At 47.7% G+C, this 57671-nt stretch carries 51 protein-coding genes and 1 tRNA gene (2 of these 52 cut by a window edge); 22 read left to right on the top strand and 30 right to left on the bottom strand.

All coding sequences use genetic code 11. The features are described from left to right. A protein-coding gene (gene groL / locus NG795_RS12305) for a chaperonin GroEL (protein ID WP_367288956.1) crosses the window boundary here: on the bottom strand, window positions 1–111 show its 5' portion. The gene continues 1524 nt to the left of window position 1, outside the view; only the first 111 of its 1635 coding nucleotides appear in the window; its start codon is at window positions 109–111; its stop codon lies beyond the left edge, outside the window. Window positions 112–202: 91 nt separating this feature from the next. After that, the gene (gene groES, locus NG795_RS12300) at window positions 203–514 is read right to left on the bottom strand and encodes a co-chaperone GroES (protein WP_015147152.1); all 312 of its coding nucleotides are present in this window, start codon (window positions 512–514) and stop codon (window positions 203–205) included. A 275-nt stretch (window positions 515–789) separates the two neighbouring features. Between groES and NG795_RS12295 the strand changes: the two genes are divergently transcribed. The 4 genes from NG795_RS12295 to NG795_RS12280 all read left to right on the top strand — a co-directional run bounded on the left by NG795_RS12295 (window position 790) and on the right by NG795_RS12280 (window position 5674). Beyond that, window positions 790–1242, top strand: a complete 453-nt coding sequence (locus tag NG795_RS12295; RefSeq protein WP_367288955.1) for a (2Fe-2S) ferredoxin domain-containing protein — start codon at window positions 790–792, stop codon at window positions 1240–1242. 574 nt (window positions 1243–1816) lie between these two features. Then, on the top strand, window positions 1817–2464 hold the full coding sequence (locus NG795_RS12290) for a response regulator transcription factor (protein ID WP_367288954.1): 648 nt from the start codon (window positions 1817–1819) through the stop codon (window positions 2462–2464). Between the two features lie 955 nt (window positions 2465–3419). Beyond that, complete coding sequence (labA, locus tag NG795_RS12285; protein ID WP_015147155.1) at window positions 3420–3941, top strand: low amplitude/bright protein LabA; 522 nt, start codon at window positions 3420–3422, stop codon at window positions 3939–3941. Between the two features lie 125 nt (window positions 3942–4066). Continuing rightward, on the top strand, window positions 4067–5674 hold the full coding sequence (locus NG795_RS12280; protein ID WP_367288953.1) for a 2-isopropylmalate synthase: 1608 nt from the start codon (window positions 4067–4069) through the stop codon (window positions 5672–5674). A gap of 201 nt (window positions 5675–5875) precedes the next feature. On the opposite strand, the gene NG795_RS12275 is transcribed toward NG795_RS12280, so the two are convergent. The 3 genes from NG795_RS12275 to NG795_RS12265 all read right to left on the bottom strand — a co-directional run bounded on the left by NG795_RS12275 (window position 5876) and on the right by NG795_RS12265 (window position 8336). Beyond that, window positions 5876–6412 carry a Uma2 family endonuclease gene (locus NG795_RS12275; protein WP_367288952.1) on the bottom strand — a complete coding sequence of 179 codons (537 nt, stop codon included), beginning with the start codon at window positions 6410–6412 and terminating at the stop codon, window positions 5876–5878. A 190-nt stretch (window positions 6413–6602) separates the two neighbouring features. After that, the gene (locus tag NG795_RS12270) at window positions 6603–7481 is read right to left on the bottom strand and encodes a M28 family peptidase (protein WP_367288951.1); all 879 of its coding nucleotides are present in this window, start codon (window positions 7479–7481) and stop codon (window positions 6603–6605) included. A 201-nt stretch (window positions 7482–7682) separates the two neighbouring features. Next, a complete protein-coding gene (locus tag NG795_RS12265; RefSeq protein ID WP_367288950.1) occupies window positions 7683–8336 on the bottom strand; it encodes a response regulator in 654 nt (217 codons plus the stop codon). A 16-nt stretch (window positions 8337–8352) separates the two neighbouring features. Between NG795_RS12265 and NG795_RS12260 the strand changes: the two genes are divergently transcribed. Both NG795_RS12260 and NG795_RS12255 read left to right on the top strand, forming a co-directional pair. Further along, the gene (locus NG795_RS12260) at window positions 8353–8583 is read left to right on the top strand and encodes a hypothetical protein (protein ID WP_367288949.1); all 231 of its coding nucleotides are present in this window, start codon (window positions 8353–8355) and stop codon (window positions 8581–8583) included. Window positions 8584–9114: 531 nt separating this feature from the next. Continuing rightward, window positions 9115–9486 (top strand): response regulator transcription factor, encoded by a 372-nt coding sequence (locus tag NG795_RS12255; protein WP_367288948.1) that lies wholly within the window; start codon window positions 9115–9117, stop codon window positions 9484–9486. Between the two features lie 365 nt (window positions 9487–9851). Here NG795_RS12255 and NG795_RS12250 read toward each other — a convergent pair whose 3' ends face one another. From NG795_RS12250 to NG795_RS12230, 5 genes are all read right to left on the bottom strand, one after another. Continuing rightward, window positions 9852–10337 (bottom strand): DUF2721 domain-containing protein, encoded by a 486-nt coding sequence (locus NG795_RS12250; RefSeq protein WP_367288947.1) that lies wholly within the window; start codon window positions 10335–10337, stop codon window positions 9852–9854. 46 nt (window positions 10338–10383) lie between these two features. Continuing rightward, complete coding sequence (locus tag NG795_RS12245) at window positions 10384–11133, bottom strand: sirohydrochlorin chelatase (protein WP_367288946.1); 750 nt, start codon at window positions 11131–11133, stop codon at window positions 10384–10386. 212 nt (window positions 11134–11345) lie between these two features. Beyond that, a complete protein-coding gene (locus NG795_RS12240; RefSeq protein WP_367288945.1) occupies window positions 11346–11705 on the bottom strand; it encodes a rhodanese-like domain-containing protein in 360 nt (119 codons plus the stop codon). 149 nt (window positions 11706–11854) lie between these two features. Next, window positions 11855–13441, bottom strand: a complete 1587-nt coding sequence (locus NG795_RS12235) for a GUN4 domain-containing protein (protein ID WP_367288944.1) — start codon at window positions 13439–13441, stop codon at window positions 11855–11857. Between the two features lie 93 nt (window positions 13442–13534). Next, complete coding sequence (locus tag NG795_RS12230; RefSeq protein WP_367288943.1) at window positions 13535–13903, bottom strand: DUF4359 domain-containing protein; 369 nt, start codon at window positions 13901–13903, stop codon at window positions 13535–13537. Window positions 13904–14054: 151 nt separating this feature from the next. Here NG795_RS12230 and NG795_RS12225 point away from each other — a divergent pair. Next, window positions 14055–14127 (top strand) — tRNA-His (locus tag NG795_RS12225). Window positions 14128–14252: 125 nt separating this feature from the next. Next, entirely contained in the window at window positions 14253–15185 is a 933-nt protein-coding gene (locus tag NG795_RS12220) for an RluA family pseudouridine synthase (protein ID WP_436836053.1), read from the top strand. A 790-nt stretch (window positions 15186–15975) separates the two neighbouring features. Here NG795_RS12220 and NG795_RS12215 read toward each other — a convergent pair. Beyond that, on the bottom strand, window positions 15976–16251 hold the full coding sequence (locus tag NG795_RS12215) for a hypothetical protein (RefSeq protein ID WP_367288941.1): 276 nt from the start codon (window positions 16249–16251) through the stop codon (window positions 15976–15978). 680 nt (window positions 16252–16931) lie between these two features. On the opposite strand from NG795_RS12215, the gene NG795_RS12210 reads away from it, so the two are divergent. Continuing rightward, the gene (locus tag NG795_RS12210; RefSeq protein ID WP_367288940.1) at window positions 16932–17567 is read left to right on the top strand and encodes a hypothetical protein; all 636 of its coding nucleotides are present in this window, start codon (window positions 16932–16934) and stop codon (window positions 17565–17567) included. Between the two features lie 254 nt (window positions 17568–17821). Further along, a complete protein-coding gene (locus NG795_RS12205; RefSeq protein ID WP_367288939.1) occupies window positions 17822–19639 on the top strand; it encodes a peptidoglycan D,D-transpeptidase FtsI family protein in 1818 nt (605 codons plus the stop codon). A gap of 301 nt (window positions 19640–19940) precedes the next feature. On the opposite strand, the gene NG795_RS12200 is transcribed toward NG795_RS12205, so the two are convergent. Continuing rightward, window positions 19941–22016, bottom strand: coding sequence for a thioredoxin domain-containing protein (locus NG795_RS12200; RefSeq protein ID WP_367288938.1), 2076 nt, complete (start codon window positions 22014–22016; stop codon window positions 19941–19943). Window positions 22017–22246: 230 nt separating this feature from the next. On the opposite strand from NG795_RS12200, the gene NG795_RS12195 reads away from it, so the two are divergent. Both NG795_RS12195 and NG795_RS12190 read left to right on the top strand, forming a co-directional pair. After that, window positions 22247–22468: a helix-turn-helix domain-containing protein gene (locus tag NG795_RS12195; RefSeq protein ID WP_367288937.1), complete on the top strand. Its 222-nt coding sequence runs from the start codon at window positions 22247–22249 to the stop codon at window positions 22466–22468. After that, entirely contained in the window at window positions 22465–23076 is a 612-nt protein-coding gene (locus tag NG795_RS12190; protein ID WP_367288936.1) for a ScaI family restriction endonuclease, read from the top strand. Before NG795_RS12195 ends, NG795_RS12190 begins: the two co-directional genes overlap by 4 nt. A gap of 17 nt (window positions 23077–23093) precedes the next feature. Here NG795_RS12190 and NG795_RS12185 read toward each other — a convergent pair whose 3' ends face one another. Continuing rightward, a complete protein-coding gene (locus NG795_RS12185; RefSeq protein WP_367288935.1) occupies window positions 23094–23945 on the bottom strand; it encodes a DNA-methyltransferase in 852 nt (283 codons plus the stop codon). Between the two features lie 629 nt (window positions 23946–24574). Here NG795_RS12185 and rnc point away from each other — a divergent pair. The 4 genes from rnc to glgB all read left to right on the top strand — a co-directional run bounded on the left by rnc (window position 24575) and on the right by glgB (window position 30477). Then, entirely contained in the window at window positions 24575–25735 is a 1161-nt protein-coding gene (gene rnc / locus NG795_RS12180; RefSeq protein ID WP_367288934.1) for a ribonuclease III, read from the top strand. A 217-nt stretch (window positions 25736–25952) separates the two neighbouring features. Further along, a complete protein-coding gene (locus tag NG795_RS12175; protein WP_367288933.1) occupies window positions 25953–26315 on the top strand; it encodes a hypothetical protein in 363 nt (120 codons plus the stop codon). Window positions 26316–26436: 121 nt separating this feature from the next. After that, entirely contained in the window at window positions 26437–27609 is a 1173-nt protein-coding gene (locus NG795_RS12170; RefSeq protein WP_367288932.1) for an RNA-guided endonuclease InsQ/TnpB family protein, read from the top strand. A 558-nt stretch (window positions 27610–28167) separates the two neighbouring features. Beyond that, window positions 28168–30477, top strand: a complete 2310-nt coding sequence (gene glgB / locus NG795_RS12165) for a 1,4-alpha-glucan branching enzyme (RefSeq protein ID WP_367288931.1) — start codon at window positions 28168–28170, stop codon at window positions 30475–30477. Window positions 30478–30716: 239 nt separating this feature from the next. Here glgB and NG795_RS12160 read toward each other — a convergent pair whose 3' ends face one another. From NG795_RS12160 to gloA, 13 genes are all read right to left on the bottom strand, one after another. Then, complete coding sequence (locus NG795_RS12160; RefSeq protein ID WP_367288930.1) at window positions 30717–31250, bottom strand: GspH/FimT family pseudopilin; 534 nt, start codon at window positions 31248–31250, stop codon at window positions 30717–30719. A 106-nt stretch (window positions 31251–31356) separates the two neighbouring features. Next, window positions 31357–31857: a prepilin-type N-terminal cleavage/methylation domain-containing protein gene (locus NG795_RS12155; RefSeq protein WP_367288929.1), complete on the bottom strand. Its 501-nt coding sequence runs from the start codon at window positions 31855–31857 to the stop codon at window positions 31357–31359. Between the two features lie 63 nt (window positions 31858–31920). Then, window positions 31921–32901 carry a prepilin-type N-terminal cleavage/methylation domain-containing protein gene (locus NG795_RS12150; protein ID WP_367288928.1) on the bottom strand — a complete coding sequence of 327 codons (981 nt, stop codon included), beginning with the start codon at window positions 32899–32901 and terminating at the stop codon, window positions 31921–31923. A 58-nt stretch (window positions 32902–32959) separates the two neighbouring features. Next, window positions 32960–33631 carry a hypothetical protein gene (locus tag NG795_RS12145; protein ID WP_367288927.1) on the bottom strand — a complete coding sequence of 224 codons (672 nt, stop codon included), beginning with the start codon at window positions 33629–33631 and terminating at the stop codon, window positions 32960–32962. A 23-nt stretch (window positions 33632–33654) separates the two neighbouring features. Continuing rightward, the gene (gene hpsA, locus NG795_RS12140; RefSeq protein ID WP_367288926.1) at window positions 33655–37911 is read right to left on the bottom strand and encodes a hormogonium polysaccharide biosynthesis protein HpsA; all 4257 of its coding nucleotides are present in this window, start codon (window positions 37909–37911) and stop codon (window positions 33655–33657) included. A gap of 284 nt (window positions 37912–38195) precedes the next feature. After that, window positions 38196–38432, bottom strand: coding sequence for a 50S ribosomal protein L28 (gene rpmB, locus NG795_RS12135; RefSeq protein WP_261198468.1), 237 nt, complete (start codon window positions 38430–38432; stop codon window positions 38196–38198). Between the two features lie 407 nt (window positions 38433–38839). Beyond that, complete coding sequence (gene htpG, locus NG795_RS12130) at window positions 38840–40816, bottom strand: molecular chaperone HtpG (RefSeq protein ID WP_367288925.1); 1977 nt, start codon at window positions 40814–40816, stop codon at window positions 38840–38842. 275 nt (window positions 40817–41091) lie between these two features. Continuing rightward, window positions 41092–41952, bottom strand: a complete 861-nt coding sequence (locus tag NG795_RS12125) for a sulfotransferase family protein (protein WP_367288924.1) — start codon at window positions 41950–41952, stop codon at window positions 41092–41094. Between the two features lie 6 nt (window positions 41953–41958). Then, window positions 41959–42924 (bottom strand): glycosyltransferase family 2 protein, encoded by a 966-nt coding sequence (locus tag NG795_RS12120; RefSeq protein WP_367288923.1) that lies wholly within the window; start codon window positions 42922–42924, stop codon window positions 41959–41961. Window positions 42925–42934: 10 nt separating this feature from the next. Further along, window positions 42935–43918, bottom strand: a complete 984-nt coding sequence (hpsE, locus tag NG795_RS12115) for a hormogonium polysaccharide biosynthesis glycosyltransferase HpsE (protein ID WP_367288922.1) — start codon at window positions 43916–43918, stop codon at window positions 42935–42937. A 44-nt stretch (window positions 43919–43962) separates the two neighbouring features. Then, window positions 43963–44979, bottom strand: a complete 1017-nt coding sequence (gene hpsE / locus NG795_RS12110) for a hormogonium polysaccharide biosynthesis glycosyltransferase HpsE (protein WP_367288921.1) — start codon at window positions 44977–44979, stop codon at window positions 43963–43965. A gap of 390 nt (window positions 44980–45369) precedes the next feature. Next, complete coding sequence (gene clpB, locus NG795_RS12105) at window positions 45370–48159, bottom strand: ATP-dependent chaperone ClpB (RefSeq protein WP_367288920.1); 2790 nt, start codon at window positions 48157–48159, stop codon at window positions 45370–45372. A gap of 548 nt (window positions 48160–48707) precedes the next feature. After that, entirely contained in the window at window positions 48708–49097 is a 390-nt protein-coding gene (gene gloA / locus NG795_RS12100; protein ID WP_367288919.1) for a lactoylglutathione lyase, read from the bottom strand. A gap of 289 nt (window positions 49098–49386) precedes the next feature. Here gloA and eno point away from each other — a divergent pair, with 289 nt between their 5' ends. Further along, on the top strand, window positions 49387–50685 hold the full coding sequence (gene eno / locus NG795_RS12095; RefSeq protein WP_367288918.1) for a phosphopyruvate hydratase: 1299 nt from the start codon (window positions 49387–49389) through the stop codon (window positions 50683–50685). 130 nt (window positions 50686–50815) lie between these two features. Here eno and NG795_RS12090 read toward each other — a convergent pair whose 3' ends face one another. The 3 genes from NG795_RS12090 to NG795_RS12080 form a co-directional block, all read right to left on the bottom strand. Then, window positions 50816–51046 carry a hypothetical protein gene (locus NG795_RS12090; RefSeq protein ID WP_367288917.1) on the bottom strand — a complete coding sequence of 77 codons (231 nt, stop codon included), beginning with the start codon at window positions 51044–51046 and terminating at the stop codon, window positions 50816–50818. Window positions 51047–51257: 211 nt separating this feature from the next. Next, window positions 51258–52316, bottom strand: a complete 1059-nt coding sequence (argC, locus tag NG795_RS12085; RefSeq protein WP_367289041.1) for an N-acetyl-gamma-glutamyl-phosphate reductase — start codon at window positions 52314–52316, stop codon at window positions 51258–51260. 259 nt (window positions 52317–52575) lie between these two features. Beyond that, window positions 52576–53106: a GNAT family N-acetyltransferase gene (locus tag NG795_RS12080; protein ID WP_367288916.1), complete on the bottom strand. Its 531-nt coding sequence runs from the start codon at window positions 53104–53106 to the stop codon at window positions 52576–52578. 63 nt (window positions 53107–53169) lie between these two features. On the opposite strand from NG795_RS12080, the gene NG795_RS12075 reads away from it, so the two are divergent. From NG795_RS12075 to NG795_RS12065, 3 genes are all read left to right on the top strand, one after another. Then, the gene (locus NG795_RS12075; RefSeq protein WP_367288915.1) at window positions 53170–53307 is read left to right on the top strand and encodes a hypothetical protein; all 138 of its coding nucleotides are present in this window, start codon (window positions 53170–53172) and stop codon (window positions 53305–53307) included. 525 nt (window positions 53308–53832) lie between these two features. Next, window positions 53833–54558 (top strand): ACT domain-containing protein, encoded by a 726-nt coding sequence (locus NG795_RS12070; protein ID WP_261198450.1) that lies wholly within the window; start codon window positions 53833–53835, stop codon window positions 54556–54558. A 209-nt stretch (window positions 54559–54767) separates the two neighbouring features. Continuing rightward, a complete protein-coding gene (locus tag NG795_RS12065; RefSeq protein ID WP_367288914.1) occupies window positions 54768–55625 on the top strand; it encodes an alpha/beta fold hydrolase in 858 nt (285 codons plus the stop codon). A gap of 82 nt (window positions 55626–55707) precedes the next feature. On the opposite strand, the gene tsaD is transcribed toward NG795_RS12065, so the two are convergent. Then, the gene (gene tsaD, locus NG795_RS12060; protein WP_367288913.1) at window positions 55708–56763 is read right to left on the bottom strand and encodes a tRNA (adenosine(37)-N6)-threonylcarbamoyltransferase complex transferase subunit TsaD; all 1056 of its coding nucleotides are present in this window, start codon (window positions 56761–56763) and stop codon (window positions 55708–55710) included. A 286-nt stretch (window positions 56764–57049) separates the two neighbouring features. Here tsaD and NG795_RS12055 point away from each other — a divergent pair, with 286 nt between their 5' ends. Both NG795_RS12055 and NG795_RS12050 read left to right on the top strand, forming a co-directional pair. Further along, a complete protein-coding gene (locus tag NG795_RS12055) occupies window positions 57050–57538 on the top strand; it encodes a Photosystem I reaction center subunit III (protein ID WP_367288912.1) in 489 nt (162 codons plus the stop codon). Window positions 57539–57628: 90 nt separating this feature from the next. Next, window positions 57629–57671 carry the start of a Photosystem I reaction center subunit IX gene (locus NG795_RS12050; protein ID WP_367288911.1) on the top strand. The gene runs 83 nt beyond the window's last position, so only the first 43 of its 126 coding nucleotides appear in the window; the start codon lies at window positions 57629–57631; the stop codon falls past the right edge of the window.

The raw sequence follows: 57671 nt of genomic DNA, 5'->3' as shown, positions 1-57671 counted from the left end.
CACGTTACGGCCTTTGGGTCCTAGGGTGACGGCAACTGCTTCTGCCAGGATGTCCATGCCTCGTTCCAGAGCGCGACGAGCGTTTTCGTTGTAGATAATACGTTTAGCCATAGGTGTCCTTTGCAGTTTGTATGAGGTGTACTATTTCAGATGAAATTGAAATCAGAGGGAAGGGTAAAACTTGTTGAGGGGGTTACCCGGTTTAGCCAACGATCGCCAGGATGTCTTTTTCGGCTAACAACACAAACTCATCGGTGCCGAGTTTGATGTCGGTGCCTGCATATTTGGAGTAGAGCACTTTGTCGCCGACTTTGACTTCTAATTCTTGGCGAGAGCCATCGTCGTTGCGCTTGCCAGGACCAATTGCTGCAATTTCACCAACCTGGGGCTTTTCTTTGGCGGTGTCGGGGAGCAGAATGCCACCGGCAGTTTTTTCTTCAGAAGCACTGACCTTGACAAACACGCGATCGCCCAAGGGTTTAACGGTAGAAACACTTAAAGAAACAGCAGCCATGTAAAATCCTCCTTATCCATATCTATAGTCGATTCGGGTGAAAGCGCTGGCACTTTACTCTCGAAAGTCTTGACTGGCTTGAGTTTTATCTCTTTTCAGTCTTTCTTTGAGGAGTAGGTTTAGCACTCTCGACCTATGAGTGCTAATTTAGCGGAATGTTTGTACTGAACGCAACTATTCTTTCTGTACGGGTTCCCGAACTTTTTGGAGGGGACCTTTGGGTAGGGGTGGGGATGGGAACCACAGATTGCACAGATTTTCACGGAGAGCAGAGGATGATAGAACAATCAATTCCGGAGCAAGTTACTTGTCAACCTGGGGATGAGAGTCTTTTGGAGTCTTGTGTTGAGGCTTTGGGATTAAAGCAGATTCAACGGCACGTTTTTATCTGCGCGGATCAGACTCTGGCGAAGTGTTGCTCGAAAGAGGAGGGTCTGGTGGCTTGGAATTATTTGAAACAACGGTTGAAAGCGTTAAAGCTCGATCGCGTCACGCCAACTCGCCCCGATTGTGTGTTTCGCACGAAAGCCAACTGTCTGCGCGTCTGCTGTGATGGGCCGATTTTGGTGGTGTATCCCGATGGGGTCTGGTATCGTTCTGCCACTCCCGAGGTGATTGAACGGATTATCCAAGAGCATTTAATTGGCAACCAGGTGGTGCAGGAGTATGCATTTCTGACTCATCCATTACCCACTCCCGATGCTGAAGGGACGGCGCTGGCAGACTGAATGAGTTCATGCATGGTGCTTTGCCTTAAGAGTAAGTCCACTTCCGGTCCCCTCCCCTGTGTCTGGGGGAGGGTTAGGGTGGGGTCCACTCCCCTCGGGATTAAAACCGGATGGGGTGGCAACAAATATCCCACCTCAAGGGTAGAATTGGTCCGAGGGTTTCAGAGGGGCGATCGCCTCGTTCTATCCCGGTTTTTTCCCATCGATTTCTCGGGGTGAAGTTCATCCTAGGGATGCCCGGGTTGAAAACCCTTTCAACCGTAGGACAATCCGTTATAATCGATAGCGAGCTAAACCTGTATGGCGAGTAATATTTATTAATACATTAGTTTTGTAGATACCCACTAACCGGATTACTCTTTGGAGTAAAGCGCTCGCAACGGATAGTTTCGAGGCGATCGGTTAAAGACTGAAAATCACCGGATGGCAGGGAATCAAGCTAACGCGATCGCCAACCGAGGAATTCTGTCTCTACCACTGCGATGGGAAGTCCCCACCGGATTTCATCCAATTTCCAGGGTAACGCTCGAACCATCTACATTGAATCCATTCAAAATTTGGTACTAAATAACACATGACTGAACCCAGTATAGGCGCTCAAAAGAGACTTCTGCTGATTGACGATGACCCCAACTTAATCCTGTTAGTTAAAGACTATCTGGAATTTCGGGGGTACGAGGTCACCACCGCAGAAAATGGCCGCGAAGCCCTCGAAATATTAGAAAAAGAAATGCCAGACATGATTATCTGCGATGTCATGATGCCAGAAATGGATGGCTATGCCTTTGTGGAACAGGTTAGAAAAGACCCCCGCACCAATTGGATTCCGGTCCTGTTCCTCTCCGCTAAGGGTCAAAGTCAAGATCGGGTCAAAGGGTTGAATACTGGGGCTGATGTTTATATGGTCAAGCCCTTTGAACCGGAAGAACTGGTCTCTCAAGTCGAAGCGTCCCTCAAGCAAGCCGGTAGATTGCTTCAGCATCAACTCAAACTGGGTACGAATGGGCCGAAAATTCAAGTTCCCTTTGATGTGGAACTGACGCCGACGGAAACGAAGGTGGTGCAGTTAGTCGCCCGGGGAATGGCAAATCGGGAAATTGCGGAGGCGATGAAAGTCTCTCAGCGCACCATTGAAAGTCATGTTTCCAATATGCTGGCGAAAACGGGTCTGCACAACCGGACCGAGTTAGCACGGTGGGCCATTGAAAGTAAAAGGGCCTAGGGCCTCGGTACAGACGAGGGGAGAGCAACTGGGTTTTTTGACCTCATCTCTACTCAGCACTCCAGGTTCTTAAGCCCCAAAAACCCTGTTTCTTGTCCCCTGGGTCGAATCCCGAACTGACCAGCCCTAGGGGGTGGTGATTCTCCACTTTATCTGGCCCGGAGGCATCAGCGGCGACCCGAGTCGTACCCCCATCGATTATCCCAAAATCAGGGTTCTTTGAGCCTGCTAGGACGAGTGGAGATGGATGCTAATTCCTGACAATCGAGCAGCCGCTGTTCTGTCCCTAGACGCAGCAACAAGGCGGCTACTGGGGTTATTCAGAGGCAGTCGCCCCCTCCTATTTAAAATTGGTCAATCCGGAACTCGGTTTTAGCGGTAAAGTGATAAAGAAGGATTTGGGCCTCCCCGAATTCCTCAAGTTGTTAATGAGATACGGACTCCCCTGAATCAGTGACCGGAGGTGATAGGGCCAAACTCAACCCAGCATATATTTATTTAATCCCACATCACAAAAAATATCCATATCGCGATTTTATAACGGGCAATGCAGTAGAATGATGCTATTTCCTAAACAGACTTATGATAGAAAAAACTCTAACCTATTCACAACTACTGTCTTAAGCATTCAAACTTCTTAGTTCGACCCGTTTTAACCCTCGATGGGTAGCGCAAAAAATACGGTATTACCTAGATTGGCGTGGGACTCTCATATTGGAATCACTGCTGAAGATTAACAGGAGTACCAAAGCTCACCAACCCCCAGCATTCAGGATGAAACCTCCTGAATAGTAGTCAATTGCTGGCTCAGGGGATTCCGTCTGGTTCGCTGATGTTAGCCAACCAACGCTCTGCTCTTTTGGTAACCCCTTCCAAAGCGGTTTATTTTGATAAACCGACAGGGATTCACATTTCATGGTTAATTATTTTCTACTAATATTAGGTCTAAGTTTCTATGGGTTTTTTAATGAACCGTCTGTCTATTTTTGTAGACGGGAACAATATGTTCTACGCTCAACAAAAGAATGGTTGGTTTTTCGATCCCAGAAGGGTGCTAGAATATTTTACCCAAGAGCAGCCTGGGATTATGTTAATTAATGCCTTTTGGTACACCGGACTCAAAGATCCGCAGGACCAACGAGGTTTTAGAGATGCCCTGATTAGTTTGGGATATACGGTTCGCACCAAAATTCTCAAAGAATATTATGACGACACCTCGGGGCGCTATTCTCAAAAAGCTAATTTAGACATCGAAATTGTCGTCGATATGTTTAATACCGTAGAACAGTATGACCGAGTGGTGCTATTTAGTGGGGATGGAGATTTCGAGCGGGCGATCGAACTCTTACGGTCTAAAAATACTCATATCACCGTCGTTTCAACCGAAGGAATGATTGCCCGAGAGTTGAGAAATGCCACCGATCGCTATATTGACTTGAATGATATTCGCGACCACATAGAAAAAATCGATTATTAGAAGTCAGAACTCAAGATGGGCGGTTAGAATCAAAATACGGCAGTGCAACAAACGCACCCCTAACCGCCCGCTTTCGTTAGTCAACGGACAAACATTAGCTCAACATGGACTAGGAGGTACATTCCATGACAAATCAACCCGATCGCATCATTATTTTTGACACGACCCTTCGCGATGGTGAACAATCGCCAGGGGCCAGTCTGAATGGAGAGGAAAAACTGACCATAGCGCGGCAGTTAGCGCGACTGGGTGTGGATGTCATCGAAGCTGGATTTCCCTACGCCAGTCCCGGAGACTTTGAAGCGGTCCAAAAAATCGCCGAATTAGTCGGAGTCGAAGGAGGCCCCACGATTTGCGGATTAGCGCGGGCGACTCGGGCGGATATTGAAGCGGCAGCAAAGGCCCTCAAACCCGCTGCCAAAGCACGAATTCACACCTTTATCGCCACCTCGGATATTCACCTAGAGTACAAACTCAAAAAGACTCGTCCCGAAGTGGTGGCGATCGCTGAGGAAATGGTCGCCTATGCCAAGTCTTTTGTGGATGATGTGGAATTCTCCCCAGAAGATGCGGGACGTTCGGACCCCGAATTTCTCTATGAAGTGTTGACGAAGGCGATCGCCGCTGGGGCCACCACCATTAATATTCCCGATACCGTCGGTTACACCACCCCCGGAGAATTTGGGGCGATTATTCGCGGTATCAAAGAAAATGTCCCCAACATTGATGATGCTATCATCTCGGTTCATGGTCATAATGACCTCGGTTTGGCCGTTGCGAACTTCCTAGAAGCGGTCAAAAATGGGGCAAGACAATTGGAATGCACCATTAATGGCATCGGCGAACGCGCAGGAAATGCCGCCTTGGAAGAATTAGTCATGGCATTGCACGTCCGTCGTCAGTATTTTAATCCCTTCCTCGGACGTCCGGTGGAGTCTCAAGAACCGTTAACGAATATTGACACCCGACAAATCTACAAAACCTCGCGGTTGGTGTCGAATTTGACCGGGATGTTTGTGCAACCGAATAAGGCGATCGTTGGTGCCAATGCCTTCGCCCACGAGTCGGGAATTCACCAAGATGGTGTGCTTAAGCATAAGCAAACTTATGAGATTATGGATGCTCAATCCATTGGGTTAACCGACAATCAAATTGTCTTAGGAAAACTCTCGGGACGTCATGCGTTTGCGAGTCGCTTGAAAGAGTTAGGATTTGACCTCTCGGATACGGAGTTAAATAATGCTTTTCTCAAGTTTAAGACGGTAGCAGACAAGAAGAAAGAGGTTACGGATTGGGATCTCGAATCGATTGTCAATGCTGAGATCCAGCAACCCCCGGAAATTTTCCGTTTGGAGTTGGTGCAGGTATCCTGTGGCGATCGCGCCCGTCCAACGGCAACGGTGACGTTACGCACTCCGACAGGGGAAGAACTTACGGATGCTGCGATCGGGACGGGTCCCGTGGATGCGGTGTATAAAGCGATTAATCGGGTGGTGAATGTACCGAATCAGTTAATTGAGTTTTCGGTACAATCGGTAACCGCCGGAATTGATGCTTTAGGAGAGGTGACGATTCGCTTACGTCATGGCGATCGCATTTTCTCCGGTCATTCCGCGAATACGGATATCATTGTCGCCTCCGCTCACGCTTATGTCAATGCTCTAAATCGCTTGTATGCGTTTTTAGAGAAGCAACAGGAAGCAACTCCAGAACCCGCAACCGCAACACTTTAACCTTGAATTTCAGGAGTGTGAGTTGCTTGCTCGCTATTAATTGATAGGAAGAGAAAAACAGCCCGCACAAGCAGGCTGTTTTTTTAATAAGAATGAAATAATTGGGGATAATAAATGGACTGATAATTTCCTCTAAATTAGTTGTTTCATTCTAGGAAAAAAGGGATTTTCTGATTTTTAAAATCGGTTCGTTACTCTTGACTATCCCAACAATTCGTCCAAGGCAATCTTAAATCCCTCTAAAACCACTTGAGTGCTGACAATATCTCCGACTTGAAAAGCGAGGGTCTGATGGTGAGTCAGGATGAAAATTCTCAGTCCTTCGGGAAAGACTAGCCAGACTTCTTGACAATTGGATTCTAAATATTCTTGAGCTTTTGCTAACAATTCCTCCGCCACATCGGTGGGAGAGGCAATCTCAGCAACTAACGGCGGACTCTGAGGTAAAGTAGGCTCATTTCTATAGCGTTCTAGCAGTTCTGGGGTGAGGTAGGAAACATCGGGTCGGCGTCCCTGTTTTTGGGTACGGCAAGGCATTTCTACATAAACTTCGCCTCCTTGTCCAGATTCGGTCTTATAATTGCCCCAGTAACGAGACAGCCTAGCTTGAATTTCGCTATGTCTGAGTGTCATTCCTGTTTTCTCCACCAGTTTTTCATCCACCCATTCCATATTTTCGGGCGGATTTTTCATGAAGTCGTCTAGGGTGAACTGTTCAGTGTCGGTAGTCAGTACCATAAGAACTTCCTAGCTATTAAATGGTCTTAATTGAGCCGATTGATACGGAATCGGGTAAAAACCCCCCACCCTTCAGTGTGCGGGGTTTCGTGGATTTGGTATTAATGGCTATGATAACATAAATTTAAACAATTGGATTCTCATAATCTGTAATTTACTCAATCCCCTGTCATCTGACAAACGGTATCAGTTATAACTTCCGAATAGTGGCAATTAATCCCTGGCAAACGCCCGTTAAAAAGTCTAAGTCTAAGGTTTCTATGGTATCGCTGGGTTGATGATAGTGGGGATTTCTGAGATTTGCGGTATCAGTAATCATGATGGCTGGATATCCTAAATCCCAGAATGGAGCGTGATCACTGCGTCGGGTATCGGGGACGATGTGGCCTTTTTTACCGGCGGGTAACCATTGGCAAGGGAGTCCGGTTTTTTTGATAATTCGGCTGATTCTAATCAGGTCGATTAGGGTGGAAATATTGCCGATTAAAGCGATATAATTTCCCTGATTGGGGTAGATGTATTGTAATCCTGGGGGATACTTTTGAGAATGGGGTTGAGGATTGCAGTAGCCGAGCATTTCTAGGGAAATCATCAGGCGCAGAGGTTCTCGTTTGGCGGCGAGTTCGGTAGCGTAGGCGGTACTGCCACATAAGCCATATTCTTCCATATCAAAGGCGATGAGACGCAGAGGATAGCGGGGGGTTTCGGTGGCGAAAATGCGGCCTATTTCTAGTAAGACGGCGATGCCGGTGGCGTTGTCGTCGGCACCGGGAGAACCGGGTACGGCGTCATAATGTGCGCCAATTAAGATGGGGGGTTTGGGTTTGCTGGTGCGATCGCCTCCTGGAATATCTAACACTAAGTTTTCATGGGTTCTGCCACTGATTTCAAAAGCATGGGTTTCTACAGTGCCATATTTTTGGAACTGTTGGCGGATGTATTCTCGGACATAGAAATAGCCGCCTGTGGCAAAGTAAGGGTCGCGATCGCGAACAACTTGGACAAGATGGGACTGCAAGTTCGCTTTCAACTCTCGGGTTGTCTCTTCGAGGTGATGATTCTCCGGCATAATCAGTCGGTTCCTTTAAAAATAATCAGCAGTTAAATAGTTGGCGTTGGCAACAGTTCTCAGGGAGTTCAAAAAAATAAATCATCCAAGTTTTGCGGTAAAAAACTTGACTCTTCAGCCTGCGTAGGCAGGCTTTGTCCGTATAGCCCCAGGCTTGAGCCTGTGGGTTTTTGGGGATTTTATTTTTTGGAGTTCCCTCAGTTACGAGTTTTCCTCAAAAAATACAGCATGAGCAACGATCGCTGCTTGAGTGCGATCGCGTAAATTCAACCGATTTAAAATATGAGTGACATGATTTTTCACCGTTCCCTCGGTAATATACAATTGTTTAGCAATTTCCCGATTACTCGCACCTTGAGCAATGAACCGCAACACTTCCAATTCCCTGGGGGTTAGTTCTTGCCATCCCAGGGGAACATTCGGTTTGCGAAGGGGTGTTGCCTGGACTTTTGCCATCACTTTGGTGACTAAACCGGGTCCAATTTGAGTATAACCCTTGTGAACCGTGCGAATTGCATGGGCTAACTCTTCCGATGGTGTATCTTTGAGTAAGTATCCTCGCGCACCCCCGCGCAGCGCCTCCGCTACTGACTCATCATCATCCACCGTGGTGAGCACCAAGACTTTCACCTCGGGGAATTGTTGGCAAATTGCCTGGGTTGCCTGTACCCCATCCATCACCGGCATATAAATATCCATCAGCACCACATCGGGTTGGAGATGGTGCACCTGTTCGATCGCCAGTTGTCCATTTTCCGCCTCTCCCACCACCTGCAAATCCGTTTCTGCTTCCAGCAATGCCATCAACCCCCGACGAATCAGATTCTGATCGTCTACCAATAAAATGCGAATCATTGGGACCCCTTCACAAATGCAGATATCAGCCGTGATCCGACAACCCGTCGCTTCGGTTGGAGGCGAAGGACTTCATAAGGGGGTAGGCGGAAAACTGGCATTTAGCCGATATTACGATGAAATCTTGGATTTCGCGAGGCGATCGCACCCCCAGAATTGTCGCGATCGCCAGAAATATCCCCCTCTTTTCCGCCCAGTAGCACCCTATTCCCTCTGTCGCCGTGCTACTTTTTCTCAATCAGGGTAAGCACTTGAGTTGACTCATGGCAACAGGCAACAGGGTGAGTGTCTCCGAAGATTGTGACAAAAGTCATTGTTTGCCTTCGCACTTTTGTCATAGAAGAAGTTGTGCCTTTTGCCGGATGCTATTTCTCCCCTGCTTTTTTAGAATTGAGAAAACAGCCAAACAGTCCGTTGATTATCCCCACTTAGAGGTTATGATATTACACCCGTGATGCCCCGTTTATCCCCCTCCCCTCAAACCGTTCCGGTTTGAGGGTGGATCAACTTCTCAAGCAGCTACTCCCTCGATAAAAAGGGGATTTAGGAGAGATGCTTCCCACACCCGCCAAACCCGTTTGCGTTCAATCTAACCGTCCCAGAATTCATGAGAAACAGGAATGCTGGCGGTGCAATTCTCTTTGAAGGAACGGGTTGAAACTTGAAGGGTGGGTTGAGGGGAACTCACTGGAGCAATTCTGCTTCCAGGAAGTAAGATTAAGATAGCTCGTGTTCCTATTCAGTCAAGGTTTGAAACCCAGCATATAGAAAGGTCATTATGAGTACGGTATTGATTGTGGACGATAGTGCTACAGCGCGGGAAATGCTTTCATCTATCCTCCAAAATGTGGGAATGAAGGTCATTGAAGCCCGGGATGGGGTCGAGGCTCAAGAAAAAATTGTAGACAGTCCTCCGGATATCGTGGTATTGGATATTATTATGCCTCGCATGAATGGGTATGATTTATGTCGGTGGCTGAAGAAAACTCCCACTGGTCAAAATATTCCGGTGTTAATGTGTTCGAGCAAGGCGGAACAGTTTGACCGCTATTGGGGGATTAAGCAAGGCGCAGATGCCTATTTGGCCAAGCCTTTTCATCCATCGGAGTTGATTGAAACGGTGAAAAGTTTATTGCGTTCTCTGGGGTAATTTGGGGTGAATTTTAGGAGAAACTTTTCATGGTTAGGTGTTGGTTTAGTAGAGTTTAGAAACCGGGCCTCTTGAGAAAAACGGTTGTAATTAGCAGGAAAGTTAGGTCATAAACCCGGTTTCTTTGTGGTTGAAACCGACTGAAAATCTGACACAGTGGTGTTTTTAGTCGGTTTTTAACCGACTTTAGCTATTAGGCGGGGGTTTTAACCCCCGCCGGATGATAACGACTTCAGTCGTTACTTAAGAGAACGACTTCAGTCGTTACTTAAGAGAACGACTTCAGTCGTTACTACGAACATGGAGAACTTAAGAGAACGACTGAAGTCGTTACTACGAACTTAAGAGAACGACTGAAGTCGTTACTATTTGGGGTCTTGCTCATCTTTCATTTCCATGAGAATGACGGAATAGGAGATGAGTTCATCGACTCCGGTAAAGGTAACTCCTCCTAAAAACATTAACATTCCTAGGACAAAGAGGGATAGAGGAAAATGCTGATTTACGGGATTTTCTAACAAGTAATCTAGCCCGATCGCCAAGGAACTTAGAATAAATAACGTGGCAGCAACAATATTGCAAAAAACTGAGTTTCTAACATATTTAGCGCGGCGGAGCAAGAATCTAAGTTGACTTCTAACACTCATCAATCGGATTTCTTCTTCCCGCTCTACTTCTTGATTATGGCTAATTTCTCGGATCAGTTTTCGGCGTTCATCGGTTAGAAGTCGAATTCGGCTCAAGAGGGAAGAGTGCCGAGCATTTAATCCCAAAAAAAAGAGAGAGCTCGATGAAATCATGACAGCCGGTGCTACGAGTGCTTGGATGGATTCAGTTGCGGTTACTTGCATCAATCGAAACCTCTGGATTGATTAACAAAGAAAAGTTAGCTCTTATTTAAGCAGTCAGTTCTAAAATTAATTCGGCTAATTCTGGTGTTGCGCCAATGGGATCAGCTAACTGGATCTGGAGTTCGGGTTGGCGTTGAGAAATTTCTCGGGTAAGTTTGCCGATCGCATCGGTGATCCCCCCAGAAAACAGAAAGTAAGGAAGGATACCCAGATGGCGATGTCCCGTTTGAATTAACTGGTCTATCCTTTCTTCTAAATTAGGAGAAATGGACCAATAGGCGGGGAGTGCTTGCAGTCGATTGGCCATCTCCTCCACCACTTGATTGCTACCCACACGCCGCGATCCGTGAGATAAAACAATCCACTGTTGATCGCCAGAATTGCTGTCCTGAACGGGTTGAATTGCCGATTGTAATAAGTGGCTCAATCCGCTGATTTGACTGCCTAAATGCGGGCGTAAATCTAACTGCATGGTTGTCCCCAGGATTTGGTGAGCTTGGGCAATTTCCGCTGGAATATCTTCCATGACATGAACCCCTTCTAGGAGAAAGAGGGGTAAAATTTGGAGGCGATCGCAACCCACCGCACGGGCACCATCGGCAAACGCGGTGATTTGTTGGTGTAAAGGCAAGGGATGCAATTCTAATTGTGCTGTTCCCACCATTGGTAAAGTGGACTGACCCTGCTGTTGCTGCAAGCGATCGCGCAATAAACCGGCTAACGCTTGCATCGCCACTTCTGGACGAGGATCGCGACTGCCGTGGGAAACCAGTAAATAAGCCGTGGTGAATTTCAAAATTGTTTTATCCAAAGTATGCGATCGGGACTCGTTTGAAATGTCATTAAATTATCATGACAGGGTTCCTATTTTAATCAAATTGATGCCCTTAAATGCGGGAAAAAATCCCTCCGGGTCCTATTCCCATCGGACGACTGCCTCAGATTCCTGAATTTAGGGAATCCAGATTTAGGGAGTCAAGGGGGAGTCTGCGGGAAACCCGGGGAAAATTAATACCGTGGCACAGCAGGATCTACAAGTTGGGAATAGGCATCGATGCCCCCACTAATATTTTTAACCTGGGTGAATCCCTGGGTTTGTAACCACTGGCACATCTGAGCCGATCGGATACCATGATGGCATAACACCAGGGTTTCCCTCTCCGGATCCAAGTGGGTGTAAATCTCCCCGGACCATTGAGAAAACTCGCTCAGGGGAAGGATGGTAAACCCGGCGATCGCCGCGATTTCCACCTCGTGGAGTTCGCGGACATCAATCAGTTGCAACTCGGTGGGTGCGCTGGCAAGGCGATCGGCGAGTTCTTGGACAGAGATTTGAGCCAGGGATGGACGCGGATTCGATTGAGTCATGAGATTCTAATAGTCTGTACCAGACTGACCAAACAACGTTCTCACTCAAATTGTGCCTTGTTTGGGTTGGATTTGGCTACAATCACCCGTCTCAAATGGGAGGCTCTGCCTCCTCTCTATACCAGGGTACAACTTAAATCAACAACCGTTTATCCGGCGGACAATTCTCTTTCATCGTTGTTTTTGGTCTCGCACTGTTGCAATTTAGCCGCGATCGCCCCAGCGTGTCTCCACCATTTAGAACCAGCGGACCAACTGCGAGACGGTAAATGACCAATCGGTGCTTTTAAATTAAATTGAATCCCTTCATAAGGGAGCGTTGGATTGTAAGTTTTCCACCCAATGCGATCGCAAAATGCCCCATAATCTTTCCCCACCCCTTCATAAATTCGCGATTGAATGCTAAATCCAAACCTTGCATCACTATAGTTCACCCACAACAGATCAATCATCTGCAAATCTTCACAGGGCATTTTCGCAATATCATCTTCAAATAAATAAGCTCTCGGGTATTTCCCAGCAGCCTGACATAACAAGGTCCGGGTTTCTTCATCGGCTTGTTTCCACTTTTTAGCGGCCAGTAACTCTCGCAATCGACTATAATCAATGCCGAGGCTTGAAGTGAGGATATTCGGTTCATGGACTGAATTGGAAGAGGGGACTACTCCAGACCAGAATTGACCAAAGGCATCTCGCCAATTCGTTGTCCGGGGTGGAACTGGGGTAGCTTTGGACTGAACCGGCGATTGTTGAGGAGCCTTGACAGAGGCAATTCGCTTTTGTGGGGGAGGCGCAGAAGGCGATACGGCCAGTGAGGCGGCGGGAGTGGGATTCAGGTCTTGTAGCACTTCAGCAGCCGACTGATAGCGCTTCGTGAGAGCATTTTCCAGCATCTTATCTAATATCCGCCCTAAATCAGCACTGACCAGTTTATCTGTCCGGACAAAATCCCGCCACCTCCAGCGGTCTTGGTTGGCATCATATAAATGACCCGGAGACATTCCTGTGAGTAAATACAGGCAAGTTACCCCCAAGCTATACAAATCCGTGGCCGGAACGACCTTGCCACGGTTTTGTTCGGGGGCCATATATTCGGGAGACCCGATAATTGTCCCGGTTTGCATCATCGCTGTCGCACTTAACAGTTTGGCAATGCCAAAATCAATGAGCACAATTTGTCCTGCTTGATGTTCCGTGAAAGAGGGCCGATCGCTCCATACACGGCGAATGATATTAGCCGGTTTGATATCTCGATGGACAATCTGGCGATCGTGAATAAACGTTAGGACCGGGAGTAAATCATTGAGCAATGCGCGGATTTCGGCTTCCTGATAAGCCCCCTTTTGTTTCAGTTCCGAGGAGAGAGTCGGTCCCTCGATAAACTCCTGAACCAGATACAACCGTTGATTTTGCTCAAAATGGGCCAGGAGGGAGGGAATTTGGGGATGATGTCCCAGATCGTCTAAGCGCACTGCCTCATGATAAAACAGGTCTTTCACCTTATGGATGTGCTGGGTTTCCCCTTTCTGAAAAAACAGTTGCTTGACAACACATCGGGGTTTAGAGGGGATATCTTCATCCACCGCCAAAAAGGTCCGCCCAAATCCCCCATGCCCTAGGGCCTGAATGGGGCGGTAGCGCGCTTTTAGGATTAATTTACTGCCACAGCTTTGGCAAGTCTTCGCCGACTCAAGATTTTGGGGTTGGACGCATCCGGGAATAACGCAGTAGCTCATGACTTTGACCAGGGGGCGATCGGGTAAAGTTTAGACTCCACAGGGTGTCATTCCCGGTATAACATGGTCTTGAGGATTTACCCCCAAATTTGGCTACTGTTTTTTATATTCGTAGGTGTAGAAGCTTTGGAAGGCCCCTACGGTTTCAAACTGATAAGCGGGAATTAAGGGCAGGGGCAAAGACAGGTCAGTTTTATAAACGCTCCACAACAGAAAGTTTTGTCGCTGAGTGTTGCGGCGGATGATGTCCTCGATGTCACTCTGGACGGATCCAATGGCTGAAACACAGGCCCCTTTAGCAATGGGTAATCTATCACAGGCATTTTCTTGGGCATACTCCATCAGTCGTTGACTGGCATAGTCATGATAAGACTCCGGACCCGGGTTGGTCACCGCCATTGCTACCCCCAGCCCAACTAATACTGTACCCGTGACCGCCGCGATCGCATTTATTTTCTTCATCAGAACTCAACGTACCCATTTCTTTGTTTAGACTTCCCCATTTCCCCCCTGAGTTCAGCACCCCTTCCCTGCAATTTTCCAAAATTTTTGATTTTTTTTGAAAAAGGGTAGATCAAATCCACAAGGGTGTGTTATAGTAAAAAACGTGGTGGCGGGCGTAGCCAAGTGGTTAAGGCAGTGGATTGTGATTCCACCATTCGCCGGTTCAATCCCGGTCGTTCGCCCTCAGATTAAGTCAGGTAGGCAGCAGTGCTGTCTGCCTGACTTCTCTTATTTTAGTCGAATTTTAGACCAGGGGTTTTCCAAACCGGGAGAAATGCCCTCAAAAATAGGGACTTAACCGGGCATGATGGCAATCAGAGAAATTAATTTAGAAGTCAATGAGGTAACCGATCGCCTCGATCGCTACTTGGCGTCCCAACTCCCGGACCTCTCCCGGTCGCGAATACAGCAATTGATATCACAAAATTGCGTAAAAGTCAATGGGCAGGTTTGCACCTCGAAAAAGATGATGGTGGAACCCGGCGATCGCCTCTGCATCGAGATTCCCCCCGCAGAACCCTTGGAGATCGGCGCAACCGAGATCCCCTTGGATATTCTCTATGAAGATGACTGCCTGATTATCATCAATAAACCCGCCGGTTTAGTGGTTCATCCGGCACCGGGACATTCCGATGATACCTTAGTCAATGCCTTGTTAGCGCACTGTGAGAACTTGTCCGGGATTGGCGGCGTACAGCGTCCGGGGATTGTTCATCGCTTGGATAAAGATACCAGTGGGGCGATCGTTGTTGCTAAAACCGATCACGCGCATCAACATTTACAAGGTCAAATTCAAGCTAAAACTGCCCGTCGCGACTATCTGGGGATTATTTATGGGGTTCCGAAAACCGAAAGCGGAACCATCGATGCACCGATCGCCCGACATCCCCACGATCGCAAGAAAATGGCGATCGTTCCCGTTGAAAAAGGCGGGAGACTGGCGGTGACTCATTGGCAGATTAAAGAACGCTTGGGGAATTATACCTTAATTCATTTTCAACTCGAAACCGGACGGACTCATCAAATCCGCCTCCATAGTGCCTATATTGGACATCCCATCGTCGGTGATCCGGTGTATTCCAGTGGGCGATCGCTGGGGGTGAATCTGCCCGGACAAGCGCTACACGCCTGGAGTCTGACCCTAGAACATCCCGAAACCGGGGAAACTATTCAGGCGATCGCCCCCTTGCCGGATTATTTGCATAAGTTATTAGAAGTCCTGCGACGGCGATCGAACTAAGGTGCTAATTTTTCAGGGGGAGTGAATTGGAGAGTATATTGAAGAAAAGTTTTGGAAAAATGATTGAAGAGTTCGGGGGATATAGTTTTGTAAACTGCTTGGATAGTTAGCAGAATGGGCTTTTCAAAAATTCGGCGCAATTTTCTAAACCCTGAGAAGTTAAAGACGCCTCGGGGTTTAAGGTTTCCAAGCATTCGCATCATGCCCCATCAGACCAAGTGGGGTTTTTTCAGAGTTCTGTGGTCATCAACTGCAAAAATCCTGGCGAGTTAATTTGGCACTTTTTCTTTTAATAACCCTCGTTTATTTAGATATTTTATTTAATTTATCTGAGTCAAATCAGCTCTTAATTTTTTCTGAAATGGCCGGGAGGTTTTCGGATAGTTTAGTTGAATTCATCACGATTTTTGACTTTTGAGGACCTAGATGAGAAGGTGGTATTTTAAAGTCAAAATGCTGGCCCTGTCTATTTTTTTAGAAAATTTTAAAAATTCCTCAATTCCATGAGCATATAGCCTCTAGCTTTAGGGGCCACTTGGGAGCCATTCCTCCCGGACCTGGACTGGCAAAATGGCCCCAAATCCTGATCAGATTTGAGTTTCAGAAGTTAGCTTGAAAGGAGGGTGCAGAATTCCCCACAGTCCTGGATCCTCAAAAAATAACCCTCGACAAATGTCAAGGGTTTATGACTCCAATGACTTGAGCAAGGGCGCGAGGTTGAGGCCCTTACTGCAAGTTAATCGTTTGTAGTTGTTGTTATTCCAATTCCTACAGCCGTCGCTGGTCTGTTTTAAGGAGCAGAAGGAGCGGTTTCCGGAGTCGTCGGAGTTGCTTCGGGGGTCGTTTCCGGAGTTGTCGGAGTCGCTTCGGGGGTCGTTGCCGGAGTTGTCGGAGTCGCTTCGGGGGTCGTTGCCGGGGTCTCTACAGCTTCGGGGGCTGTCTGGTCTACAGGAACTTCCTCTGTGGGGGTAGTCGTAGCAGGGGTTTCCGGTTCATTGGTATTGCAGGCTACAACAGAGGTGGATAAAGCGAGTAAAACAGCTAAACTTGCGATTTTGTTTTTCATTTGGGATATTTGGGAGTGAATGAATCAGCCATGACCAAGGACCCAGACTGCCTCAGTCGTTTCTACAAAATGAACAACTGCTAAGGAACCCAATCTAGGGCAGTTTTTCGGGGTGGTTTCTCCTGGACCTACCCAGGGAAAACTACCTTAAAATCTGCTAGTAGTATAGGATAGGGCATTTTTACGAAAAAAGTTACAAATTTTCATCTATCTTAAAAATTTTTTATAGATTCTTGAAGAAACCCTCCCAGATCCTGGGGTGGATTGACCCTGAAATCTTAGACCCTGGGGAGCAAGTCGGGGAAATCAGCCTGAGTTTGCACCAGGGTGCTAGTTGTTACAATCCAGGGAGAGAGTGGGTACGGATGGAGCCTATCCGTTGACTTCGGGACTGGGGAAGAGGTGCTTTTTATCTCAATTGAGGCAATTCAACAACTCCCCAAGGAGAGGGAAACCGGGGGAACCGGAGCGATCGCCCTCCTGAAATCAGAGTTCCCCAACTGCAAAAGACTTACAGACAAGCCGGTGCTAGGATGGGGGAGTCTCCGTGGAATCCACAAGACTAGGAACATCGGAATTCTCAACTCAATTGATCCAGGGATTCAATCCTCCCTGCCCCTGAGAAGGGAACCGATATAAATAGATCTATTAACAACAACAGCCTAATATTGGTTAAAGTTATGACAGTTGCGTTCAGACCCTCAAATGCTCCGAGAAAAATCAGGTCCCGTCCAACTTCGGCAGGCACATCCAGTAATAAAGTAACCTCGATCGCAACTCGCCAAAGAAAAGCGAAAGAAAACCTAGCGATCGCCTCCCCCACCCCTGCTCAAGTCACCCCTTTGCGATCGGCTCAATCCAGTCCCCGAGTCCGAGAAGGATTAACCCCTAACCCGAAGACAAGCGAATCCAGAAAGAACAAAGTAACGAGAAATCAGTCTACCTCAAATCCTTGGGCTATTCCCTTTTGGTTGCGATCGCTCGTGAAAGCACAAACCGTTTCATCCTTTGCCACCTTCCTCCTCGTCAGTGCCGCCTTATTCATCTATGGCAGCACTGTTTACTATCAGCAACAGTGGGGTAATTCCTTCCGAGAGTTGGAAAGTCTGCGCCGCCAAGAGCGAAAACTGACCACAACCAACGAAAGTTTAAAAACCCAATTTTCCAAACAAGCGGAAGAACCGGGAAGCGGTTTAGTAACCCCCAACTTAAAACAAATGATATTTTTAAAACCCACCCCAGTAGAACCCCCAGCAACAGAAGAAATAATCGGGGAAGAACCCCCAACTTCTGATACCCGACCCGTGGGATATTAACCTCCAAAAGTCCGGGATTAAACCCGACTCATGTCTGACCTAAACCGGGGAATATCGCCTGAATTAATTCTGGAAGAAAAGCCTTCAAATTCTCCAACCTGATTACACTGTACGAGCGGAATATGGCATCAAGGATTCCACACCCTGGGGGAAGTTTGCAGCGGAACTCTCATCCCCAAACCCAATCTAAACGCGCGAAAAAAAACAACCGGGGGACTGCTCGGAATAAGCGAGGAAAAGAGAGCGGTAAAAACTTGCTCTTACTGTTACCCCTGGCATTTTTATTATTAATTCTGGAGAATTTGAACAGTTCGCCGCGCATGAGGCGAGGTGTCCGCGCCCTGACGCGATTGGGAAATCCGCGCATGAGATTTGCGGTAGTCTGGGGGGTTTTAATGGCTGGAATGTTGGGATTGAGTGGGAATTTGTATCGATTGCAAATTGTGAACGGGCAGGACTTACAAGAACAAGCCCGACAGCAGCAAGATGTGAAATTGCAACCGTTTATTCCCCGACGGGCGATCGTCGATCGCAGTGGCAACGTTTTAGCTCTGGATCGCCCAGTTTATACCCTATATGCTCATCCCAAACTGTTTAAAATCTCTAAAGAAGAGATGGCAGTTACCCTTGCCCCAATTCTGAATCAAACCAGTGCGGAACTCTTTGGAAAATTTAATCAATCCGAAAGTGGAGTGGCGGTGGCGATCGGCATCTCGGAGGAAAATGCCGATCGCATCCGAGATATCTTCCTGGATGGACTGGAATTAGAGCAAAATAGCGCCCGCTACTATCCCCAGGAAAACTTAGCCGCAGATGTGGTGGGATATGTGGATACAGAAGGCAACGGTCAAGCCGGGATAGAAGCCAGCCACCAGCACCTACTCGCCCGGGAAGCCTCCTTAGAACTGGACCGTCGCTTATGGGGTTCGCTGATCCCCGACCCGGTACCGGCGGAATTTATGCGCCTGGACGATTTGCATTTGCAAATCACCCTAGATTCCCGGTTGCAACAAGCGGCAAGGGTCGCTTTAGAAAAACATCGGAAACAGTGGAATGCCAAACGGGGCACGGCGATCGTTATGGATGCCAAAACCGGAGAAATCTTAGCCCTAGTTTGCGACCCCTCCTACGACCCGAACCAATATTTTAAAGCCGATGTGGAGTTATTTAAAAACTGGGCGCTGACGGATTTATATGAACCGGGATCAACCTTTAAACCGATTACGGTGGCGATCGCCTTAGAAGCCGGTGCCATTGAACCCAACAGCGTCTTTTATGATGAAGGGCGGATTTATGTGGATGAATGGCCCATTTCTAACTCCGATGGGGCCGGTCGAGGCAATCTCACCGTGACCGAAATCATCCGCTATTCCAGTAATGTGGGGATGGTGCATATTATCGAACAGATGCGATCGCGGGTCTTTTACAGTTGGTTACAACGCCTAGGCATCGGGGACATCATCGGCGCAGACTTACCCTTTGAAACTGCCAGTCAACTGCGATCGCGAGCCGAATTTATGGCCTCCCCGGTTAATGCTGCCACCGCCTCCTTCGGCCAAGGTCTTTCCCTGACCCCCCTCCAACTGGTCCAAATTAACGGCGCTTTAGCCAATGAAGGCTATCTCGTCACCCCCCATGTCGTCCGGGGACTCTTTGATAGTCAAGGACGCCAGTATTGGGAACCGGACCTCCGTCCCAAGCGCCAAGTCTTTTCCCCCGCCACCACTCAAGCAGTCGTGGCGATGATGGAGGATGCCATCACTGACGGCACCGGCAGCGCCGCCCAAATTCCCGGATATCGAATTGCCGGAAAAACCGGGACCTCTCAAAAAGCATCCGATGATGGCACGGGTTACTCCGACTACGCCCGCATCGCCAGTTTTGTGGCCATTTTACCCGCCGATAATCCCCGCTATGTCGTCCTCGCCGCCGTGGATGAACCTGTAGGCGGCTATGGGGGAACCGTCGCTGCGCCCATTGTCAAAGAAATCATGGAATCCCTGATTCAAATTGAGGGTATCCCCCCTTCTTCACAGGTTGAAACCCCCGAGGTTGAGGAGTCTGGGGAGTAAAGTGGCGATACCCGGTAAAGTGGCAACACCAGGCGGGGGTTTAAACCCCCGCCTAACAGCTCAAGTCGGTTAAAAACCGACTGAAAGTCTTATCCAGTGGTGTTTTTAGTCGGTTTTTAACCGACTTGAGCTATTCAGCTAAAAGTTTTTAACCCCCAACGGTTGTTGCCACAGATAGAAGATTTCCGTTGAAACCGACTGAAAGTCTGATCCAGTGGTGTTTTCAGTCGGTTTCAACCGACTTAAGCTGTTAGACGGGGGATTTATCCCCCGTCGGGTGTTGCTGCGGGACAAAGGAAGACTAACCGCCCGATCGCTGGGAGAGTCTGACTTGAGCCCCTTGCATCTGTTCTAATAGTTGTTCGGCTGTGGTGGCGGGTTCTTTACAGGAGAGGCCCTCACAGACTAAGCCGATCGCCTCCGGGGGGAGGTCTGACTTATCCTCAAAAATGCAAGTAGGAAAATATTGAGCCATTAACCCGGGAATGCGACTGCCAGACGTGCGAACTAGGGTGTGATGACGATACCAATCCAAGGCACCAAACAGACTCGGACAGGCGGAAGGTGCGCGGTCCATAATGGCCCCAAAGGATTTGAGAGCATTAAAGGCGCGATCGAGATAGGTCAAGTCTTCGGTAAGCATAGATAACCGAATTAAAGAGGCGATCGCCACCCCATTAGCTGCCGGGGTCGCATTATCCGTATAACTGCGTTCCCGGACAATCAAATCACTACTGCTATCTTTCGCCGTATTAAAATATCCCCCCAATTCCACACTCCAGAGAAACTCATCAAACTCTTCCTGAACCTGAATTGCTTTTTCTAACCAATTGGAATCAGAAGCATGAACCTGTTTCATTTGTTCTAAATCCAATAAGGCTTTAATCAACAAAGCATAATCTTCCGATTGGGCGAGCACTGCGGCTTGACCCTCATAATTGAGGCGATGCAAACGACCTTGAACCCATTGATGCTCCAGAATAAAATTAGCGGCAGTGGTAGCTAAGGTGGCATATTCCCGATTGTCAAACACCACCGCTGCTCTTGCCAGTCCAGAAATCATCAAACTATTCCAAGCGACAATCATTTTCGGGTCAGTGACTGGAGGAATCCGACCAGGCCAATTGCGGGTTTTAGCTTCGTCATTGTTACAAGCCGGAGAAAAGGTTTGAACGGCTTCGGGTAAGGCCCCATAACGCACCTTAAATAGCTTGGTTAAAGCCGTTTCTACCGTGGAACTGAGGGTCTGGAGATTAGTCCGTTTTAAGACAATTTTTCCTTCAAAATTGCCCTCGGAAGTGAGGAAAAATTGTTGGTTGAGTGCGGTGAATTCTTCGGGTGTTAAGAGACTTTCTAATTCCTGATAGGTCCAAACATAAAATGCGCCTTCTTCTGGTTCTTTGTCCTGGGGAGTGATGAAACTATCAGCATCTTGGGCGGCGTAAAAATAGCCTTCCGGGGCAGTCATTTCTCGCTTAAGCCATTGGATTGTTCCAGCAACGGCCCATTCAAATCCCGGTTCTTGGATGCCTTCACTCCAGAGATTGGCTAAAAATTCGACAATCTGACCGTTATCATAAAGCATTTTTTCAAAGTGGGGGACCGTCCAGGTGGGATCGACGGTGTAGCGATGAAAACCACCGGCAACGGCGTCATAAATGCCACCAGAGGCGAGGTCAAAACCCCGTTGGGCGATCGCACTCCTCGGGTCATATTCCGATTCTCGGTCAAACCGAGTTGATTGCAGGACCAGTTGGGCATAAGGCATCATGGGAAAGCTCGGTCCATATTCCCGATGAGCAATCACCGTGACACTGGTTTCCAATCCTTTCCAGAGGAGTTCTTCGGGGAGGTCCTCGGTTCCTGGTAGGGTCGCTGCCTGTTGGAGATGACCCATAATTTCTTCTTTGAAGGCTTCGAGTTTGCCTTTTTCGAGGTCATAGTAGCGGCGAATGGCTTGCAGCAATTCTAGGAAACCAGGACGACCATAGCGGGGTTCCACGGGGAAGTAAGTTCCGCCATAAAAGGGTACAAGGTCATCGGGGGTGAGAAAAATATTCAAGGGCCAACCGCCTTGGCCGGTCATCATTTGCAAGGCTTGCATATAGATACTGTCGATATCGGGTCGTTCCTCGCGATCGACTTTAATCGGCAGAAAGTTGGCGTTCATATAGGAGGCGATCGCCTCACTGGAGAACGCTTCTCCTTCCATGACGGTACACCAGTGGCAACTGGAATACCCAATGGACAGAAAAATTGGTTTATTCTGTGCCTTGGCGGTTGCTAATGCTTCGTCACACCAGGGCCACCAATCGATCGGGTTCTCCGCGTGTTTCCGAAGATACAAACTTTGAGTCTCTGCCAAATGATTTGCCATAATAGGGTCCTTAGATTTATGGGTAGATAACTTTATGGAGGGAATCCTCAGCGGAAACCCGGGGAATATCGCTCAAAGGTTGAAGCGCCTTGGACTGGAAGCAATACCCCATCTAAGATATCAGATCCCCAGCAGTCTGTCGGAGGTTCAAACTTCTGCCTAAATGAATGTCTCTAAAATCACACTCATAGTGTGTAGATAGAAGTGTTCGCGCGTCCTAAGCTCAAAGAGTGAGCGTAAATCCTGAACTCCAAAAATTTGGCGATCGCGTGCGGATGCTGAGAAAATCACAAAATCTTTCTCAGGAACAGTTAGCCGAGCGATCAGGGCTGCATCGTAACTATATTGGCGGAATTGAGCGGGGCGAGAGAAACATGGCGCTGTTAAATATTTTGCGGTTAGCCAAGGCACTCGGAGTTACCCCCAGTGAACTGATGAAGGAGATTGAATGAATACTTCCCCGTATCATGAACTTCCGATCAGCGCTTGGGAAAACAAGACGAAAGAATTGATAGAACAACATCCCATCAATTCGCCGGAAATTTATGAAGTTGTCCTCAAAGTATGGGCGGAAATATTTGAATCAAACATCACCAGTGGAGGATATAGGATTGGAGTTGATTTTTTTCCACGTCCCCAGATAATGGGCTACTTTTTACATGAATTGATTCCTTTAGAATTTAGTCGTCGCTACCCTAATTTTTGGCGTCGTGAACAAAATGATGGAGAGAAGGATTTAGTCTATATTCCCGCTCCTCGATTTTCCATTGAAATCAAAACATCTTCAAGCGCTCGCAGCACTTACGGGAATCGAAGTTACGCACAGACTAGCACAACGGGCCGAACTGTAAAGAAAAAAGATAAATCAGGATATTATTTAGTCATTAACTTTCAAAAGTTCGACAAAAATATTACCCAAATCCAAAAACCTCAAATTACATTAGTCCGTTTTGGATGGATAGATGGGGACGATTGGAAAGGACAAGCGGCAGCCACGGGTCAGCAAGCCAAATTAAGTCCTGATGTTGAACGATATAAACTCTTAACATTACCCTTATAATTTAGTTATTTCTACAATTAAAATAAAGATAATTGAGCATTACATTCTGCTTTTTTACGGAGAAAATCTTCAATTCTGTTAGCGGCTATTTCGCAGTAATCTTCCCGCATCTCAAATCCAATAACTGGACGCCCTAAATCCAAAGCAACAAGTCCGGTAGTTCCTGAACCCATGAAGGGATCTAAAATGATTTCGTTGGGGTTAGATGATGCCTTAATAATTCTTTCAATAACCGCAATGGGGAATTGAGCCGGATGAGAGGTGCGTTCTTTTGATGACCGATTTTTTCCCGAGGTGACTTTGGGAAAATCCCAAACATCGGTCGGATTTTTTCCTTTTAAGTTGACTTTTATCTTACCATTCTTTTTTTGATTCGGATATTTCACATTAGGGTCCCTAACTTCATCAAGATTAAACGTATAATTTTCGGGGTTCTTAACGTACCAGAGAAACTTTTCATTACGGGGAGAAAAAAACTTGCTTCCGGCTACTCCCGCGCCATAGTGCCAAATAATTTCCTGGATAAGATAAAAGGGGACTCTATTCCATAGTAAATAGGGAATAGGAATCGCTTTGGCTCGATCTCGGATGGACAGATAGCCTAAGTTGAGCCAAAATGACCCACTGGGATAAGCAATCCGGTAAATTTCAGCAATCCACTGTTCACACCAGTCCAAATATTTATCTAGGGGAAGTTGCTTTTCATATTCTTTCCCAATATTATAAGGTGGACTGGTTAGGGTTAGATGAATGCTTTGGTCAGGAAGCAACGCAAACCCTTCTAAGCAGTCTCTATGATAAATTAAGCATTGATCAGTCTGAAAATAGGGCTTGCCTAACTGGTGAATCAAATTAGAGAGGAGGGTCATAAGTGTTTGGCTAAAATTTTATCCCTCTTATTGTGGCAGAAATTTAGAAATTCGGCAACAAATTAGATTTATATCGAGTCTCTATTATTTTCGTTTTAACTACTTAAGCTTTTTTATAGCCATCAACTATGGTTGAACTCATTATAAGCATTTATCCAAAAATTGTGAATACCGCAACAATCTATATAAAAGAAGAAATAGCAAGGGACGGAATTTTATGATATTATAAATTTGGTCAATTAACGCATTTTAAAGGGGAGAGAGAGCATGGGTCACTTGTTAAAGTGGCGGCATGAGTCTCCTCAAGCGTGGTTGATGAGTTTCTGGCCCTCTTGAGGTCTAAGTTCTCACGTTGAGAAGCGGCTGAGGTGCGATCGCTACTCAATTTGACCCCATCCCTTACCAAACCACCGAGGCAACTGCGTTGTCCCTCTTGTTGGATCTGTGCTGTAGTTACATAATCAAAATGACAGGCGGATAGAGGAAATTTTTCTCGTCAGACTGTGTAACTACACCACAAATTCAGCATAAGTTAATTAAAAGTCAGGGTTAAGGATTAAATACCTTTCATCCTTAAACCTGATTTATTGAGTGGTTTAAAATATAATCAAGACAAAATCCTAACGCTTATGCCTTCTAACAACCAATTGTCAAAATCAACAACCAATACCAACTCTAAGCGAGTCGCGCTCTATTGGGATTGTCAAAATGTCAAAATTAGTCCAGAACGAGCCGATTTTTTAGTAGAGTTTTCCGCAACCCAGGGAGATTTGGCGCTGTGTCATGCTTACTCTAATTGGCAACATGAAAGTCCCAATCATACCGAATATTTAACGGAACTGGGGTTTAATCGGGTTGATGTTCCTTCCGGTGACAGAAATAGTGTAGACCACAAGTTAATTGTCGATTCCGTCAATTATGCGGTGGAACCTGATTCGGCTGATATTTTTATTATTGTATCGGGGAATGGAGAGTTGACGAGTTTAGGTCAGGTTTTAAAAAGCCGGAAAAAGAAGGTCATTGTTTTTGTCCAACGGGGGGGATTTAGTCCTGACCTTCTGGAGGTGGCTGATGAATCTCATATTATCGAAAGTTTGGATGATATCCCCAGGTTGCCTGCTTTTCGCGACCCTGCTTTGCTGAATTTGGCTTTAATTCATCGGTCTTATGCCAATGAACATCCCGAGGTGGGTCAGAATAATGAAACCCTGGAGTTTTTAGGCGATTCGGTTCTCAATTTTTTAAGTACCCATTTTATTTACCGGCTTTATCCGGATTTGAATGAATCCCAATTGACTCGATTGCGATCGGCTTTAGTGGATGAAACTCAACTGGCTGATTTTGCCAATTATTTAGAGGTGGGTAAAAACATGAAGTTGGGGAAAGGTGCAATTAAAGATAAAGCTCGCAAAAATGATTCGTTGTTGAGTGATACCTTTGAAGCGATTATCGGGGCATATTTCTTGGACTCTGGGATTGATGCGGTCCGCAATTTTGTCGAACCTTTATTTGAATCGGCAGCGGAAGGTCTTCTAGATCGCAAGTTGACCGCTGAATCTAGTATTCTTTTAGATGCCAAAAATCGCTTTCAGGAATGGGTCCAAGGAAATCTCGGTCCGACTCAACCCAAATATGAAACGATCGCCCAATCGGGACCGGATCATGCACCAGATTTTACCGTGGAGGTGAAGGTGGGAAATCAAGTGTATGGAGTGGGTAAAGGACGGAGTAAAAAAGAAGCGGAAAAACGGGCGGCTGAGTTAGCCTTAAAACAGGTTGGCGCATTATAGTTTTGAACCTCGTTATCAGGCTAAGCGCCCCTACCAAGGGTTGAAACTGCGCGTCTTACGGTTTCATGTCGTTAGTCGGGTTTTAACCGACTTAAGCTATGAGGCAGCCAATCGATTAATCCCCCGCCAGGTGTTGCGACTTATTTATCACCTTAGACTGATAGAAAATGGCTGAAAATATGCTAGTAAAAGTTAAGAAAATCATCTTTTAATTTGTATGCGCGATCGCCACCAACCTATCGGTCCTAAACTCTCGGGTCACACCCCTTTAATTCAGTTGATTTTAGTCGGGGGAATCCTGCTGGGGATCACCCCACTGGCGACCGCTTTACCTCCTGCCTCGGATGTTCCCGAGGAAATTTTGCGAACTGAAATTATTACCCAAGGCCGATCGCCCGTTGATGGAACACCGCTGAGCCCGGCTGAATATGCCACATTGCTCGAAGATCCGGCATTTCAAGCGACGATCGCCCCCTACGATGGCAGTCCAACCACGGCGATCGGGCCCATCCCTCCCGGGCAGATCATGATTAATCGCTTACCCGTCAGAGAATTCCTCCGGGTGATTTTTCCGTTTTGAACGGACCATTTTAGTTTGATTGAACGAGAAGCCCCACGTCCATAATTTCAGATTTAGCGTGGGATGAATCGTTTTTCTTTACTTATGTTATAATAGCGTCTCGGATATTTAATTTACTCTAATGTTAAAGGTCGTCAAGGTAAGACTATATCCCAATAGAGAACAGAAGCAGTTGCTAGAGCAGTCCTTTGGCAATTGCCGTTTTCTGTGGAACTACTGTCTTGACTTGATGAATAAAACCTATAAGGAGACAGGTAAAGGATTGTCTGGGTATGAGGTTAAAAAGCAAATACCCTCACTCAAAAAAGAGTATGAATGGTTGAAGCTAACCTACTCCCAATGCCTACAGCAAGTCTGCCTCAATCTGGGTGTAGCCTTCAACAATTTCTTTGAAAGGAGAGCGGGTTATCCTAGCTTTAAGTCGAAGCATGGAAAACAATCTATCCAGTACCCTCAGAATGTTAAGGTGTTGGATGGTTCATTGAATCTCCCATCTATTGGAGAAGTAAACGCAATTATTCACCGTCCTATAAATGGGAAAGTAAAGACTGTTACTGTCTCCAAAAACCGTGGTGACCAATACTTTGCTTCAGTGTTATTTGAGGATGGTAAAGAAAAGTCTGAATCTAATGCTGAAGGCAAAGCAGTAGGTATAGACCTCGGGTTAACTCATTTTGCTATCACCTCTGATGGTTCAAAATTTGACAACCCTAGATGGCTAGATAAATACGAACGAAACTTAAAGTGCAAACAACAACAACTTTCTCGTAAGCCCCAAGGCTCAAATAACCGCCATAAGGCTAGAAAGAAAGTAGCTAGAGTTCACCATAAGATATCCCGATGTCGAGAAGATTTTCATCACAAGCTATCGCGTAGGATAGTTAACGAAAACCAAGTGATTGTGGTTGAAGATCTAGCAGTCAAGAACATGGTAAAAAACCGCAGTCTATCCAAGGCTATAAGTCAGGTAGGCTGGGGTCAATTTTGTACCATGCTCAAGTACAAGGCTGAACAAGAGGGCAAGGTTTATCAAGAGGTTGATAGGTTTTTCCCGAGTTCAAAAACTTGTCATGTCTGCAAAAACCAAGTTGGGAGTCTACCCCTGGACATAAGACATTGGACTTGTACCAACTGTGGGTCGAAACATGATCGGGATGTCAATGCAGCAATCAACCTCAGAGATGAGGGTCTACGAATATTGACCTCGGGAACCGGGGATAAAGCCTATCGCCAGACAGTAAGACGTAGTAATAGAGGACGAAAGAAATCTACTACTACGCTTGTCTCTGGGTAGGAAGCCCACGCTGTAATCTGAGATTCATCGCTGGGTAGTTCACTTTACAATCCTTAATATTTATGGTGTATTGATAGAACAGGACCGACCCATCACCTGAAGTAAAGAGTAGGTGCTTTTCATCAAAAGCATCAACCCTATCGGGTTCAATCCCTTGAACAAGCGTCAGTTCTGTAAAAGAGTTGCTCCCTCTAAAGGAGGCGATCGCCAGGGCATTAGGGAGCCGATGGGTGAGCCAACCAGCACCCTTGATCCCAGAGACCCAAAAATCTCTAGGATGAAGCCATCATCAACACCCCTACCCGAGGCGATCGCAATATCTAACCCCAAATCCGGTTCTCAAAAATCCCTGTTCTCTCTTAGCCTGCGTTTGGCACAGCCTGCGCGGCAGCGCTTAGGCAGGCTTCGTCCTGTGAGCCTCCACCCTTCAAGGTGCCGGTTTTTATAGACCTATCACAACCGGATTCCGTATAATCCTTGTGCCCTAACCCTCATCCAGGGTTAATCAACCGCACAGATATCGAAACCCATTCATGAACTGCATTTAGGCAACAAAACATGACCATAACAATCGCCCCGGATCAAGTCCATCAAATAGTTGGAAATCAACATCAAGACCCCTTTGAAATCCTCGGCGCTCATCCCATCCAGGACAACGGAAAAATCTCCCATTGGGCCGTCCGCGCCTACCTCCCCAACGCCGACAGCGTTTCCGTCATCGTCCCGGAACAGCGCCAAGAATATCCCATGCAGTCCGTGCATAACCCCCACTTCTTTGAATGCGTCATCGAAACCGCTGAACTCGCCAACTACCAATTCCGCATCAAAGAAGGCGACCATGAACGAGTCATCTACGACCCCTACGCCTTCCGGTCCCCCAAACTCACCGACCTCGACATCCACCTCTTCGCCGAAGGCAACCACCATCGCATCTACGAAAAACTCGGTGCACACACCCTAGAAGTCAACGGCGTTAAAGGCGTTTACTTTGCCGTCTGGGCCCCCAACGCCCGTAACATCTCCGTTCTCGGCGACTTCAACCACTGGGATGGACGCAAACATCAAATGGCTAAACGCGGTAACGGCGTCTGGGAACTCTTCATCCCGGACCTCGGAGTCGGCGAACATTACAAATATGAAATTAAAAACTCCGCCGGTCACATTTACGAAAAATCTGACCCCTACGGTTTCCAACAAGAACCCCGGCCCAAAACCGCCTCCATCGTCACCGACCTTGACACCTACGCCTGGACCGACCAAGACTGGATGGAAGAACGTCGCAACAGCGACCCCCTCACCAAACCCATCTCCGTCTACGAATGTCATTTAGGCTCCTGGCTCCATGCCTCCGCCTCCGAACCCGCCAAACTCCCCAACGGAGACACCGAACCCGTCGTCATCGTCTCCGAACTCAAACCCGGGGCCAGATTCCTCACCTACCGCGAACTCGCCGAGAAACTGATTCCCTACGTCAAAGAACTCGGCTACACCCACATTGAACTACTCCCCATCGCCGAACATCCCTTTGATGGGTCCTGGGGTTATCAAGTCACCGGCTACTACGCCCCCACCTCCCGTTTTGGCACCCCGGAAGACTTCATGTATTTTGTGGATTGCTGTCACAAAGAGGGAATTGGCGTCTTGGTAGACTGGGTTCCCGGACATTTCCCCAAAGATGGACATGGATTGGCCTTCTTTGATGGGACCCACCTCTACGAACACGCCGACCCCCGCAAAGGCGAACATAAGGAATGGGGAACCCTCGTCTTTAACTACAACCGCAACGAAGTCCGCAACTTCCTCGTTTCCAACGTCTTATTCTGGTTTGATAAATTCCACATTGACGGCATCCGCGTCGATGCCGTCGCCTCCATGTTGTATTTAGACTACTGCCGCAAAGATGGGGAATGGGTGACCAACCAATATGGCGGACGGGAAAACCTAGAAGCGGCAGACTTCCTGCGCCAAGCGAATCATCTGCTGTTTTCTTACTATCCCGGCGTGCTTTCCATTGCGGAAGAGTCTACCTCTTGGCCGATGGTCTCCTGGCCGACTTATGTGGGCGGATTAGGGTTTAACTTGAAATGGAACATGGGCTGGATGCACGATATGCTGGATTACTTCAGCATGGACCCCTGGTTCCGCCAGTTCCACCAGAACAACATCACCTTTAGTATGTGGTATCACCACAGCGAGAATTTCATGTTGGCCTTGTCCCATGATGAGGTGGTGCATGGTAAGAGCAACATCATCGGTAAAATGCCCGGGGACCGTTGGCAGAAATTAGCCAATGTCCGCTGTTTGTTTACCTATATGTTTGCTCACCCGGGCAAGAAAACCCTGTTTATGAGCATGGAATTCGGCCAATGGAGTGAGTGGAATGTCTGGGGCGATTTGGAGTGGGAACTGCTGCAATTTGAGCCACACCAACAACTCAAAACCTTCATGACCGACCTGAATCACTTATATTGTTCAACCCCTGAACTTTATACCCAAGATTTCGGACAAGAAGGGTTTGAATGGATTGATTGTTCCGACAATCGCCATAGTGTCGTGTCGTTTATCCGCTGGGATAAAAATAAAGAAGATTTTGTGGTCGTGGTTTGTAACTTCACCCCGCAACCGCACAGTCACTATCGCGTTGGGGTTCCGGTACATGGATTCTACAGCGAAATTTTTAACAGCGACTCCGGCAAATATGGCGGCAGCAACATGGGGAATCTAGGCGGTAAATGGGCCGATGAATGGTGGTTCCATAGTCATGCTTACTCAATGGATTTGTGCTTACCGCCGTTATCCGTGTTGGTGTTTAAGTTAGATAAAGAGAAGACGGAAGAAGCGCGTAAAGCCTGGATGTCTCAGACTTGAGGAGTGGCACCCGGCGGGTGGCAACACCCGGCGGGTGGCAACCCGCCGGGGGTTTTAACCCCGGCGGAGCAGCGGTGGCAACACCCGGCGGGGGTTCAAACCCCCGCCTAACAGCTCAAGTCGGTTAAAACCGACTAAAAACACCACGGGATAAGACTTGCAGTCGGTTTTAACCGACTTAAGCTATGAGGCGGGGGTTTGAACCCCCGCCGGATCAGCGGTTGGTCCTCAACCCAACCTCAACCACACTTTTCCGTCTTTCGCATCGCCCCTAACAGGGTAGAAACAAAGACACAGCGCTGTTTATTGCTGTTACTATTGCGAAGGCGAACAGTCACCCGTCCCAGGCGACCATTCGCGTGTCCCTTTGGATTAAATTGCATTCGCCACACTCCCGTTGAAGCGTATTTATAAAGAGTGGTTTTGCTCTCGTCAATTTTTACAAAAGAGTTGAAATTTTGCCAGTCCTGGGCTGTGGGAGTAGCAGAGGAGGGATGAACCGCCCATTGAGCCCTATCATTCATTTCTCGGAAACTGACTTGATAGATGTCTTTATTGGAAGTGGCTTGACTTTGTGCTTGACGTAGGGCCGAATAAATTTGATTTTGGCCGGAATTAAGGCGGAGAGTATTCACCCAATTCAGCCAGCTAGGAATGCCGATACCGGCTAGAATGGCGAGAATAAAAACAACGATTAAAACTTCAAGCAGTGTGAATCCGTTCGCCGGTGACGGGTGAAACCGATGTCTGATGTGAGAGGATAATTTCATCATTCAGCACCCTGAATTATTGTTTGAAAATAAAATAAATCCTCACGGGAGAAATTTCGAGGATTTTTAATATTTTTTTACAAACTTCAGGATGGATGTTTTAATTCAGCTAAGGATTACATTCTTCATCCGCTCCTTGGGTCATGGCTCCTAAGATAGTGCGAACAACAACACAACGCCTAGGGTTATTGTTCGCTCCCGCCACTTCGACGGTGAAGGGCAAACTGGCTGCATCTACATTCCCATCACCATTAAATGTAATTGAATCACTTCCCGTGGGAAGCTTCAGTTGAATCATTCCCTGTTCTAAGTTGCCATTTCCTAGTTTTTGGTCTGGTTTACCAGTTATTTGAATGGTAGGAACCTGATCGGGGGGATTTAAAAAAGTAACTTCTTGTGAAGAGCGGGTTTGCTTTGCAGTAGATTGAGCAGCCCTTAAAGCTTGAACTACTTGAGCTTGAGCCGTATTCACTCGCTGCCGGTTGATCACAGACAACCAGCTCGGTATCCCCATTGCTGCTAAGATACCGATAATAAAGACAACAACCAGGAGCTCTAAGAGGGTAAAACCGGATGTAGTAGTATTTTTAGAACGACTCTGTTTTTTCATGCCATTTCTCCCGAATCTAACCTCAGATTTTGTAGTGGCGGTAATGACTTTAGTCTGTTAACTTTATGGCTCAGAAGTGCTTGAGTCATTACCCGAAAGACCAAATACGCTTCTTCTCATCACTTGAGCTTGGAGAGCAGGTAGATAGGCATCGCTAGTAACTCCAAGCTTTCCATTTGCATTACCTCGGATAAAAATTAAGGCATCTTGAGCTTTTTTATCCTCGGGTTTTCTGATACAGGCATAAAACCCTAGATTTTTCTGGCCCAATTTACTCTGTGCCAACTGCGGGCTTGGGGTTAATTCATAATTATTATTAGGACACTGAGGATTTCGGTCTTCGTTATTAAGATCTACAAAATCTACTAAGACATCAAGAGCGGCGTGGCTAACAGTATGAGTCCCGGGTTGATAAGGCCAGTCGATAAATTTTTCAGGTTTAGGATCAATATACCCAGTAAACAGTGCAGGAGCGGCGGTATTAGATTGGAATTTATCAAGCTGATAGCGGGCAATCCGGGCTTTTCCGGTCCAGGTATTATTAGGGTTATGGGTGGTTAAGTAGTAAACCACTAAAGAATATGTCCTCCCGCCGATTCGCAAATCGTTGCAAGGATCATTTGGATTTTCAGAAGGCGCTTGACAATTCTCAGGTAAAGGCTCAAGCTTCCAAAATGCTAACACGGGAACACTACTTTCTGGAATCGTTAGGTAATTAAAAATCCCTCTACATTTGGGATCTGGTGAATTGGGGGGTGGTGAATTACCTTGGAAACATCGATTATCATAAATGTAGATGGCTTCGCGGAGTTCAGAGCTAATATAATCTATAGCTCTTTGCATTTCCTGCTGAGTTTCGCTCTGGGCGGTTTCTTGTTGGTCGGTCTTTAGCAAATCTACAACCAAAGCCAAGATGGTCGTGATAATAACGGTTACTATCATCATAGAAGCCAAAAGCTCTAACAAAGTAAACCCATCTTGGGAATGCTTAGGATGCGAAAGTCTCCACCGATTAAGTAATAATTGAAAAAGCTTTTTAGCCATTGTTATCCTGCCTAATTTAATAGGATTTTTTAGCAACTTAAAACGTTTACACCCCAGGTTATTCTACACATAAACTAGCGTTGAGAATGCAACCTGTATTATCACTATCGAGGGCAAAAATTTCGGTTTGAACCACAGCTAAAGGGTTAGTGTTTTGACTGCCTTGGCCCCCTGCTAGTTTCAATGCAGCTTGTTTAGTGTTTAAGGTTAGACCCCCTTGCTCCCTGCCTAATGCGGCATAGACCCGAACGGTCATCGTAAAACGCCCGGGAGGTCTGTTGCTATTGATACTCTGCCCTTGGCTGCGAACGCTTTGCACCAAAAAATCAGTCTCACAGTTGCCATCGACATCGACCTTCACCAACTCAGTGGGTCTAAGATTTTGGTTATCTTCTGGTGTTTTACCTGAACAAGATACGGGAGAACTCAGTTGATTGCGAATTGTCATATTGACCGTTTCAGGACTACCCGTCTCTACTCCCGGTAAATGAGCTTTGGTATAACCACTTTGAGCCACTAAGACTCGAATTCGGTCTATCTCTGCTTGGGCTAACTGCTGGGCTTGTTCTGCACGCCGATTTTGGACTCGCGTCGCTACCACAATTGCCAGAGGCGGAGCAATGCCGATTAATATGCTTGTCAGAAGTAGGATTCCCATCAAGCATTCAATTAAGGTCAACCCTTGCTCCTTTGATTTGGCCCTTTCTAATAGAAATAGCTGTAACCGCATCTTTACCTCCTTGTGTGATTGACTTAATTACATTCCGCACTGGGATCTACAAGGCCACCGTCTGCTGAAGCACACCTTAAGTTTTTGATGTAAGGGTCCTTGATATCCGGTTCATAATAGAACTCGCTACGGTTGCTGCCCATCGCCGTTAAACGTTCAGAAATTGGGGGAACTGGTGCCAGTTGTAGTCCCACATCATAACCCCAGTTCCGCAGTGGCGGGTAGTAATAGCGGATGGAAGTATTTGGGGGTGAGCTGGTTGCCGGTTCCCAGGTATCTTGGTCAAAAGGCCCAGTGGCATAGGTACTGAAGTTAAACTGGAGGAACGAGCCGGAAATCGACAGGGTGCGATTTTGCCATAGCTCCAGAGTTCGGGGGAAGTTGTGTAAACCCCCATAAGGCTGATTTTGACGAGAAGGAACAATCCCTTGAATCAGAATCGCGTTGTATTGATTATCAACCGGGGTCCCAATACACTTACGGTTATCAAATCTTGAACAATCTTGGTCAGTGAAAGTTTGATATTGTCCAGCACCTAGCTCAGGGGTACTTGTAGCATTCGCAAAAATTAGAGGGCTGCCATTGCGATTGATTTTAATGGGGTAGCGTCCTGGTGCAAGAGGCGTAGTAGGTTGCGCTCGAACGCCATTTTCTCGCAGAACAAAGGGAAGATCCGTTTGTACTTTGAGCCGGTTCATACCCATGTAGGAGGTGTACTCTGGCGTGCCCGCGCAACCATAAAGAGCGGGCACTCCTGTTGGATTACCGTGATTCGTTGGGTAATAGCGGAGCCCGTCTTCAATGCTGCCATCGCAGAAGTTACTCGAAAGCAGGGTAATTGCATCAGCAAAAATTTCACTGGGACGCCAGCGATCCTGTTTGTCTCCCGATTTTGCAAATTCGGCCTTAAAGGGACGATCGCGAGTATAAAAATCTCCCCAACCTGGCCGATCCAATGTATTTTCAAATTCTTCCAAATCATTCGTCGTGCCGTTGGTGCTGTGCAGGTTAAAGTCTCCCTGGATATAAACCGGGTTATCCGAAATAAAGGACAGACCCCGCGCCGGAGCATTAGCTGGAGCAGGACGACTTAAATCTCGGCCATTCTTGAGGCGGAACCCGTGAGGTCGTCGGGCTGGATCTGCATGATAATCTACAGGTTTGGGACTAATCCCATTAGCTGCCACCGCTGGATCTGTTTGTGGATTAGCGGGATTTGCCTTCATGCTAGTTTCAAGAGGAGTGCTACCAGCAGGGCGAGCAATCCCATCTTCCCGCACCGCATCTTCACGGAACGCATAGACAATCCCGCTGTTGGGTAACCACAAATTATTCGTTAGGCCATTCCCAGTTTTCAGCAGGTTGAGGTCAATGTCCAAAACCCGGACCCCCATCGCTTGGCGACCATCGTACATTCCTTTATCTAGGAAAGGTACGGGTTCGCTAGCACCGCCTGGTGCTTTAATTTCGTTTACGGTGGATAAACTCGTATTGAATTTTGTTCGAGGTACTTTCCAGGCGGTTAATGCCCGAGGCTTAATCAGGTCTGCGATCGCTGTGATGTCCGCATCGGTTACTTGGCTATAGGTTTGGCCTGAGTTAACGGTACCTGTGATGTAGGCATCCCGATTCCCAATAGTATCAGCGGCTGCATTGGGAGGTTCTCCATGATTCACTGTGGGAAAAATATAATGAAGTGCCGGAAATTTGGTCTGAGTGGCACACAGGGGCGCAAGATTGGCATAAGTGGGGGTTGCAGTAGCGGGAAATGAACAGGTATAACCAGTTCCATTGCTGCGATCGCGTTTTACTTGCTCTTTCAGATGAAGCCGCCAAGCTAATTGAGCTAGTTTTTTCTGGTCGGGAGTAGCACCGGATGCCTCAGCCGCTGCATCCAGTACCTGCAGATAAGCTTCTGCCGGTGCAGTTATGGTAGATGCAGGCACAGGAAGTGTAATATTCGGTGAGGCCGTATTAGTATTCCCACTGAACCAGATTTTGATCTGTTTAGTCGTTGCATTAACGGTTTCAAGCTGAACCACCCCTTTACCATTATTGTCAGCAGGATTAGCCTTGATATCCGAAAGTCGAGTCTCCAACGAGGTGAGATCGGCTGCTGCTGGGGCCGCATCTAGTTGTTTAATGTTGGAGGCTAACATTCCCACGGTACAAGCTGCTGAATCGATGTAGGAGCGATCGGCCAGACTACCATTTCCATTCTCAATCGCCCGACGCAGGTTAGAGAAGTTCCCCCACATCGTCATATTGGGATAAGGATGGATTTGCCCATCTTGTATAGCTGGAAACGCACCCTTAGGATCTCCAGCAAAATAGGCCAAATTCTTTAATGCTTTCTCCAACGGAGTATTATTCAACGGTTCTGCTGGTGGAGGTGTAAACTCCCATCCATTGGTTCCCCGTCCGGTGAAAAAGTTAATATTGGGGGCAGTTGAATCGATAGGATTTGAAAAGTCGGTACTGTTCTCAATCGTAATTTTTGTTCCGGGGTGAGCTGTCATTGCCATACAAGCCAGTGGCTCTTGGTCCTGAGCAACAGCACTCCCATCTGCAGCATGGTAAACCACCATACCTTGTACAGCAGCTAGATTATCTCTCAGCGTTTTGTATTGTAGTGACTCATGGCAGCGTGTACCCCAGCAGCTTGCAGCCGGGAAAAGTGGGTCAGGATCTGGATCAGTCGGCTTTTGCCAGCCGAAAGGATTGCCGAGTTCCAAGCGTTCCCCCACAATCAAGCGGAGACCTTCTGCATCAGCACGGCGTTCCCAGTACCCATCTAACCCCAGGGTTTGAAATCGAGTATCACCGTCATCAAGCGCTTCCTTCTTAGTCTTAGTTAAGTCCAGTTGTCCGACAATAGGCGTTCCCACTTCTCCAACCTCAGGGGGTTGAGGACCCAAACGGTCATCAGCCCGATAGCTATCATCGATGGAAGGCGACGCTTCTTTTTTGTGTTTAAGGCGTCCTTCTTTTAAGGGGCTATTATCCTCCCAGTTAGCAGAAGTAAACACCGGGTCGGGGTCGCCTGTGACTCCTCCTTCTACTCTTGTATGAATTCCTTCGGTAAATAGTCTATCCGGCTTGATCGCTATATTACTCGGTAAACCACTTTCAACTGAGTCGCTAGAAGGAGTCAGTTGTTCTGTTGTCGCAGAAGGATTGGTCGGATCATAAAGATTAAATATTGAGTTACCTGTTGCTGCATTCGTTGCCGTCAATCCAGCGAGAAACTGTCCTTTAAACGGGTAGCTTCGGTTTTTTGGATCGCTGCTATTATCAGCAACCGAAATATCCGAAGCGGTTTCATCATAAAGGCAGGAATTTGGAGAACTAATTAAGTACGCAGTAAAGTTATTAGCCGCAATAATATTACCTTGACTGTGCATTGCTCCATTCCATCGGAAGGTATCCCCTGGATGGATTTCGAGGTCGCTGTTAAACCAAGCCCCCCATTTGTTGCCTCGTTCGGCTTCTCTATCTTGTTCCAGTTCTAATGTGGTGATATTCCGTCGCCCACCCTCATTATTAATAACGACGACGTTAATTTGAAAATTCTTATAAAGAAAAGCTGTACTTTGTTGAGCCTCAAACCATCCCGCTTCAACGGCACTGGAATCGGCGGCACCGGCCACATTTTCGCATCCCGCTTTCAGTTTTGCTGGCCCAATCATCGGACCTGTGCGAACTTGGAGGCTATTCGCTCTTCCAGCTACTGCCGCTTCAGTAAGGTCTTCCAATGAAGCTTTGTCTTCGGGAGATTGCAATATAATTGAGTAAGCAACCCGGTTTCCTTGTTCGTCTTCATAAAACCAAGCATTATCTACACCGCCGCCATTGATATCAATCCGAGTTTCCCCGTTTAAATTAAATCGAGCGTCTTGGAGAAACTCCGCTAAGATATCTTGGCCAGGGACACCTCCTAAACGATATTCACTCCCTGTAAAGAGATACTCTAGCTTGGCTCTAGCGCGATCTAAAACTGGAGTAGCCGCATTATAAATCACCTGTTGTTGGCGCTGAATTGCTACCTGTTCAGTCCGCTGAAAGGTTCTAAATAATAACGAACCAATAACTAAAGTTACCACCAACACCAGTAAAACTGTAGTGGGCAACACAAAACCCCCCTGCACTCGCCGTCGATAACTGACGAAAGCCATGCGCAGAAAACGATAAGTATTTCGACTTGTTAGCTTTTGAGCAAATCGAGTGATTGCTTGCACGAGGCGTGTTAGCGCTTTTTGGATCTTGTGCTTTGTAGCCATAGCTGCTCCGTGGGTGCAGGTGCGATGAATAGAACTGGAAGGTGTTTTTTCTGTGGTCACTTAAAAATCTCGGAAGCGACCCTCCGTATATTTCCGGAGATTGTTCTCAAATCATTGTATTATCTAGTTTTTAGGTTACCCAGAGGGAGAAAAAAATCTATCATCCCTGGGTTAGAAAGTTTGTCAAGAGGGACCGAGGAAAGGGGTTTTGGGACCCCAAAAATGAAAAGAGGCGCGGCATTGCCGCGCCTCTTAATCGTACAGGTTCGTGAGGGCTGGAAATCTTAGTATTTGGACAGGTTGATTCCAGCTTCCTTGGCGTAAGCTTGCAACCCCTTGTTATTGAGGGTTTTGATAGCGGTAGTGGATAGGCGCAGTCTCACCCAGCGGTTTCCTTGGGGCCACCAGACTCGTTTCCATTGCAGGTTGGCTTCTTGCAGCTTATGGGTCCGGCGGTGGGAGTGGGAAACGGCCATTGCGTTATTCGCTTTTTTGCCGGTGAGTTGACATTTGCGGGACATGGTTTCTCCTTGGATAGTTGGGCTATGTTGAAACGCGATCTTCTATTGTACCGAGTTTTGGGTAAGGATGAAGCAACAACCGGCGGGGGTTCAAACCCCCGCCTCATAGCTAAAGTCGGTTAAAACCGACTGCAAGGCTGATACAGTGGTGTTTTTAGTCGGTTTTCAACCGACTTTAGCTGTTAGGCGGGGGTTTGAACCCCCGCCGGGTCTTGACTAAGAACCGGGGATAACGACTGAAGTCGTTACTAAGAACCGGGGATAACGCCTGAAGTCGTTACTACGAACGGGGGATAACGCCTTCAGGCGTTACTACGAACGGGGGAAGGCCCAAATATTGGCAGCAGTCGGTTTTAACCGACTTTAGCTATTAGGCGGGGGTTTTAACCCCCGCCGGTTGTTGCCTACTAGGACCGTTGTTCCGTTAAACGGGTCAGCAGACGATTGGACCGTTCCACGAAGGTAGTCATGCCTTCGGCATCAAAGCCTTTTTGCGCCATCAGTGCTAAATCATAGACATGGTGACAAATCATGTCCGCCAGTTCTGCGGAGGGGGATTTGCCTTCCCCTTGGATGATGCCGCTTTGGGAGAGTTCGGTCAGATGTTGAATCAGGGGATGCGCGGTGTTCACCAGCAAGATATGCTCGTCGGGGAATTTCGCGGATTCCTGGGAGACTAAGGCGTTCATATCCCGGAGGCGGCGCAGAAACTCGGGGAGGAGGACCATTGCCGGTGGGGTACCTTGGGGGTCCTCGGATTTGAGGGCCTCGGTGCGGATGGTCAGTTTGGGTTGGTTCAGCGCTTTCTCAAAGATTTCTTTGATTTGTTCGCTGCGGGTCTTGTTGGTACTGGGATCAACGATTTCTGCGGCTTTGTCTTGTTCGATGAGTTTGTCATCAATCTCCGCATCCACCCGGGAGAATTTGACTTCGGTATGTTCCCGTTCCAGGAAGCTGATGAAGTGGGGGTCAATGAAGGAGTCCATAAACAGAACTTCTAACCCCTGACTCTTGTGCAGTTGCACATAAGTGGCTTGCGCTACGGGGTCAGTACAGTAAAATGCCTGGTTCTCGTGGCGCGCTTTGTTGCGTTCTAAATACTCGTCTAGGGTGGTGTAAGAGGGACCCTCAGTTTTGCTGTCCGATGAGACTTGTTTCCAGGCGTCTCCTTCTTCCGCTTGCACTTCTACGGCAGGTTGGTCCGATTCGGCGGGTTTCAGGTCCGCTGTGGTGCGGTAGATGATGATATCTTCCAGTTGTTTTTTGAATTTATCATCGTTGAGGCAGCCGAATTTGACGAAGGTGCCGATATCTTGCCAGCTTCGGATATAGTCTTGGCGGTTGTTGTTGTACTGGTCTTTGAGTCGGTCCGCGACTTTTTTGGCGATGAAGTCTGCTATCTTGCGGACGGTTCGGTCCATCTGCAAGGCGCTACGGGAGACGTTCAGGGGAATGTCGGGACTGTCTAGGACGCCGCGCATGGGGAGGAGGAATTTGGGGATGATTTCCTCGCAGTGGTCCGAGACGAAGACTTGATTGCAGAACAGTTTGATTTGTCCTTTGGTGACATCGACATCGGGACGCAGTTTGGGGAAGTAGAGGATGCCTTTGACGAGGAAAGGATAGTCGGTGTTGAGGTGGACCCACAACAGGGGTTCTTCTTGGAAGGGGTAGAGGTAGCGGTAGAAGTCGAGGTAATCTTCGTCGGTGAGGCTGCTGGGAGATTCGCGCCACAGGGCTTTTTGCCGGTTGATTTGTTCGCCATCCATTTTGATGGGAACTGGCATAAAGTCACAGTAAGTTTTGACGAGTTGCTTGATGCGAGAGGTTTCGGCGTATTCTTTTTCTTCGTCCTGGAGGGTGAGGGTGATGGTGGTGCCGTGGGTGGTTCGGCTGGAGTCTTCGAGTTTGAAGGAGGGGGACCCATCACAACTCCAATGGACGGCTTGGGCTCCTTCTTTGTAGGAGAGGGTGTCGATTTCGACGGTTTTGGCGACCATGAAGGCGGAGTAAAAGCCGAGTCCAAAGTGACCGATGATTTGGCGATCGCTGGCGGATTGATATTTACTGATGAATTCTTCGGCGCTGGAAAAGGCGACTTGGTTGATGTATTGTTTAACTTCGTCGGCGGTCATGCCGATGCCGGTGTCGGTGATGGAGAGGGTGTTTTTTTCGGCATCAACGGCGATGGTAATTTCGGGGTTGCTGGTGTCGCCGCTAAATTCTCCGGCGTAGGAGACCATTTTGAGTTTTTCAATGGCATCGACGGCGTTGGAGACGAGTTCCCGCAAGAAGATTTCATGGTCGGAGTATAGAGACTTCTTGATAATGGGAAAGATATTCTCGGTATGGATCGTGATTTGGCCTTGTTCCAGTACGGTCATAGTGTTCTCAGTTTAAGGGTAAAGTTTAGTTCAGTCTTGATTTTGGGCGATCGCGCGGTGGTTGCAGATCAGGGGAACCCCCCGCAAAGGATTCGGATCTCCCTACTTTTGGCAGAGGAGGAGCAGCAACAACCGGCGGGGGATAAATCCCCCGCCTAACAGCTGAAGTCGGTTGAAACCGACTGAAAACACCACTGTATCAGGCTTGCAGTCGTCTTTAGACGACTTTAGCTATGAGGCCGCCAATCGATTTATCCCCCGCCGGTTGTTGCAACTCAGCGATCGCCTGGGGTGGAGAGGGGACTGAGTTCGTCGAGATTGACCGAAGAAAGGCGATCGAGGATATATTGCTGTTGCGCGGCATCAAATACTTTGTAAAATTTCTGGGAATTGGCGTTTTTGATGTCTCCACTCACGGTTGCTTTCCAACTTTCGCGATCGCGAATCAAGTCCTGAGACGCCTGCCGGTAATCTTCCAACATAGTCTCGGTGAACTCCACGCCAATAAAGGTACAGACTTGTTGGATAACCGCTTTGGGGTCTTCGACGAGATGTTCATACCGGACCAAGAAATGATTCGGTTTGTGGAGATGGCGGCGAGTGATTTCGATATCACCAATCCAGCGATCGATGCAAACATCAATGTTTTGATACTCCTTCCCCCAAATTTTAGGATTTTTGTGACCCACCTCATATAACGAAGCTACTACATCTGAGCCATTTCGGATAATATGCAAGAGCTTCGACTCAGGCACAAACTTTTCAATATAATCAATAGAGTGCAAGTGTTCAGGAGTTTTTTCTAAAACAATAGTTTTCCCATTTCCCCGAGTGATTTGATATAATTTTTGGATAAAAAACTGACTATATTGCCCAATCAAAGGAAGCTTAGGTAGTTGATTGCTTATATCAGGATAGCCAACTTCACTAAAAAAATTTTTCAGGTGAGAATGCAGTCGCGGAGAAATCAATCCAAATTTATGCCTTTTAGATTGTTGTTCCGGAACTGCATAGAGAAAAAATTTCGATTCAGGGAAGGATTGGATTTGGGAGTTAGCGGCTAAGATACTCTGCAACAAGGTAGTTCCTGACCTGGCACAACCCACTAAGAAAACCACTGAATTTTTATATTTCATAGCTGTCTAGGCTTGATTATTTGTACTCAATTTAATTTGTTTAAGGGAAGCCTGCAAGGCTTTAAATCCTTCATTGGTAAAAATTAATCCCAGGATAATTTTTAGGGAAACAATCCAAATCATTTTATTTTTCAGAAACCCAGGTTGGTTTTTCAACGCAATCCAAAGAAATCTAGCCGCCATCATACTATCTTGGCGATTTTTACCATATTGCAACGCATCGAACGTCAAGAACTTATAGCGATTGCCAATAATTTTTGGTCTAAGCTTTTTAATTTTTTCCGGAGCATTCGCCAGACATTTTTCGATAACTTGGTTATATCCTTGCTCTTGCCTTTTTAGATAAGAAGACCAGGAATTTGCCGATTGTCTATAAAAAACCTGCGATGAAGGGACGACAACAAACTGATACTGTGCAGCTAATCTGAGCCACATTTCCCAATCTTGTCCTCCCACTAAGGATTCATCAAACGGACCCACACTCAACAGTGCCTCTCTACGAATCAAAGGATTAGAACCACTGCCAATAAAGTCACCGAGTAAAAGTCGTTCATAGACATCTTTAGTAAATTTAAAATGCTGACCCCCCGGTAACCGTTCGCCGGATTCATTGATAAAATCCGTCCAACTATAGGCGACTGCGGCATCAGGATTGTCTTGGAGTGCTTGCAGTTGCCGTTCTAACTTATCAGGCGTCCATAAATCATCTGCATCCAGAAAGGATAAATATTCACCCCTAGCCTTGTCAATTCCTCGATTTCGGCTTTTTTGCGGGCCAGAATTGGGATAAGAAAAAACTTGAACCCGCGCATCATCGAAGCTGGAAACCACCTCTAGGGTTCCATCGGTAGACCCATCATTAATTACAATCAACTCCAGGTCTCGAAAGGTCTGATTCAAAACCGAAATGATGGTTCCCTTAATAAATTTTTCCGCATTATAAGCGGGAATAATCACAGAAATAGTTGGCATTTTATTCCCCTTATTTCTTTTTATCATTTTCTATTTTACCACTTCGTTCCTGGTTGAGCCAAACCATAGAACTCATCAAACTTCCCCGATAAAACTCCATTTCAAAGGCTGGAATTAGCTCCTGTTTGAGCTTGTCTCCATACTTGAGGCGGTGCTTCACCATGCGGCGCAGATTCCCCAAAATTGTCCTCACCCAAATTACTGGCTTTTCCCTTGTCCTAGCATTAATCATCCGTAACTGACAAGTAGCTAACCCACAGGCCTGGGCTAAGGATAACAAATAATCGCGTTCGAGTCGCCAATGGGGAATTTGATGATTGATATGCATGGCAGGATTGTACCAAATTTCCCACCCAGATTTGTGCAGATATAGCAACGGTGCATAATCATCGCCGCGTGCTAAGGCATCTCCTTGATTTCCCACCACTTTAGGAGTCTTGGGGACCGCTTCTCTCCATGCTTGTTTGCGCACGACTAATCCGGCACCGGGAGGTAATCGCAAGTTATCGGGGTCAAAAAGGAAAGGTTTAGAACCATGTTCACGAATCGCTAAAAATGCGGCGATTTTTTTGAAGTTTTCCGGCGGTTCTACTTCAAACTCTCCATGAATTTGGCCGCTGAATGCGCCCGATTTGGGATGGGTTTTCCCAAACTCATGAGCAGCGGCTATCCAGTCTGGGGCGGGGATGTTATCATCATCTAAAAAGGCCACATAAGTTCCGTTGGCTTCTTGGATGGCTCGTTCTCTGGCAAAGGCCAGTCCTTGTTGTCCTTCAAAGTAGTAGGTTAGGGGAAAATCTTCCGGCCAGTTGCTTTGGTAATCTTTAATCACTTGAGCCGTTTCGTCGCTGCTGTTGTTATCAATTATGATAACTTCCCACCGGATTTTCTCTGGATTGATTTGATGGCGGAGTGCCTCTAAAACTTGGGGTAAGCGAGGCGCTCCGTTATAGGTTGGAATGGCTACGGTCAAGTTGAATAAACTGTTATTCATGTTGGTAACATCCCCGAATCCAAGATTTAATGGGGTAATTTTGTTCAAAAATTTTGTTGCTCTTTGACAGCTAAGGACGCATTTTTAGGCAATTCTTGCTGAGTGCTTTTATCCCGCTTCAAATAGCCGTTCCGCCACAGATAGAAAAAACTGTTCAAACTACTGAGCAACAACTCCCGTTCGCAAGCGGCGATCGCATCGGGTGTTTCAATCCCATATTTCCAAATGTGCCGAATCAGTTTCTTCAAGTCGTTGGCGAAATACCCGCAGGTAAAAAACGGCCTGAATATCGGTTTAACCCTCACCATCCGCGTCACATACCGACCTAAACCAATCCCGCGAAAGAAGGGAATTAAATACTCCATTTCCAAGCGGTGACGGGGGATTTTATGGACAATTTGCATCGCCGGATTATACCAAATTTCCCAATCTTGCATTTGAATATAGGAGAGGGCCTCGATATCTTCTCCAGTGAGCATACTCCCGGGAGTTCTGCCACTGAGAATGCAGTGTTCTGGAACGCTGTCCCGCCAGACTTGAGTTCGGACCACCAATCCGGCAGAGGGCGGCAACAGGTTCTTATCCTTCTTATAAAGTAACGGTTTTGAACCCCGTTGGGTAATCGCTAAAAAAGGTATCAACCGCTTAAAATTCGGCGGCGGTTCACTTTCAAACTCCGGAGAACTTAAACTCCCATAAGCCCCGGCTTTCGGATGTTCTTGGGCAAATTTGTAGGCAGCGGATACCCAATCTTTGGCCGGGATATTATCATCATCCAAAAACCCAATTAATGGACTGTTCACCTCTTTTACCGCCCGGTGACGGGCATGAGCCGCCCCTTGTCGAGGTTCAAAACAATACTGTAGAGGTGCAATTCCCTGAAATTTGTTTTGATAGTCTCTAACGATTTGAGCCGTGTTATCGGTACTGTTGTTATCCACTAACAGAATTTCCCAAGAAAAATCTTCGGTGTTGACTTGAGCCAAAAGTGCATCTAACACTTCAGGAAATCGCGTTCCCCCGTTATAAGTGCAAATCACGACTGTTAGATCGACGCCCATATTTTCGATCCTCTCTTTCGGTTAAAATATTAATTTTTATCTGAGAGTTTTATGAAATCCTCTTATTTTGGATCGGAATTACCTCCTCAATGACTTGACTGATTTGCTATCGTGGAATTCCCTCATTTTGAGCGATTCCGGTGGTTCAGATATCCAGATTCCCGAGGTTCCTGTAACCGGAACCGGGGGTTGGGTATCAAATACCTATTAAGTGGGTTTTGAGTCCGGGTAAATTGTATCCCCTGCCACCATTGGCCGATGAATTCTCATCAAGCAAGTGGCGAGGGGATTTCCAATTTTTCGGTGAATGGTCCGGTTGCAGGGTCTTACCCCCTATCCTGGATCGTACCCCAATTGGGTCAGAGAATTGACTCCTTCCCCTACATTGTTCTAGGGAATCCTCTCCCCCTTAACATCGATCGCCTCATCCACAAATAGACTCCGTATCGGTTCAGTCTTCACCTCTTCCACGGATTCTTCAATCGGTTCTGGCGGTTCAGACACGGGGATCACGGGCTTTTCTTCTTCCCGGGGAACGGGCGGTTTGGTATCAAACACCAATTTTGTCGGCCCTCGGTCAATATAAATCGTATCCCCCGCCACAAATTTACCCTCTAATAACAGCGTGGCGATCGGGTTTTCCAACTCCCGTTGAATCGCCCGCTTGAGGGGCCTTGCCCCATAAACCGGATCGTATCCAACTTCGGTGACATAATCCAACGCCTCCTCCATCAGATGCAGGGAGATTTTTTGCTCTGCCAACAGCTTATCCAACCGCTTGACTTGAATCTTGACAATTCCGCTCAATTGCGATCGCGTCAAAGCATGGAACAAAATAATCTCATCCACCCGGTTCAAAAACTCCGGACGAAAATGCTTCCGCAGGGCCATCATCACCCGTTTGCGCATTTCCTCATAGCGCGTATCATCCCCCGCCAAATCCAAAATGTGGTCACTGCCGATATTGCTCGTCATCACGATGACTGTATTTCTAAAATCCACCAACCGCCCTTGGGAGTCAGTGATTCGACCGTCATCGAGCACTTGCAACAAAATATTAAACACATCGGGATGAGCCTTTTCCACCTCATCCAACAACACCACCGAATAAGGATTCCGGCGCACCACTTCCGAGAGTTGGCCCCCTTCGTCATAACCGACATATCCCGGAGGCGCACCGACTAACCGAGAAACCGAGTGTTTCTCCATGTACTCGGACATATCCAGACGCACCAGGGACTCCTCGGTGTCAAACAACACCTGAGACAGAGCCCTCGCCAGTTCCGTTTTCCCAACCCCAGTGGGTCCCATGAACAGGAACGACCCGATCGGGCGTCCAGGGTCCTTCATCCCCGCCCTTGCCCGCCGAATGGCTGCTGAAACCGCTGAAACCGCTTCTTGTTGTCCAATCACACGCTGATGGAGGAATGATTCCATTTGCAGCAATTTTTGCCGTTCCGATTCCAAGAGGCGGTTAATGGGAATCCCTGTCCATTTGGCAACAATTTCGGCAATATCCGCTTCGGTGACTTGTTCGCGCAGTAAAGTAGAGCCACTGGCTTGTAATTTCAGCAGTTCGGCTTCCTTGGCTTCGCGATCGCGCTGTAACACCTCCAACTTGCCATATTTCAACTGTGCCGCCTTGTTCAAGTCATAGTTGCGTTCGGCCTTTTCAATCTCCACCCGCAACCCATCTTCCTGTTCCTTGAGGGCATTAATAGCATTGAGCAAATCCTTCTCCATCTGCCATTGATTGCTCAGTTGCTGCTGTTTCCCCGTCAGGGTGCCAATCTCCTGGGTAATCCGGCCTAAGCGTTCCTGAGAAGCGCGATAGGCACTGGTTCCCACGACCCCTGCACCTTCCCCTTCCAAGGAGAGTTTTTCCATTTCTAACTGCATCAACCGGCGATCTGCCGCTTCTAATTCCGTGGGTTTGGAGGTAATCTCCATTTTCAGCTTGGCGGCAGCTTCATCTACCAAGTCGATCGCCTTATCCGGCAAAAAGCGATCGCTGATATACCGATTCGATAAACTCGCCGCTGCCACCAATGCTGCATCCAGGATTTTTACCCCATGATGCACCTCATAACGTTCCTTCAACCCCCGCAAAATGGAAATCGTATCATCCACCGTGGGTTGATCCACCATCACCTGCTGGAAGCGCCGTTCTAAAGCCGCATCTTTTTCAATATATTTGCGATATTCATCCAGGGTACTCGCCCCAATACAGCGCAATTCCCCCCGGGCTAACATCGGTTTAAGCAGATTTCCCGCATCCATCGTCCCTTGTCCTGCACCCGTTCCGACCACGGTATGCAATTCATCGATAAACAGGACAATTTGACCATCGGAGTCGATGACTTCCCGCAGAACCGCCCGCAGTCGGGCCTCAAATTCCCCGCGAAACTTGGCCCCAGCAATCAGACTGCCCATATCCAGGGAAATCAGTTGCCGATTTTTCAGGGATTCGGGGACATCGCCATTCACAATCCGTTGGGCCAAAGCCTCAGCAATGGCAGTTTTACCCACCCCCGGTTCTCCGATTAACACGGGATTATTTTTGGTCCGGCGCGAGAGGACCTGAATCACTCGGCGAATTTCTTCATCTCGGCCAATTACCGGGTCAAGTTTGCCTTGTTTGGCCTGTTCGGTGAGGTCCCTACCATAGCGTTCTAAGGCTGCATATTCGTTTTCTGGACTTTGGTCCTTGACTTTGGCACTTCCTCGAATTTCTTTAATAGCCAAATCCAGTTGTTGTTGCTCAAACGGGGTGCGGGCATCCACCGTAGAGGCTTTCAGGGCGCGACGTCCGAGGCGATCGTCCTCGGCAAAGGCCAGTAAAATATGCTCGATGGAGATAAACTCATCTTCGAGATTTTGCCTTGCGGTTTCGGCTTTATCTAATAACTGATCTAACCCGCGACCGAGGTAAAGTTGGCTGGTATTGCCGACTTTAGCTTGACGCGAGGCAAAGGTACTAATTTGTTGTATGAGTTTCTCTGGGAGGATTCCGGCTTTGCTGAGGATCCGCTGGGCGAGTCCTTCCGGTTGTTCTAAAAGGGCGATCGCTAAATGTTCGACTTCGAGTTGCTGATGTTTGTAGCGACGGGCGACATCTTGGGACTTGACAATCCCTTCCCAAGCGCGGTCTGTAAATTTGCTGGCGTCAGTAGGCTGCATCTTTTAAGTGCTGTTTGCCTCCAAAGGTAGTCTTTAATTTAAAAAGTTAACCGGGTTTAAATAATATCCGGACTCTATAGCTATGGTATCTTATCGGAGTTTTTCGCTGCGGTCACCGTTCCGAGGAATGAGGAATGGAGAAGATTCTGTGCGGGTTCTTAGTTTGTAGTAACGACTTTAGTCGTTCTCTTCGTTCGTAGTTGCAACAACCGGCGGGGGATAAATCCCCCGCCTAACAGCTAAAGTAGTTGCAACAACCGGCGGGGGTTAAATCCCCCGCCTAACAGCTCAAGTCGGTTGAAACCGACTGAAAACACCACTGTATCAGGCTTGCAGTCGTCTTTAGACGACTTTAGCTATGAGGCGGGGGTTTTAACCCCCGCCGGTTGTTGCAACTACGAACATCGGAAACGACTGAAGTCGTTACTACGAACGAAGAGAACGACTGAAGTCATTACTACGAACATCGGAAACGACTTCAGTCGTTACTACGAACATCGGAAACGACTTCAGTCGTTACTACGAACATCGGAAACTGAAGGGGTTGATTAGGCAGCTTTGGTTTGAATCAGTTCGATTTTATAACCATTGGGGTCTTCCACGAAGGCGATCACCGTGGAACCATGTTTCATGGGACCCGGTTCCCGGGTGACTTTGCCGCCTTGGGCTTTAATGCGATCGCAGGTGGCGTAAATGTCATCGACGCCTAGGGCAATATGACCATACCCGGTCCCAATATCATAATGGTCCGTATCCCAGTTGTAAGTCAGTTCGATCGCCGCTTCTTCCGATTCATCGCGATACCCCACGAATGCCAAGGTGAATTTTCCCCCGGGATAGTCTTTTTGCCGCAATAGCTTCATGTTGAGAACGTTGCAGTAAAAATCTAGGGATTTTTCCAGGTTGCCGACTCGCAACATCGTGTGTAAAATTCTCATGCTTTCTCCAAGTTTCCTGACTTTCTCTTATTGTAAGGGGCGCTTGAGTGACGGTCCGAAACGAGTTGGCATTCTCTGGGGGTAAGGGTTTGCTGATTTAGATAGAGGGGATGAGGGCCTCAGTTCCGGATCCGGAAACTTTATTAAATCTGCGCCTCAATCCCGAAGTTGGCTGTATCGTAAAACGTTGAGGCAATGATTTGCTTTTCGGGTTTGACGGTGAGGCCCCACTCAAAAACTCACCGAGGTTCAGCCCAAAGATATCTGAAATTTCAGGAAAGACTGAAACATGAACGGAATTGACAGCACAGCAATTGAAGTGATTCGCGCCCGGGAAATCCTCGACTCTCGGGGACGTCCCACGGTGGAAGCGGAAGTCTATTTAGCCAATGGTGCAATGGGTTTAGCCCAGGTCCCCAGTGGCGCTTCGACGGGCAGTTTTGAGGCCCACGAACTCCGGGATGGAGATAAGAAGCGTTACGGTGGCAAAGGAGTGGCGAAGGCGGTTGAGAATGTCGAAAATAAAATCGCCCCCAGTTTGGCGGAAATGGATGCCCTGGATCAAGGGGCGATCGACTATGCGATGATTAAGTTAGATGGTTCCCCCAATAAGTCTAATTTGGGCGCGAATGCCATTCTCGGCGTTTCCCTAGCAACGGCTAAGGCAGGAGCAAATGCCCTCCAGATTCCCCTTTATCGCTATCTAGGCGGCCCTCTGGCGAATTTGTTGCCGGTACCTTTGATGAATGTGATTAATGGCGGTGCTCACGCGGCCAATAATGTGGATTTTCAGGAGTTTATGATTGTCCCTTCCGGGGCCTCTTCGTTTAAGGAAGCCCTGCGCTGGGGTGCAGAAGTATTTGCCTCTCTCAGCAGTGTTTTGGATGAGAAGGGATTGCTGACTGGGGTTGGCGATGAAGGTGGGTTTGCGCCTAATTTAGAGTCGAATCAAGCGGCTTTAGAAATCTTGATGTTGGCGATTAAAAAGGCTGGATACAAACCCGGGGAAGAAGTTTCTCTGGCAATGGATGTAGCTGCCAGTGAGTTCTACAAAGATGGGAAATATGTTTATGAGGGCAGTGCTCATGAACCCAGCGAGTTAATCGATTATTTGGCGAAGTTAGTCGATGAATATCCGATTGTTTCCATTGAGGATGGATTGCATGAGGATGATTGGGAAAACTGGAAATTATTGACCGATAAATTGGGCGATCGCGTCCAATTAGTCGGGGATGATTTGTTTGTAACCAATCACACTCGCCTGAAACGCGGAATCGAAATGGGGGCCGGAAATGCGATTTTGATTAAGCTTAATCAAATTGGCACGTTAACGGAAACTTTGGAAACCATTGATATGGCAACTCGCAATGGTTTCCGGTCCATGATTTCCCACCGTTCCGGGGAAACGGAAGATACCACGATCGCGGATTTAGCAGTGGCAACAAGGGCGGGTCAAATTAAAACGGGTTCTCTGTGTCGTAGCGAACGGGTGGCGAAATACAACCGTTTGTTACGGATTGAGGATGAGTTAGGCGATCGGGCGGTGTATGCAGGAACTGTGGGATTAGGACCAAAGGGTTCTAAGTAATCGTTAAAACAACAAACCCCTGGGTTTTTAATCGAGGGTTTTGTTGGTAGTGTCGCCAGCAGTTTGATTGTTTTAAATTGAGCCATGAAACGGGGGTTTGTCACTCCCGTTTATTTTTTGAAATTGCCTTTTATTGCTGGATATCTTTGACTTGCAAAGACAGTTGACCTCGGCCTAGCATCTCTAAGAGTTCGCTAACACTATGACCTTGCTCTTGGGCGATCGCCACTACCCCTTCCCAACCCGTTTCTGTGACGGTGAGTTTGCGGGTTTTCTTCTGTTCTCCCCATTTTTGCGGACGACCCTCATGGTAAGTCAAATTTTTTAGAGAATTGGGATGCAATTCTTTTTTCTCGTTCATGGCAATTGGGTTACCTTGGCAATAGTATCGGATTTTTAATCGGGATGAGGACTCGATTAAAAATGTAGAGGCGATTCGTGAATCGCCTCTACATTATAGGGTCTGTCTTCCCAAAATGCTTAAGTTGTGTATCTGTACTTCATGAGTCCAGGAACAGCTATAGATAGCGCGTCTTGGTGAAAGAATCCCATTAGCCCTTTTGCTTTAATTCCTAGGGATAAAAACCGAGTTCGGGCAATCCGAGAGTTTCATCCCAACCCATCATAATGTTCAGACATTGAATGGCTTGACCCGCTTGACCTTTGAGGAGGTTATCAATGGCAGAAATCACGATCGCGCGATCGGTCCGTTGGTCAATTTCTACCCCGAGGTAACACATATTACTGTTCATCGCCCACTTGGTTTGAGGGAAGACTCCCGCAGGGAGGACCCGCACCCAAGGACTATTGCGATAAAATGCGGTGTAAATGGTGACCAAATCTTCCCGGACGAGACCGGGATCCCGCAAGGTAGCATAGACGGTAGAGAGAATTCCCCGGACCATCGGCATTAGGTGGGGGGTGAACTGGACGAGGATATCCTGTCCGGCGAGATCGCTACCAATAGACTCGATTTCTGGGGTGTGGCGATGACGCGCTACCCCATAAGCACAGACGGAGTTATCCGCTTCGGCGAGGAGGAGATTGGTTTTCGCTTGGCGTCCAGCACCGGAAATGCCTGATTTAGCGTCAATGATGGCGCTATTGGGGACAATCATGCCTTGTTTAAGCAGGGGGGCCAAGGCGAGAATGCTGGCGGTGGGATAGCAACCGGGACAGCCGACGAGTTGGGCATCCTTGATGCGATCGCGATATAATTCCGGCAAGCCATAGACAGCCACCGCAGCGGTTTCAGCATCCGCGCGATCGCCACCGTACCAATTTTTATAGGTTTCTAAATTACTAAATCGATAATCGGCAGAGAGGTCGAGAACCTTGCAGCCTTTTTCCAGTAACCGGGGGGCCATTTGGTAGGCTAACCCATTGGGCAAGGAGAGAAAGACCACTTGACAGCGATCGGCGATCGTGTCAACATCCACTGACTCAATGATCAGGTCAGTGGCATGAGAAAGATGGGGATACAGATCGGAAAAGGGTTTACCCGCACTGCTATCCCCACCTAAGTACACTAAATCCAGTTGGGGATGATCTCTAATCAGTCGAACGAGTTGGACGCCACCATATCCTGATGCCCCAACAATACCAACCCGGATAGTTTCTAATTCACCCATCACCTTAATCCACTCCAAATATAGAGATCTTGATCGCTCTAGCTGTTGCATTCTAGTACCAAACGGTAAAAGCGATCGTACAAATCCCTACAGCTTTTCCACTTTCCAGTGAGGATACCTGTTGCCCTGACTCAAAAGGAGGTGAAACCCGTTTTCATCCTGAATATTTTCCGGGTGAATCGGCAAAAATTCCCATTCGGAAAATCTAGGGCGTTCATCGACGGATCAAATACTCGAACGGCGGCCTAGGGGGGACTTTCTAACGATTGGGATACCAAAACATTCCTTTAATGCCTTCGGGATCGGACATAAATCCCAAGGTGCGGTAGAACTCGACTACATGAGGGTCCGCAAACAAGGTGATATTACTGATATCTTCACTTCGCAGACGCTTGATGGTGTAATTCATCAGGGACTTACCGAACCCTTTGCCTTGGTATTCGGGATGAACCACGACATCCCAGATGGTGGCATTAAAAGCATGGTCTGAGGTGGCGCGGGAGAAGCCGATCAAGCGACGGGTTTTTCCGCGCATTTCCCACATAGAAACCACGAGAAAACTGTATTGAATGGCTTTTTTAACCTTACGCAGGGGGCGACGAGACCAGCCGACTGCATCACAGAGTTCTTCTAGTTCATAAAGGTCGATATCTCGATCTGTACTGAAATAGACACGAGGATTGGTGCCGGGGCGATCGCTCGTCCCGGCAGATTGATATCCATCGATTTGCGCCGCGATCGGCACAGAAGACGTATCAGAACCGCTAAATAAATTTTTCCAAAAACCCATGAAGGTTTGGTTAGGTTAGGAGAACGGGGTGGACAAGCGCTATCCCCCACCGAGGATAAGCTTATGATGCCAAGAGATCGACCCAATTGGGGCGATCGCGAGGTTGAACAAACGGTAAACTGCTGCCTGACGGTGCAACGGAATGGCGTACCCGTTTATGATTGTACAGTGGCAAGTCGCGACTTACGCCGATCGCCCTAAAGATGCTAACCCTTCCATCAGGGAAATGGCTAGACTGAAATCCCTAGGAGTAAGCGGGATGAATGGCCCTAAGTTTCAGGCAAAAGCCCTTTGAGAATCGCAATCCCCCGTGGCGATCGTAAGAGTGTCCCCCATGATGGCATAGGATTAATATAGCAATCTACCTCAACCCAGTTGATGCACCCCTGTCTTGAGCTAGGCTCCCAATTGCGATCGGGAGCTGACAAGACCCTGTACGCACCCCCTTTGTCCAGATTAGCCGAGGCTCAACCCGTCCCCCGTGAGATTAGCCTCGGCTTGAACTTGTCAAAAGGCCCTCCTTGGGTTGGGGAGATGCAAAATAGCATATCGTTGCGAGTCGTGTATTGGCTCGGATCCCAGGGGATGATAGTTCCAGCTAGGGTTAAACCCGACGAAACTTTAATAGTTTTCGCCGTCCAATCATTGTTCTATCGTAAAGGACCCCGGGCTGCTGTCTTCCTTTGTGTTTTTGACAGGATCTAGCGAGTTCTCCCACACCCCAATATGGCACCGGGTTTAAAATCATCCACGATGGACCTGCTCAAGCGCTTTAATCGAGCGTTTCCGCAGTTCTACGAACAATTTGTCAGCAGTGAAATTCAGCTCCAAAACCTCAAGCTCGCCTACCAGCTTTACCGCACTAAACAAGCGGTCATTGAACTCAGGCCCGAAGGGACCAAAAGTGCTCTGCATTTTGCCTACCGCAATCAATCTTTTTTGCTGAGTGACATTTTTGGGGTTCTGGCTGCCTACGGACTCACGATCCACAGTCTGAGTCTTTACGGCCAAATTTATCCACCGATGTTGGTCTTTATCAAGTTGGTGGTGTCTCGGGGGGGTAAAGCACTCACTGATAAGACCGCAGAAAATGTCTGTCGGGCTGTTCGTGAAGCCCTGGCGGGTCACTTTGAAGTGGAAGAGATGCTGGCGGTCGAATTCAATCTGGATGCCGGTTTAGAAGATGTGGAAACCGAGTTCTATGTCGATCCGGTTTTCCATCTTCCCGCCCTTCTGATTGAAGCGGATAACCAGCCGGGATTGTTCTATAAAGTGATGTACGCCATCTGGCAAGAGGATTTGCTGGTCGTCAATGCGAATTTACTGGTTTGGCGGGGCCGCACCCGTCTGATTCTGTATTTACTGGGACCCAATGAAAGTCTGATTCCCGAATACCTCGGACAAAAGATTGCTGAAGGCGTGCGGCAGCGATTGCTCGGGAGGCGCTTTTAATCGTTACTTTGGCCCTCGCCATCCCCAAACCCATCTCAACCTTGAGCCTGAAAACCCAAGGGTTTGATTCTTGAACAGAAGGAGGCTTTATTCTCCTCCCGCTACTCTGGTGGTCCCCTTGGACCGGCTGTGTCGATCGCTGGCTTCTCCCTGGTCTGCGATCGCCTAAGTGATTGTATTCAGACGATTTCTTCGCTCTTGATAACAACATGGAAACGATTGACATCCTGGGGGTTCCTCACGCTTATGAACTCACAGATCCTCGCCCCTCTCCCCATGTTCTGGTTTTTATCCACGGTTGGCTCCTCAGCCGCCGCTATTGGCAGCCCCTAATCGATCGCCTGTCGGTGGATTACCAGTGCCTCTCCTATGACTTGCGCGGATTTGGCGACTCTCAACCCTATCCCCACCCCACCCCCCAGCTCCATGCAGGCTACACCCCTAGCGCCTATGCCCGAGATTTGGAAGTCTTACTGGACAAACTCAATATCTCCACCGCATGGCTGATTGGTCACTCTCTCGGGGGCAGTATCGCCCTATGGGGCGCTTCTCAACTCCCCTCTAAGGTGAAAGGGGCGCTCTGCGTCAATTCCGGAGGCGGCATTTATATCAAAGAAGAATTTGAACGCTTTCGAGCTGCTGGACAGGTCTTTGTGAAAATGCGCCCCCGTTGGCTGTGCTACCTTCCCGGCATTGATTGGTTATTTACTCGCGATAGTGTCGCCAGTCCCCTCCCCCGCCATTGGGCAAGGCAAAGACTTCTGGATTTTGTCATGGCTCACCCAGAAGCGGCGATCGGGGCCTTGCTCGATTCCACGACGGAAGTCGAGGTCCACCAGCTTCCTCAACTGGTTTCCCAACTCACTCAGCCTGTTTATTTCATCACCGGAACCAAGGACAAGGTGATGGAACCGAAGTATGTTCGGCATTTGGCCAGTTTTCACGCCCTTTTTGAACAGGAAGGCATGAATGTGATTGAAATTCCCGACTGCGGCCATTTATCGATGGTGGAGCAACCGGAGGTGGTGGCGACGGAAATTCGCCAGATTCTCGGCAATCATAGTTAGGGCCATGCGGTTTGTAGTCACCCCTTCAGGGGTTTCTTTAAGATGACTCGGTGAAGGACTCACTACGAACGTTTTGGGGATTTTATTTTTGGGAGTTCCCTAAATACAGTTGATTGGCATCGGTTAGGGCCATGCGGGATTGAGCGCCGAGGGTCAGGGGACTGCGATCGCCTCGGTTGAGGCGATCGGCAGCAGCACAGGCAATCATCGCGGCGTTATCGGTGCAGTATTTCAAGGGCGGAAATAGCACTCGCAGATTGTAAGGGGCGGCATCAGCCAGCAGATGCTCCCGCAGGGCGCTATTGGCGGCCACTCCACCCCCGACAACGATGGTATCCCGACTGCGATCGCGGGCGCAGGCAATGGCCCGTTTGCTTAAGGCTCTGGCCACCGTATCCTGAAAACTAGCAGCAATATCATTCACCGGCAGTTCCTCCCCGGTGGCTTTGAGTTTTTCGACTAAACGCAGAACGGCAGTTTTTAACCCACTAAAACTGGTGTCATAAGGATGATATCCCCCCTCCGGCAGTCCAATTTTGCCCTCGGGGAGTTTAAAGGCTTTGGGGTTCCCGGATTTGGCAAGGCGATCGATGATTGGCCCTCCGGGATACCCCAACTTTAACAATCGCGCTACTTTATCAAAGGCTTCCCCGGCAGCATCATCCCGGGTTTGTCCCAAGGTTTCATAAACGCCCCCAGCTTGAACATCAATCAAGCTGGTGTGACCCCCAGAGACTAAGAGGCAAATAAACGGGGGTTCAAGGCTAGGTTCGGTGAGGTAGGAGGCATAGAGATGTCCTTCCAGGTGATGGATGCCTAGAAAGGGCTTTTGATGCAGCATGGCGAGGGTTTTGCCAGCGGTGAGGCCGACTAACAGAGCACCGACGAGTCCCGGGGTGCAGGTGGCGGCGATGCCATCAATGTCGGACCAATTGAGTTGGGCTTCCGCTAAAGCTTGGGCGATCGCCCCATCAATGACTTCTAAATGCGATCGCGAGGCCACTTCTGGAACTACGCCGCCATACTGCTGATGCACCGCAATTTGCGACGAAACCACATTACTGCTCACTTCACGATTCTTTACAATTGCTACCGCAGTTTCGTCACAACTTGTTTCAATTGCTAAAACGGTTGCCATTGGCTGGTAATTTTTGGAATATTAGGTTAACTATTGCCTAGCTTAATCTTTACGAGGTTGTCTTAGCAGAGTATGATTTTCTGGAAGTTCCCAGAACTCACCTGCTCTTACGCGATCGCGTTTGATCCTCGGTGTCGCCCTTCTGTCCGGGGGAGAATGACTTCAACCCTCTTTCTTCCACAGACTGAGCAAAAGAACGCACAGATGGATAAACTAGATCGAGTAACAAAGCAGCCTCCGGTTTTGTTAACAATCTTGATGTTTCGTAACAAAAGGAAACAATTCTATGGGACGATTGTTCGCGTTGGTTCTGACGATTTGCCTTTGGTTCAGCTTTGCCCCTGCTGCATCTGCTGACTTGTACCAAAACCTCACTCCTTGCAGTGATAATCCGGCATTCGTTCAAAAGGCTAAGAATTCTATTGCTAAAAATCCAGGCGCAAAAGCTCGCTTTGATAAATATTCCAGCTTGCTGTGCGGACCTGAAGGCTATCCTCATTTGATTGTGGATGGCAACTTGGCCCACGTTAATGAGTTTGGAATTCCTAGCTTGCTGTTTCTCTATATTGCCGGATGGATCGGCTGGGCTGGCCGTTCTTACCTGATTGCAGTTCGTGGCAGTGGCAGTCCTGAAGAAAAAGAAATTATCATTGACATTCCTTTGGCAATCAAATGTTCTTTAGGTAGTGCCGTTTGGCCCTTGGCCGCTTTAGGCGAATTTACCAGTGGTAAATTAACAGCCAAAAATAATGAGATTACTGTCTCACCCCGTTAGGAAAGCACCGTTGAAAGTGATTTTAGATTTTAGCCCAGCTAAGATCTAAAATCTCAATATTAACCCTTGTTCAATTTAGGAGAAGCGTTCATGGATTCTTTCGTTAAGTATCTATCGCTCGGTCCAGTTGTTT

It is taken from the genome of Laspinema palackyanum D2c (assembly GCF_025370875.1).
GTDB lineage: Bacteria > Cyanobacteriota > Cyanobacteriia > Cyanobacteriales > Laspinemataceae > Laspinema > Laspinema palackyanum.
The sequence above is the reverse complement of the archived record's forward strand: the minus strand, read 5'-3'. Positions and strand labels throughout refer to the sequence as shown.

Bases quoted from the DNA above. Each gene is read 5' to 3' on its own strand.
- groES (WP_015147152.1), bottom strand. From the start codon at position 514: ATGGCTGCTGTTTCTTTAAGTGTTTCTACCGTTAAACCCTTGGGCGAT.
- NG795_RS12295 (WP_367288955.1), top strand. From the start codon at position 790: ATGATAGAACAATCAATTCCGGAGCAAGTTACTTGTCAACCTGGGGAT.
- NG795_RS12290 (WP_367288954.1), top strand. From the start codon at position 1,817: ATGACTGAACCCAGTATAGGCGCTCAAAAGAGACTTCTGCTGATTGAC.
- labA (WP_015147155.1), top strand. From the start codon at position 3,420: ATGGGTTTTTTAATGAACCGTCTGTCTATTTTTGTAGACGGGAACAAT.
- NG795_RS12280 (WP_367288953.1), top strand. From the start codon at position 4,067: ATGACAAATCAACCCGATCGCATCATTATTTTTGACACGACCCTTCGC.
- NG795_RS12275 (WP_367288952.1), bottom strand. From the start codon at position 6,412: ATGGTACTGACTACCGACACTGAACAGTTCACCCTAGACGACTTCATG.
- NG795_RS12270 (WP_367288951.1), bottom strand. From the start codon at position 7,481: ATGCCGGAGAATCATCACCTCGAAGAGACAACCCGAGAGTTGAAAGCG.
- NG795_RS12265 (WP_367288950.1), bottom strand. From the start codon at position 8,336: ATGATTCGCATTTTATTGGTAGACGATCAGAATCTGATTCGTCGGGGG.
- NG795_RS12260 (WP_367288949.1), top strand. From the start codon at position 8,353: ATGCAGATATCAGCCGTGATCCGACAACCCGTCGCTTCGGTTGGAGGC.
- NG795_RS12255 (WP_367288948.1), top strand. From the start codon at position 9,115: ATGAGTACGGTATTGATTGTGGACGATAGTGCTACAGCGCGGGAAATG.
- NG795_RS12250 (WP_367288947.1), bottom strand. From the start codon at position 10,337: ATGCAAGTAACCGCAACTGAATCCATCCAAGCACTCGTAGCACCGGCT.
- NG795_RS12240 (WP_367288945.1), bottom strand. From the start codon at position 11,705: ATGACTCAATCGAATCCGCGTCCATCCCTGGCTCAAATCTCTGTCCAA.
- NG795_RS12235 (WP_367288944.1), bottom strand. From the start codon at position 13,441: ATGAGCTACTGCGTTATTCCCGGATGCGTCCAACCCCAAAATCTTGAG.
- NG795_RS12230 (WP_367288943.1), bottom strand. From the start codon at position 13,903: ATGAAGAAAATAAATGCGATCGCGGCGGTCACGGGTACAGTATTAGTT.
- NG795_RS12220 (WP_436836053.1), top strand. From the start codon at position 14,253: ATGGCAATCAGAGAAATTAATTTAGAAGTCAATGAGGTAACCGATCGC.
- NG795_RS12215 (WP_367288941.1), bottom strand. From the start codon at position 16,251: ATGAAAAACAAAATCGCAAGTTTAGCTGTTTTACTCGCTTTATCCACC.
- NG795_RS12210 (WP_367288940.1), top strand. From the start codon at position 16,932: ATGACAGTTGCGTTCAGACCCTCAAATGCTCCGAGAAAAATCAGGTCC.
- NG795_RS12200 (WP_367288938.1), bottom strand. From the start codon at position 22,016: ATGGCAAATCATTTGGCAGAGACTCAAAGTTTGTATCTTCGGAAACAC.
- NG795_RS12190 (WP_367288936.1), top strand. From the start codon at position 22,465: ATGAATACTTCCCCGTATCATGAACTTCCGATCAGCGCTTGGGAAAAC.
- NG795_RS12185 (WP_367288935.1), bottom strand. From the start codon at position 23,945: ATGACCCTCCTCTCTAATTTGATTCACCAGTTAGGCAAGCCCTATTTT.
- rnc (WP_367288934.1), top strand. From the start codon at position 24,575: ATGCCTTCTAACAACCAATTGTCAAAATCAACAACCAATACCAACTCT.
- NG795_RS12175 (WP_367288933.1), top strand. From the start codon at position 25,953: ATGCGCGATCGCCACCAACCTATCGGTCCTAAACTCTCGGGTCACACC.
- NG795_RS12170 (WP_367288932.1), top strand. From the start codon at position 26,437: ATGTTAAAGGTCGTCAAGGTAAGACTATATCCCAATAGAGAACAGAAG.
- glgB (WP_367288931.1), top strand. From the start codon at position 28,168: ATGACCATAACAATCGCCCCGGATCAAGTCCATCAAATAGTTGGAAAT.
- NG795_RS12160 (WP_367288930.1), bottom strand. From the start codon at position 31,250: ATGATGAAATTATCCTCTCACATCAGACATCGGTTTCACCCGTCACCG.
- NG795_RS12155 (WP_367288929.1), bottom strand. From the start codon at position 31,857: ATGAAAAAACAGAGTCGTTCTAAAAATACTACTACATCCGGTTTTACC.
- NG795_RS12150 (WP_367288928.1), bottom strand. From the start codon at position 32,901: ATGGCTAAAAAGCTTTTTCAATTATTACTTAATCGGTGGAGACTTTCG.
- NG795_RS12145 (WP_367288927.1), bottom strand. From the start codon at position 33,631: ATGCGGTTACAGCTATTTCTATTAGAAAGGGCCAAATCAAAGGAGCAA.
- hpsA (WP_367288926.1), bottom strand. From the start codon at position 37,911: ATGGCTACAAAGCACAAGATCCAAAAAGCGCTAACACGCCTCGTGCAA.
- rpmB (WP_261198468.1), bottom strand. From the start codon at position 38,432: ATGTCCCGCAAATGTCAACTCACCGGCAAAAAAGCGAATAACGCAATG.
- htpG (WP_367288925.1), bottom strand. From the start codon at position 40,816: ATGACCGTACTGGAACAAGGCCAAATCACGATCCATACCGAGAATATC.
- NG795_RS12125 (WP_367288924.1), bottom strand. From the start codon at position 41,952: ATGAAATATAAAAATTCAGTGGTTTTCTTAGTGGGTTGTGCCAGGTCA.
- NG795_RS12120 (WP_367288923.1), bottom strand. From the start codon at position 42,924: ATGCCAACTATTTCTGTGATTATTCCCGCTTATAATGCGGAAAAATTT.
- hpsE (WP_367288922.1), bottom strand. From the start codon at position 43,918: ATGAATAACAGTTTATTCAACTTGACCGTAGCCATTCCAACCTATAAC.
- hpsE (WP_367288921.1), bottom strand. From the start codon at position 44,979: ATGGGCGTCGATCTAACAGTCGTGATTTGCACTTATAACGGGGGAACG.
- clpB (WP_367288920.1), bottom strand. From the start codon at position 48,159: ATGCAGCCTACTGACGCCAGCAAATTTACAGACCGCGCTTGGGAAGGG.
- gloA (WP_367288919.1), bottom strand. From the start codon at position 49,097: ATGAGAATTTTACACACGATGTTGCGAGTCGGCAACCTGGAAAAATCC.
- eno (WP_367288918.1), top strand. From the start codon at position 49,387: ATGAACGGAATTGACAGCACAGCAATTGAAGTGATTCGCGCCCGGGAA.
- NG795_RS12090 (WP_367288917.1), bottom strand. From the start codon at position 51,046: ATGAACGAGAAAAAAGAATTGCATCCCAATTCTCTAAAAAATTTGACT.
- argC (WP_367289041.1), bottom strand. From the start codon at position 52,316: ATGGGTGAATTAGAAACTATCCGGGTTGGTATTGTTGGGGCATCAGGA.
- NG795_RS12080 (WP_367288916.1), bottom strand. From the start codon at position 53,106: ATGGGTTTTTGGAAAAATTTATTTAGCGGTTCTGATACGTCTTCTGTG.
- NG795_RS12075 (WP_367288915.1), top strand. From the start codon at position 53,170: ATGATGCCAAGAGATCGACCCAATTGGGGCGATCGCGAGGTTGAACAA.
- NG795_RS12070 (WP_261198450.1), top strand. From the start codon at position 53,833: ATGGCACCGGGTTTAAAATCATCCACGATGGACCTGCTCAAGCGCTTT.
- NG795_RS12065 (WP_367288914.1), top strand. From the start codon at position 54,768: ATGGAAACGATTGACATCCTGGGGGTTCCTCACGCTTATGAACTCACA.
- tsaD (WP_367288913.1), bottom strand. From the start codon at position 56,763: ATGGCAACCGTTTTAGCAATTGAAACAAGTTGTGACGAAACTGCGGTA.
- NG795_RS12055 (WP_367288912.1), top strand. From the start codon at position 57,050: ATGGGACGATTGTTCGCGTTGGTTCTGACGATTTGCCTTTGGTTCAGC.